This window comes from Stenotrophomonas tumulicola (assembly GCF_014117215.1).
GTDB lineage: Bacteria > Pseudomonadota > Gammaproteobacteria > Xanthomonadales > Xanthomonadaceae > Stenotrophomonas > Stenotrophomonas tumulicola.
This window is the reverse complement of sequence record NZ_JACGXS010000010.1, coordinates 1-56,755: the sequence shown is the minus strand read 5'-3', so window position 1 is coordinate 56,755 and position 56,755 is coordinate 1. Positions and strand designations below refer to the sequence as shown.

The 56,755-nt window shown below is 66.7% G+C and carries 49 protein-coding genes and 1 tRNA gene (1 of these 50 cut by a window edge); 15 read left to right on the top strand and 35 right to left on the bottom strand.

Annotated features, from left to right (window positions below; translation table 11 throughout):
- Nucleotides 1-575, top strand: the 3' portion of a protein-coding gene (locus H4O11_RS15850) for an SDR family NAD(P)-dependent oxidoreductase (protein WP_182340562.1). Its footprint begins 178 nt before the window's first position; 575 of the gene's 753 nt are visible here — the last part of the coding sequence; the start codon falls outside the window, past its left edge; its stop codon occupies nt 573-575.
- A gap of 15 nt (nt 576-590) precedes the next feature.
- On the top strand, nt 591-1,775 hold the full coding sequence (locus H4O11_RS15845; RefSeq protein WP_182340560.1) for a GDSL-type esterase/lipase family protein: 1,185 nt from the start codon (nt 591-593) through the stop codon (nt 1,773-1,775).
- A gap of 93 nt (nt 1,776-1,868) precedes the next feature.
- On the opposite strand, the gene H4O11_RS15840 is transcribed toward H4O11_RS15845, so the two are convergent.
- From H4O11_RS15840 to nudE, 4 genes are read right to left on the bottom strand one after another with little or no spacing between them, the layout of a single operon-like run.
- A complete protein-coding gene (locus tag H4O11_RS15840; RefSeq protein WP_182340558.1) occupies nt 1,869-2,195 on the bottom strand; it encodes a YnfA family protein in 327 nt (108 codons plus the stop codon).
- Nucleotides 2,192-3,013 (bottom strand): nucleoside triphosphate pyrophosphohydrolase, encoded by an 822-nt coding sequence (gene mazG, locus H4O11_RS15835; protein ID WP_182340556.1) that lies wholly within the window; start codon nt 3,011-3,013, stop codon nt 2,192-2,194. The genes H4O11_RS15840 and mazG overlap by 4 nt, the downstream gene beginning before the upstream one ends.
- Entirely contained in the window at nt 3,013-3,837 is an 825-nt protein-coding gene (cysQ, locus tag H4O11_RS15830; RefSeq protein WP_182340554.1) for a 3'(2'),5'-bisphosphate nucleotidase CysQ, read from the bottom strand. The genes mazG and cysQ overlap by 1 nt, the downstream gene beginning before the upstream one ends.
- A gap of 43 nt (nt 3,838-3,880) precedes the next feature.
- Nucleotides 3,881-4,429 carry an ADP compounds hydrolase NudE gene (gene nudE / locus H4O11_RS15825; RefSeq protein WP_182340552.1) on the bottom strand — a complete coding sequence of 183 codons (549 nt, stop codon included), beginning with the start codon at nt 4,427-4,429 and terminating at the stop codon, nt 3,881-3,883.
- Between the two features lie 160 nt (nt 4,430-4,589).
- On the opposite strand from nudE, the gene H4O11_RS15820 reads away from it, so the two are divergent.
- Nucleotides 4,590-5,327, top strand: a complete 738-nt coding sequence (locus tag H4O11_RS15820; RefSeq protein WP_182340550.1) for a 16S rRNA (uracil(1498)-N(3))-methyltransferase — start codon at nt 4,590-4,592, stop codon at nt 5,325-5,327.
- Between the two features lie 41 nt (nt 5,328-5,368).
- Here H4O11_RS15820 and H4O11_RS15815 read toward each other — a convergent pair whose 3' ends face one another.
- The 7 genes from H4O11_RS15815 to pilG all read right to left on the bottom strand — a co-directional run bounded on the left by H4O11_RS15815 (nt 5,369) and on the right by pilG (nt 16,640).
- A complete protein-coding gene (locus tag H4O11_RS15815) occupies nt 5,369-5,827 on the bottom strand; it encodes a chemotaxis protein CheW (RefSeq protein WP_182340548.1) in 459 nt (152 codons plus the stop codon).
- A complete protein-coding gene (locus H4O11_RS15810; RefSeq protein ID WP_182340546.1) occupies nt 5,824-7,059 on the bottom strand; it encodes a chemotaxis protein CheB in 1,236 nt (411 codons plus the stop codon). Before H4O11_RS15810 ends, H4O11_RS15815 begins: the two co-directional genes overlap by 4 nt.
- On the bottom strand, nt 7,046-13,132 hold the full coding sequence (locus H4O11_RS15805) for an Hpt domain-containing protein (RefSeq protein WP_182340544.1): 6,087 nt from the start codon (nt 13,130-13,132) through the stop codon (nt 7,046-7,048). Before H4O11_RS15805 ends, H4O11_RS15810 begins: the two co-directional genes overlap by 14 nt.
- A gap of 111 nt (nt 13,133-13,243) precedes the next feature.
- Entirely contained in the window at nt 13,244-15,280 is a 2,037-nt protein-coding gene (locus H4O11_RS15800; RefSeq protein WP_182340542.1) for a methyl-accepting chemotaxis protein, read from the bottom strand.
- A gap of 47 nt (nt 15,281-15,327) precedes the next feature.
- A complete protein-coding gene (locus H4O11_RS15795; protein WP_182340540.1) occupies nt 15,328-15,858 on the bottom strand; it encodes a chemotaxis protein CheW in 531 nt (176 codons plus the stop codon).
- On the bottom strand, nt 15,858-16,220 hold the full coding sequence (locus tag H4O11_RS15790) for a response regulator (RefSeq protein ID WP_182340538.1): 363 nt from the start codon (nt 16,218-16,220) through the stop codon (nt 15,858-15,860). The genes H4O11_RS15795 and H4O11_RS15790 overlap by 1 nt, the downstream gene beginning before the upstream one ends.
- Before the next feature lie 18 nt (nt 16,221-16,238).
- Nucleotides 16,239-16,640: a twitching motility response regulator PilG gene (gene pilG, locus H4O11_RS15785; RefSeq protein ID WP_182340536.1), complete on the bottom strand. Its 402-nt coding sequence runs from the start codon at nt 16,638-16,640 to the stop codon at nt 16,239-16,241.
- Nucleotides 16,641-16,857: 217 nt separating this feature from the next.
- Here pilG and gshB point away from each other — a divergent pair, with 217 nt between their 5' ends.
- Both gshB and H4O11_RS15775 read left to right on the top strand, forming a co-directional pair.
- Nucleotides 16,858-17,808: a glutathione synthase gene (gene gshB, locus H4O11_RS15780; RefSeq protein WP_182340534.1), complete on the top strand. Its 951-nt coding sequence runs from the start codon at nt 16,858-16,860 to the stop codon at nt 17,806-17,808.
- The gene (locus tag H4O11_RS15775) at nt 17,805-18,683 is read left to right on the top strand and encodes an energy transducer TonB family protein (protein WP_182340532.1); all 879 of its coding nucleotides are present in this window, start codon (nt 17,805-17,807) and stop codon (nt 18,681-18,683) included. Before gshB ends, H4O11_RS15775 begins: the two co-directional genes overlap by 4 nt.
- Nucleotides 18,684-18,836: 153 nt before the next feature.
- Here the strand turns inward: H4O11_RS15775 and tsaB are convergent, their stop codons facing one another.
- The 4 genes from tsaB to mrcB all read right to left on the bottom strand — a co-directional run bounded on the left by tsaB (nt 18,837) and on the right by mrcB (nt 24,693).
- Entirely contained in the window at nt 18,837-19,541 is a 705-nt protein-coding gene (gene tsaB / locus H4O11_RS15770) for a tRNA (adenosine(37)-N6)-threonylcarbamoyltransferase complex dimerization subunit type 1 TsaB (RefSeq protein WP_182340530.1), read from the bottom strand.
- A 9-nt stretch (nt 19,542-19,550) separates the two neighbouring features.
- Nucleotides 19,551-21,572, bottom strand: coding sequence for a DNA repair helicase YoaA (gene yoaA, locus H4O11_RS15765; RefSeq protein WP_182340528.1), 2,022 nt, complete (start codon nt 21,570-21,572; stop codon nt 19,551-19,553).
- Nucleotides 21,573-21,739: 167 nt separating this feature from the next.
- The gene (locus H4O11_RS15760; RefSeq protein WP_182340526.1) at nt 21,740-22,267 is read right to left on the bottom strand and encodes a hypothetical protein; all 528 of its coding nucleotides are present in this window, start codon (nt 22,265-22,267) and stop codon (nt 21,740-21,742) included.
- Nucleotides 22,268-22,272: 5 nt separating this feature from the next.
- On the bottom strand, nt 22,273-24,693 hold the full coding sequence (mrcB, locus tag H4O11_RS15755) for a penicillin-binding protein 1B (RefSeq protein WP_182340524.1): 2,421 nt from the start codon (nt 24,691-24,693) through the stop codon (nt 22,273-22,275).
- A gap of 96 nt (nt 24,694-24,789) precedes the next feature.
- Here mrcB and H4O11_RS15750 point away from each other — a divergent pair, with 96 nt between their 5' ends.
- The gene (locus H4O11_RS15750) at nt 24,790-26,889 is read left to right on the top strand and encodes a glycosyltransferase (RefSeq protein ID WP_182340522.1); all 2,100 of its coding nucleotides are present in this window, start codon (nt 24,790-24,792) and stop codon (nt 26,887-26,889) included.
- A gap of 13 nt (nt 26,890-26,902) precedes the next feature.
- Here the strand turns inward: H4O11_RS15750 and H4O11_RS15745 are convergent, their stop codons facing one another.
- The 3 genes from H4O11_RS15745 to H4O11_RS15735 form a co-directional block, all read right to left on the bottom strand.
- Complete coding sequence (locus tag H4O11_RS15745; RefSeq protein WP_182340520.1) at nt 26,903-28,471, bottom strand: hypothetical protein; 1,569 nt, start codon at nt 28,469-28,471, stop codon at nt 26,903-26,905.
- Nucleotides 28,472-28,501: 30 nt separating this feature from the next.
- Nucleotides 28,502-30,655 (bottom strand): RelA/SpoT family protein, encoded by a 2,154-nt coding sequence (locus tag H4O11_RS15740; RefSeq protein WP_425506075.1) that lies wholly within the window; start codon nt 30,653-30,655, stop codon nt 28,502-28,504.
- 133 nt (nt 30,656-30,788) lie between these two features.
- Nucleotides 30,789-31,781, bottom strand: coding sequence for a trypsin-like serine protease (locus tag H4O11_RS15735; RefSeq protein WP_220466789.1), 993 nt, complete (start codon nt 31,779-31,781; stop codon nt 30,789-30,791).
- A gap of 139 nt (nt 31,782-31,920) precedes the next feature.
- On the opposite strand from H4O11_RS15735, the gene H4O11_RS15730 reads away from it, so the two are divergent.
- Entirely contained in the window at nt 31,921-32,433 is a 513-nt protein-coding gene (locus H4O11_RS15730) for a hypothetical protein (RefSeq protein ID WP_182340516.1), read from the top strand.
- 45 nt (nt 32,434-32,478) lie between these two features.
- On the opposite strand, the gene H4O11_RS15725 is transcribed toward H4O11_RS15730, so the two are convergent.
- Together H4O11_RS15725 and hrpA are read right to left on the bottom strand one after the other, a co-directional pair.
- Nucleotides 32,479-33,486, bottom strand: coding sequence for a S1 family serine peptidase (locus H4O11_RS15725; RefSeq protein WP_182340514.1), 1,008 nt, complete (start codon nt 33,484-33,486; stop codon nt 32,479-32,481).
- 188 nt (nt 33,487-33,674) lie between these two features.
- Complete coding sequence (hrpA, locus tag H4O11_RS15720) at nt 33,675-37,796, bottom strand: ATP-dependent RNA helicase HrpA (protein WP_182340512.1); 4,122 nt, start codon at nt 37,794-37,796, stop codon at nt 33,675-33,677.
- 89 nt (nt 37,797-37,885) lie between these two features.
- Here hrpA and H4O11_RS15715 point away from each other — a divergent pair, with 89 nt between their 5' ends.
- Nucleotides 37,886-38,449, top strand: a complete 564-nt coding sequence (locus tag H4O11_RS15715) for a Dps family protein (protein ID WP_246333546.1) — start codon at nt 37,886-37,888, stop codon at nt 38,447-38,449.
- 65 nt (nt 38,450-38,514) lie between these two features.
- Here the strand turns inward: H4O11_RS15715 and H4O11_RS19605 are convergent, their stop codons facing one another.
- Complete coding sequence (locus tag H4O11_RS19605; RefSeq protein ID WP_425506078.1) at nt 38,515-38,727, bottom strand: trypsin-like serine protease; 213 nt, start codon at nt 38,725-38,727, stop codon at nt 38,515-38,517.
- A 56-nt stretch (nt 38,728-38,783) separates the two neighbouring features.
- Between H4O11_RS19605 and recQ the strand changes: the two genes are divergently transcribed.
- The 4 genes from recQ to H4O11_RS15690 all read left to right on the top strand — a co-directional run bounded on the left by recQ (nt 38,784) and on the right by H4O11_RS15690 (nt 43,932).
- Complete coding sequence (gene recQ, locus H4O11_RS15705) at nt 38,784-40,592, top strand: DNA helicase RecQ (RefSeq protein WP_182340508.1); 1,809 nt, start codon at nt 38,784-38,786, stop codon at nt 40,590-40,592.
- Nucleotides 40,593-40,774: 182 nt separating this feature from the next.
- Nucleotides 40,775-41,131 (top strand): CopL family metal-binding regulatory protein, encoded by a 357-nt coding sequence (locus tag H4O11_RS15700; RefSeq protein WP_182340506.1) that lies wholly within the window; start codon nt 40,775-40,777, stop codon nt 41,129-41,131.
- 78 nt (nt 41,132-41,209) lie between these two features.
- Nucleotides 41,210-43,018: a copper resistance system multicopper oxidase gene (locus H4O11_RS15695; RefSeq protein WP_246333544.1), complete on the top strand. Its 1,809-nt coding sequence runs from the start codon at nt 41,210-41,212 to the stop codon at nt 43,016-43,018.
- Nucleotides 43,015-43,932 carry a copper resistance protein B gene (locus H4O11_RS15690; RefSeq protein ID WP_182340504.1) on the top strand — a complete coding sequence of 306 codons (918 nt, stop codon included), beginning with the start codon at nt 43,015-43,017 and terminating at the stop codon, nt 43,930-43,932. Before H4O11_RS15695 ends, H4O11_RS15690 begins: the two co-directional genes overlap by 4 nt.
- A gap of 141 nt (nt 43,933-44,073) precedes the next feature.
- Here H4O11_RS15690 and H4O11_RS15685 read toward each other — a convergent pair whose 3' ends face one another.
- The gene (locus H4O11_RS15685) at nt 44,074-44,346 is read right to left on the bottom strand and encodes a TFIIB-type zinc ribbon-containing protein (RefSeq protein WP_182340502.1); all 273 of its coding nucleotides are present in this window, start codon (nt 44,344-44,346) and stop codon (nt 44,074-44,076) included.
- A gap of 154 nt (nt 44,347-44,500) precedes the next feature.
- Between H4O11_RS15685 and H4O11_RS15680 the strand changes: the two genes are divergently transcribed.
- The 3 genes from H4O11_RS15680 to yghX all read left to right on the top strand — a co-directional run bounded on the left by H4O11_RS15680 (nt 44,501) and on the right by yghX (nt 46,761).
- On the top strand, nt 44,501-45,274 hold the full coding sequence (locus H4O11_RS15680) for a CPBP family glutamic-type intramembrane protease (protein WP_182340500.1): 774 nt from the start codon (nt 44,501-44,503) through the stop codon (nt 45,272-45,274).
- A gap of 119 nt (nt 45,275-45,393) precedes the next feature.
- Complete coding sequence (locus H4O11_RS15675; protein WP_182340498.1) at nt 45,394-45,813, top strand: response regulator; 420 nt, start codon at nt 45,394-45,396, stop codon at nt 45,811-45,813.
- A gap of 60 nt (nt 45,814-45,873) precedes the next feature.
- The gene (gene yghX / locus H4O11_RS15670) at nt 45,874-46,761 is read left to right on the top strand and encodes a YghX family hydrolase (protein WP_182340496.1); all 888 of its coding nucleotides are present in this window, start codon (nt 45,874-45,876) and stop codon (nt 46,759-46,761) included.
- 40 nt (nt 46,762-46,801) lie between these two features.
- On the opposite strand, the gene H4O11_RS15665 is transcribed toward yghX, so the two are convergent.
- From H4O11_RS15665 to ruvB, 13 genes are all read right to left on the bottom strand, one after another.
- Nucleotides 46,802-47,101 carry a hypothetical protein gene (locus H4O11_RS15665; protein WP_182340738.1) on the bottom strand — a complete coding sequence of 100 codons (300 nt, stop codon included), beginning with the start codon at nt 47,099-47,101 and terminating at the stop codon, nt 46,802-46,804.
- A 152-nt stretch (nt 47,102-47,253) separates the two neighbouring features.
- Complete coding sequence (locus H4O11_RS15660) at nt 47,254-47,643, bottom strand: hypothetical protein (protein ID WP_182340494.1); 390 nt, start codon at nt 47,641-47,643, stop codon at nt 47,254-47,256.
- 363 nt (nt 47,644-48,006) lie between these two features.
- A tRNA-Lys gene (locus H4O11_RS15655) sits at nt 48,007-48,082 on the bottom strand.
- A 120-nt stretch (nt 48,083-48,202) separates the two neighbouring features.
- Entirely contained in the window at nt 48,203-48,868 is a 666-nt protein-coding gene (queC, locus tag H4O11_RS15650; RefSeq protein ID WP_182340492.1) for a 7-cyano-7-deazaguanine synthase QueC, read from the bottom strand.
- 104 nt (nt 48,869-48,972) lie between these two features.
- Nucleotides 48,973-49,671 (bottom strand): 7-carboxy-7-deazaguanine synthase QueE, encoded by a 699-nt coding sequence (gene queE, locus H4O11_RS15645; RefSeq protein WP_182340490.1) that lies wholly within the window; start codon nt 49,669-49,671, stop codon nt 48,973-48,975.
- A gap of 76 nt (nt 49,672-49,747) precedes the next feature.
- On the bottom strand, nt 49,748-50,566 hold the full coding sequence (gene ybgF / locus H4O11_RS15640) for a tol-pal system protein YbgF (protein WP_182340488.1): 819 nt from the start codon (nt 50,564-50,566) through the stop codon (nt 49,748-49,750).
- A 3-nt stretch (nt 50,567-50,569) separates the two neighbouring features.
- Nucleotides 50,570-51,085: a peptidoglycan-associated lipoprotein Pal gene (gene pal / locus H4O11_RS15635; protein ID WP_182340486.1), complete on the bottom strand. Its 516-nt coding sequence runs from the start codon at nt 51,083-51,085 to the stop codon at nt 50,570-50,572.
- Nucleotides 51,086-51,148: 63 nt separating this feature from the next.
- Nucleotides 51,149-52,468, bottom strand: a complete 1,320-nt coding sequence (tolB, locus tag H4O11_RS15630; RefSeq protein ID WP_182340484.1) for a Tol-Pal system beta propeller repeat protein TolB — start codon at nt 52,466-52,468, stop codon at nt 51,149-51,151.
- Nucleotides 52,469-52,617: 149 nt separating this feature from the next.
- A complete protein-coding gene (gene tolA / locus H4O11_RS15625; protein WP_182340482.1) occupies nt 52,618-53,676 on the bottom strand; it encodes a cell envelope integrity protein TolA in 1,059 nt (352 codons plus the stop codon).
- The gene (tolR, locus tag H4O11_RS15620) at nt 53,666-54,091 is read right to left on the bottom strand and encodes a protein TolR (RefSeq protein WP_182340480.1); all 426 of its coding nucleotides are present in this window, start codon (nt 54,089-54,091) and stop codon (nt 53,666-53,668) included. The genes tolA and tolR overlap by 11 nt, the downstream gene beginning before the upstream one ends.
- A 20-nt stretch (nt 54,092-54,111) precedes the next feature.
- On the bottom strand, nt 54,112-54,888 hold the full coding sequence (gene tolQ / locus H4O11_RS15615) for a protein TolQ (protein WP_182340478.1): 777 nt from the start codon (nt 54,886-54,888) through the stop codon (nt 54,112-54,114).
- A 21-nt stretch (nt 54,889-54,909) separates the two neighbouring features.
- Entirely contained in the window at nt 54,910-55,344 is a 435-nt protein-coding gene (ybgC, locus tag H4O11_RS15610) for a tol-pal system-associated acyl-CoA thioesterase (protein WP_182340476.1), read from the bottom strand.
- Nucleotides 55,337-56,377, bottom strand: coding sequence for a Holliday junction branch migration DNA helicase RuvB (gene ruvB / locus H4O11_RS15605; RefSeq protein WP_182340474.1), 1,041 nt, complete (start codon nt 56,375-56,377; stop codon nt 55,337-55,339). The genes ybgC and ruvB overlap by 8 nt, the downstream gene beginning before the upstream one ends.
- Between the last annotated feature and the right edge of the window lie 378 nt (nt 56,378-56,755).

Below are 56,755 nucleotides of genomic sequence, written 5' to 3'. Positions count from 1 at the left end.
ACCGCGCCGATGTCACCGATCCTGCAGCCGTGGCCGGACTGGTGGCCGCCGCGCAGGCCGCGTTCGGACAACGCATCGACCTGCTGGTCAACGTGGCCGGCGGCATGGTCGAACGGCGTCCGCTGGCCGGCATCGATCCGGCATTCTTCCACAAGGTCATCGACCTCAACCTGACCTCCACCTACCTCACCACGCATGCAGTCGTGCCGCACATGGGCGAAGGCAGCGCCATCGTCAACTTCGCCTCGCAGGCCGGACGCGATGGCGGCGGTCCCGGTGCATCGATCTACGCCACCGCCAAGGCTGGCGTGATGACTTTCACCCGCGCCATGGCCAAGGAACTCGGCCCGAAGGGCATCCGCGTCAATGCCTTGTGCTGCGGCATGATCGCCACCCGCTTCCATGATGAGTTCACCAAGCCGGAAGTGCGCACTGCCGTGGCAGCCGGTACACCGCTGCGCCGCCAGGGTCGTCCGGAAGAAGCGGCCGATGTGGCGGTGTACCTGGCCTCGGACGCGGCGGCCTTCGTGACTGGCGCGAACGTAGACGTCAACGGCGGCACTTTCTTCTCCTGACCTGGAGGCTCGGCCATGCTGCGCTGGTTCACTGCCCTACCCTTCGCCATCGGGGCCGCGCTTGCGGCCCCGGCTGCCATCGCCGAACCCATATGGGTCACCGCATGGACAGCCTCTCCCGCCCCGGACCGCCTGGATGGAACACCGCAGGCACCCGTGCAGTTCGCCGCACAGACCGTGCGCCAGGACATGCGGCTGGGCAGCCGAGCCGATGCGGTGCGCCTGCGCATCAGCAACGAACTGGGTGTTGCGACGCTGCGGGTGGAGGACATGACCCTGCGCGTGCAAGGTCGCGGCGGCACCGCCATGCCGGTACTGGTAGGGGGGCGCGCTGTCATCGAGGTCCCGGTCGGCGCTGCGTTGCTGAGCGATCCATTGCCGCTGCAGGCAGCGGCGATGGAGGAAGTGAGCGTCACCGCCTTCTTCCCGCAGCCGACACGGCCGGCAGTGCGGCGCACCACGCTGCGCGTGGTCGATGGTCGCCAACCCGGCGTCGGTGACCAGGTAGCGGTGTCCTATCGGCAGAACGTGATCTCGGCGGTGCTGGTGCAGCGCGAGGATCGCCCTTCGGTGATCGTGGCACTGGGCGATTCGATCACCGAAGGCGCAACCGCCAGCCGCGGCATGCACCAGCAGTGGCCGGAGCGCCTTGGCGTGCGGCTGCAGCAGGCCTGTCCGGATCGCTTCGTGGTACTCAACCAGGGTATCAGCGGCAACAAGCTGCTCGACCACGGCCGCAGCCACAGCGCCTTGGCGCGGCTGGACCGGGATGTCATCGCGGTGGCCGATGCCGACCAGGTGATCCTCTTCGAAGGCATCAACGACATCCGCCACGGCGGCGGGCCAGATCCGCTGCCCGGCCGCAACGCCGATGACATGATCCTTGGCTACCGGCAGCTCGCCACCCGCCTGCATGCGCACGGCGCGCGCGCCTACATCGGCACGCTGACTCCTTTTGGCGGCTCCGAACGCTATGAGCCGGTCTCGGCGCAGGCACGCACCGCCATCAATGCCTGGGCGCGCGGCAAGGACAGCGGATTCGATGCGGTGGTGGATTTCGATGCGACCCTGCGTGATCCGGCGCGGCCCGAGTCATTGCCCGGGGGCATCACCCGTGACCACCTGCATCCCAATGACGAAGGATACGCGCGGATGGCCGATGCGATCGACCTGGAGATGCTGGGATGCAAGGCGCGCTGACGGATGGACCGGGTAGAGCGGGTCCATGACCCGCTGCCATTTGCGCGGTGCCGAGACGAAAGACAGCGGGTCATGGACCCGCCCTACCAGGAATCAGCCTGCGCTGCGCGGACCGAACATGATCACGGCCATGCCGACCAGGCACAGCGTGACACCCAGCAGGTCCCAACGACTGGGCCGGATGCCATCGACCAGCCACAGCCACATCAATGCGGTACCGATGTAGACGCCGCCATAGGCGGCATACACGCGCCCGCTGGCGGTCGGATGCAGGGTCAACAGCCAGGCAAACAGGGCCAGGCTGGCGGCAGCCGGCAGTAGCAGCCACACGCTGCCGCCCTTGCGCAACCACATCCACGGCAGGTAGCAACCAATGATCTCGGCCAATGCCGTGACGATGAACAGCGCGAAGGTCTTCATCCCTTCTTTTCGCTGGCCTTGGCCTGTTGCCACAACGCTTCCTGGGCCTGCAGGTCGAGTGCGGACAATGCCATGCCGGTATCGGCCGCGCGTGCTTCCATCGTGCGGAAACGGCGCTCGAACTTGTGGTTGGCACCGCGCAGTGCAGCGCCCAGGTCGATGCCGCCATGGCGGGCCAGGTTGGCACAGACGAACAGCAGGTCGCCCAGCTCTTCCTGCAGGCGTTCCTGGTTGCCGGCAATGTCGCCGCGCTCGAATTCTTCGCGCAGTTCCTGCAGTTCTTCGGCCGCCTTTTCCAGCACCGGCAACGGACCGGGCCAGTCGAAGCCGACCCTGGCAGCGCGCGACTGCAGTTTCATGGCACGCTGCCATTCGGGCAGCCCCCGTGAGATGCCAGCCAGCGCCGAGGTATCGGCCTCCCCCTTGGCAGCGCGTTCTTCGCGCTTGATCGCCTCCCAGTTGCGCAATACCTCTTCGGCATCGTCCGCGCTCGCGTCGGCGAAGATATGCGGATGCCGACGTACCATCTTGTCGCTGATCGTGCGGGCCACGTCGGCGAAGGCAAAAGCACCCTGCTCTTCGGCCATGCGCGCATGGAACACCACCTGCAGCAGCAGGTCGCCCAGTTCGTCGCAGAGGTCGTCCAGGTCGCCGCGATCGATCGCATCGGCCACCTCGTACGCCTCCTCGATGGTATAGGGGGCGATGGTGGAAAAATCCTGCTCCAGGTCCCACGGGCAACCCGCCTGTGGATCGCGCAGGCGGGCCATGATCGCCAACAGGCGCCCCAACTGGTCAGCGGCCTCGATTTCGATCATCAACGTTCCTCTTCAGCATCGGTCATCCAGGTGCGCCACGGCAGCCGGCCGTCACCAAGCGCGATGAAATCGCCGTTGAGCAGGCTCTCGCGGCGGTTGTAGCGGAAGGGCTTGCCCGTCGCGGCCGAGAGTACCACCCCACCTGCAGCATGCAGCACGCACTGCCCCGCCGCGGTATCCCATTCGCTGGTGGGGCCGAGCCGCGGATAGACATCAAGGCCACCCTCGGCAATGCGGCAGAACTTCAACGACGAGCCCTGCGCCACGGTTTCGATATCGCCCATGCGCTGCAGCAGCGCCTGCGTGCGGGGCGAGCGGTGCGAACGGCTGGCCGCCACCCGCAACGGCGCCTGCGCCGGCACCCGGGTGCGCAGCACCGTGTCGTGCAGGCCCTGGCGGCGATAGGCCTGTTCGCCGCGCATGGCATGCCATGCCAGCCCGGTCACCGGTGCCAGCACCACGCCGAACGTCGGAGCGCCCTGGTAGACCAGTGCGATGTTGACGCTGAACTCGCCATTTCGCTTGATGAACTCACGCGTCCCGTCGAGCGGGTCGACCAGCCAGTAGGCTCCCCAGTGACGACGCGTCTCCCAGTCCACCAGGGGCGATTCTTCCGACAGGATCGGCAGGTCCGGAGTGAGCCGCGACAGACCGTCGACGATGCACTGGTTCGCGGCAAGATCGGCGGCGGTGACGGGGCTGTCGTCGTCCTTCAGGATGACGTCGAAACCGGCAGCGTAGACCTGCATGATCGCCGCAGCTGCATCCTGTGCGATGGCAATGACGGTTTCCCGCAGGTCATTGGTGATGCGCACGTGGGTCATGCCGTCCACGGCCGATGGGCATACGGCCCTGTTGCGTGGCCGCTCATGCGCCCTGTTCCAGCCACTGCCGCGCGATGAACAGGGCCGCCAGCGAGCGGCCTTCGGAAAATTCCTCGCGCAGCATCAACTGGTCCAGCCGCGACAACTTCCACGGCACCACTTCCAGCTCTTCCGGTTCATCACCGGGTAGCCGTTCCGGATACAGGTCACGCGCCACCACCAGCCAGGACTGGTGGCTCATATAGGTAGGGGCGAGGGTCATGGCGCGCAGCACGTCCACGCGGCGCGCGCCGTAGCCAGCCTCTTCCTTCAGTTCCCGGTCGGCGGCCTGTTCAGGCGTCTCGCCCGCATCGATGCGTCCCTTGACCAAGCCCAGTTCGTAACGGTGCATGCCGGCCGCATACTCGCGCACCAGCAACACGGTGTCCTCATCCAGCATCGGCACCACCACCACCGCACCATGGCCACGGCTGACCAGCCGCTCGAAGCGCCGGCGTTCGCCATTGGAGAACTCCAGGTCCAGGTGCTGGCGCTGGAAGGGCCCGTTCTCCTCGTCCGTGATGCGATGGATGATGGGAAGCGGGCGGCTCATGCGGGAATCCCCGTGCGGGCCGATAGAATGGGCGGAGGCAGCAACATGTTCATGAGCCCAAGATGCTAGCAGACCCACCGCCCTCCCCGCTGGACGCCGACGACCAGGACGTTTCCGTGCTGGCCTGCCGGCGCCCGCCCCCCCTCCCGGAGACCACCGCATGCGCGTGACCCGTTGTCCCGTCGACCTGCCGTTGCAGGTGGGGCTGACCTTGTCGTTGCCGGAAGATACCGCCAACCACCTGCTGCGGGTCCTGCGCCTGCGCGAGGGCGATGGCTGCGTCCTGTTCAACGGCGATGGCCATGACTACGCTGCCACCGTGGTCGCGGCCGGCAAGCGCGAGGCCCAGGTCCGCATCGACCAGTCGCTGGCGGTGGACCGCGAATCGTCCCTGCGCATCACCCTGCTGCAGGGCGTGGCGCGCGGCGAGAAGATGGACCTGATCCTGCAGAAGGCCACCGAACTGGGCGTGGCCGCCATCGTGCCGGTCAACGCCGAGCGCACCGAGGTCAGGCTCGACGGCGCCCGGGCGGAGAAGCGCGTGGCGCATTGGAACAGCATCGTGCGTTCCGCCTGCGGACAATCAGGACGTGCTGCCATCCCGTTGGTGGAAGCCCCCACCGCGCTGGCCACGGCCATGTCCATGCTGCCCGGCAACGCATTGCGGCTGACCCTGGACCCGCTCGGCAGCCAGCGCCTGTCCACCCTGGATGCAGCGCCAGCGGACGGTATCGTCATTGCCATCGGTCCGGAAGGGGGCTGGTCGCCGCGTGATCGCGGGCAACTGGAGCAAGCGGGCTTCCAGGGCCTGCAACTGGGTCCGCGCATCCTGCGCACGGAAACCGCAGGGCTGGCCGCGATCGCTGCACTGCAGGCGCGGCTGGGAGACCTGGGCTGAACCCGGCCCGGCAACGCCGGGCCATGCCCGGCGCCTGCGCCCTATAGCGTATCCAGCGCCCGTTCCAGCGCGTCCAGGTTAGGCAACAACGCGCTCTGTTCGCCCAGCAGCACCCGCATGTGCACGCTGTCGGGCAGCGTCTCTTCGGAGGCATCGGCCAGCAGGCCATCGCGCGGCACCGAAATCAGCTGCGGGAAGCTCTGCGTAAGCAAGGCGAAATAGGGGCGCCGTGCATCGCCGGCAAGCGACTTCAGCACCACCACCTTGTTGTTGGCGCCAATGCTCTCCTCGCCCAGCCCGGACAACCGCGCAAAGGACACCAGCGGCACGTTCCAGCCGTGCCAGACGAGTTCGCCGAGCAGCCATCGGGGGCCATCGGCCGTCGGCTCCACCACCGCTTTTGCCATCATTTCGGCCACGGTGGCGCTGGGCAACAGCACGCGCTCGGCGCCGGACTGGATCAGGACGCCACGGATTTCATCATTGCTGGTGTAGCTCACTGCGATTCCCCTTGTTCCGGAAGTGCCCAGCGTGCGCTGATCGCCTGCGCAAGCTCCTGCGGTTCACCTGCGAACATGCCAGCGGCCACCACGGCGGTGGCTGCGGCCGGGTCATAGCAGGCATCGCCTACCTGGCCGCCAACCCAGGCACCGGCTTCGGCCAGGTCCAGCACATGCCCGACACGACCGAGGTCGGCACCACTGAGCACCACCACCGCGCTTTCGGCAGCCGGCAGCGTGGACAGCTCCAGGCCGTGTGCATGCGAATGGAAGTACAGGCCCTCGTCGCGCATGCCGAGCGCGCTGTCGTCGGACAGGATGTAAACCCGCCCTTCCAGCACGTCCGAACCGGGCTCCGCCAGTTCCACCGGCAACGGCGACACACGCGCCATCTGCTTGACCAGGTTGCCGTAGCGCGCGCCGTCAAGTGGAATGCTCACCAGCAGCGGCACGCCAAGGCGTGCAGGCAGCGCGCCAAGCAGACGACGCAGTGCGTCCGGCCCCCCGATGCCGGCCAGCACCACGACGGCACCTCGGGCGCCGCCTCGCGGTCCCGGCGCCGGTTCCATCTCCACCAGCGACAATCCCCCAACATCGAATGCAGGCAGCGGCGACTGCGCTGCAACGGGCGATGCACCTGCATCGGCGCCTGCAACTTCGTCCATCAACGACCAGTTGTTGTGGTCGCCCAACGAAGCCGGCACCGCTGGCGTATCCGGTTCCGGTGGCAGGTACAGGCTGTCGCCGGGCAGCTGCCCGGCCGCATCGGCCGCTTCGTCCAGATGGAACGACAGGGGCGCCTCGGCGTGCAGCTCGGCAGGCGTGGCAGGCAGGCCCGGTTCCGGCAGCACCACTTCTTCAACCTCCGCGCCCGGTGGCAGCACCTGCGCATGGCCATGCAGCTTGGCGGCAAGATGGCGGGCCCAACGTTGGGTTTCCCAGCCTTCGCGGCGCGCGGCCAGCTCAGCTTCGTCGAATACCAACGTGAAGTCAGGCGACGAAAGCACCACATCGAGCCGCTCCAGGGCGTCTTCCACCGCAGGCTCCAGCGCGATCACCACGGCCTGTGGCGCAGCGGCCAGCAAGGTGGCCGGATCCAGCGAAGCCGGGTCTTCTTCCAGCACCAGTGCCACGCCGGCCTGCGCCAGCGCTTCGCGCAACCGTTCACGCGCTGGGCCGCTGCGTGCCAGCAGGGCCACCGCCGGGATGGCGTTTGCATCATTCACGGACACGGGCAATCCCCAGCAGGTCGTACACATTGCGCATCAGGTCCAGCTCCTGGTACGGCTTGCCCAGATACCGCTGCACGCCGATCTCGAAGGCACGCTGGCGATGCTTTTCGCCACTGCGCGAGGTGATCATCACGATCGGGACGTCCCGATAGCGCGGGTCGGCACGCATCGCCGTCGCCAGCTCATAGCCGTCCATGCGCGGCATCTCGATGTCCAGCAGCATCAGGTCCGGGACGCGCTCGTCGAGCCGTTCCAGTGCTTCCACGCCGTCGCGGGCGACGCTGACTTCGAAGTTGTGCCGTTCCAGGATCCGCCCGGTCACCTTGCGCATGGTCAGCGAATCGTCCACCACCATCACCAGCGGAACCTGGCGCTGCTGTTCCTGCGTGGGCGCCGGCAGCGGCCGGTGCGGGTTGGCGACGAACCGGCGCACCAGCGGTGCCACGTCCAGGATCACCACCACGCGCCCATCACCTGTGATGGTGGCGCCGTAGATGCCCGGCACCGAGGCGATCTGCAGGCCGACCGGCTTGACCACCACTTCACGATTGCCCAGCACCTGGTCGATCGCCACGGCAGCACGCAGGTCACCGGCACGTACCAGCAGCAGCGGTACCTGCGCCTGCCCTTCGGCGCGTGCCGGTGCCTGGCCGACCAGGCTGCCCAGGTCATGCAGCGCGAAGTCCTCGCCGCTGTAGCGGTAACTGCTGTCACCGGCCTCGAACCGTTCGCGCGAGATGCGGCCGATGCCGCTGACCGAGGCCACGGGCACCGCGAACGTCGTATCGCCGATCTGCACGAACACTGCCTGGGTGACCGCCAGCGTCTGCGGAAGGCGCAGGGTGAAGCGCGCCCCTTGGCCACGGACCGAGTGGATGTCCACGCTGCCGCCAAGCTGGCGCACTTCATTGCGGACCACGTCCATGCCCACGCCGCGTCCAGCCAACTGGCTGAGCTGGTCGGCCGTGCTGAAGCCTGCAGCAAAGATCAGGTTGTCCAGCTCATCGTCGGCCAGCGTCGCGTCCGCGTGGATCAGGCCGCGCTCCAGTGCGCGGCGGCGGATGGCATCGCGATCGAGGCCAGCGCCATCGTCGGCGACTTCCAGCACGATCTCGGACCCCTCGCGCTGCAGTCGCAGCGAGATTTCACCTTCTTCCGGCTTGCCGGCGGCGCGACGCTGCTCGGCGGATTCCAGCCCGTGCGCCACCGAGTTGCGCAGCATGTGCTCCAGTGGCGCGACCATCCGGTCCAGCACGTTGCGGTCCAGCTCGCCGTGTGTGCCTTCCAGCGTCAGGTGCACCTGCTTTCCGGTGTCCGCGCCGGCCTGGCGCACCACGCGCCGCAGCCGTGGCACCAACCCGTCGAAGGGCACCATGCGCGCGCGCATCAGGCCATCCTGCAGTTCCGAACTTACCCGCGACTGCTGCTGCAGCAGCGAATCGTACTGCCGCGACAGATCGTCCAGCACGCCCTGCAGGCCGCCGAGATCGGCTGCCGATTCGTTCAGTGCACGGCTCAGCTGTTGCAGGGTGGAGAAGCGATCCAGCTCAAGCGGATCGAATGCCTGGTCGGCCTGTTCCTGTTCGCGCTGGTAGCGGGCGACGATCTGCGCTTCGGTTTCCAGGTCCAGCCGTCGCAACTGGTCGCGAAGGCGCGCATTGGTACGTTCCAGTTCGCCCATGGCGCCCCGGAACGCGCCCAGCTGCTGTTCCAGCCGCGAGCGGTAGATCGCCACCTCACCGGCATGGTTCACCAGCCGATCAAGCAGGTCGGCACGCACGCGCACCTGCTCCTGCTGGGGACGCTGCGTGCCTTCCTCGTCAGCGCCGGCGTCCACCGGCAACGGCGCCGACAGGGGCACGCTGGCCATCAGTTCAGCGGTACCTGCCGGCAGGACATCGCCTTCGCCCGCGCTGCTTCCGCCACCGTCATGTCCGTGGGTGCGGGCATCGAATGCAGCTACCAGGTCATCGGCGGGCTGCACCTGGCGGTGTTCGCCGGTCAGGATCAACAGGCGATGCAGCCGGTCGAAGCCGCGCTCCAGCAACTGCACGTCACCGCGCTCAAGACGCGTACGCCCTGCAGCAACCGCTTCCAGCACCGACTCGATGCCATGTCCCAGGTCGCCGATCGCGTTGATGCCCGCCATGCGCGCACCGCCCTTCAGCGTATGCAGATCGCGCTGCAGGCCGGCCAGCACGTCGCGGTCATCCGGCGCGGCACGCAGCTCATGGATCAGGCCATCGCAATGGTCCAGCAGGTCCTTGCCTTCTTCCACGAAGATGTCGACCAGCTCACGGTCGAACACGGTGAAGTCCAGCACATCGGCATCCAACGCAGAAGGCGCTGGCGACTGTCCGATGGCGGCCACGCCGGTATCGACGGCCTCGTGGGCGATCGGCACTTCCATTTCGAAATAGGGCTGGCGGAACGCCTCGCCGGGTGCCTCAACGGCATCGGTCGCATCGTCGGCAGGCTCTTCGGCGAAGGCATCGGCCTCGGCCGGCTGCTGCTGGCCACCTACGCCAATTACATGCACCGCCTCGTCATCTGACGCGCTCTCTTCCACCACATGCAGCCCTTCCTCCAGCGCCTGCTGCAGTGACAATGCGTTCCCGAACGACGGTACGTCCGGGAACGCCTCCTGCGCATCGTCGGCATCGGCGTCGGCCGCATCGGGTCCGGACCACGACTCATCCGCACCGCCCGTCGACGTCGGCCCGGTAGCGACCACGCCCGGTTGGGCCTGCGCATCGTCGCCTGGCAGCGAGGCCTCGATGGCATCGTCCACGTATCGCGACAGGTCATCGGCACCGGTGAGCTGCACATCGAACGACGCAGGCAGCCTGTCGTGGGCCCGTGGCGCGTCCACCGTTTCCTCAACGTCAGCTACGTCCGGCTGCGCGCTGCCAGCCCATGGATTCCCGATGCCCTCCTGCATTGCAGGCACCAGGAACGCGGACAGATCGGTAGCGGCAGTCAACTCGACAGGCGCCGGATCAACCTCCGGGGCGACGGCCTCTTCCAGGACAGTGCCGGTGACCTGCAATTGCAGGTCGTCCGTCGTTTCGACCTGCCCGACCCCTCCAGCCTCTCCAGCGCCTTCGACTGCTTCGACTGCTTCGGCATCCGCAGCCGCGTCGGCGTCTGCGACCTCCTCGACATCTTCGATTTCTTCGATCTCGTCGAACGCAGGCCACTGTGCTTCTGGCAGCGAGGCTGCCAGCGCCTGCAGCCGGTCGGCCAATGCCTGCTGCGATGGCACGCGCGGCTGTTCGGCCTGCAGCGCCAGCATGGTCGCCTCGATGGCCCGGGCAGTGGCGGCCAATGCGTCGACAGCGGGTTGGCCTGGCAACTCGGCGGCAGCCAGCGCGCGCTTGATGTAACTCTCCGCGCTGCCGGTCACCAGGGTGATCTCGGGCACGTCGGTCATCGCGAACGCGCCGTTCATGGTGTGCACGGCACGCAGCAATGGATCGCTTACCGGCTGTGGCCCTGCCTGCGCCTGCCGCAGCCAGGCATTGAGCGTGACCATGTGCGCATCCACCTCGGCTTCGAGGATCTCGCGCAGCACACTGTCGATATCGGCTGGCGTGCCTTCAGCCTCTTCCGTCGCCGCTGCGGCATCCCGCACCGGCGGGTCAGCCGCTTCCTGGCCGGCCCGTGCCTCCACCGGCGTCGTCGGCAGCGGCACATGGAACGTTTCCTCGCCCGCCGCAACGCGGTCGGCAATGGCCTGCAGTGCCTGTAGATCGGTGCTGATCGGCGACCCGCCGCGCAAAGCGGCGTTGAGCTCGGGCAGGGCCTGGTAGGCCTGCTCTACTGCGGCAACCACCGCCGCCGAGGCCGGACGCATGCCCTCCAGCACCCGGTTGAGCATGCCTTCGATCTTCCACGAAAACTCGCCCAGCGTGCGTGCGCCGACCAGGCGGCCACTGCCCTTCAAGGTGTGGAATACGCGGCGGATCGGACGCAGCCGATCCATGTTGTCCGGCTGCATGCGCCATGCAGGCAGCAGGTTGCCCAGGTTCTCCAGCTCTTCGTCGAACTCCTCCAGGAACACGTCCCGGATGTCCTGGTCGATGTTCTCGGCCTGTTCGTCGAAGCCCGCCACCCACGTGGCAGGCGGCACGACGGCCGCCGCTGTCGGCGACGCGGCGGCTTCGTGCACCGCTGTCGCATCGGCCTGTGCGGCATCCGGATCGAACGTCGCCGCCGCCGCCGTCAACTCGGCGAAGAAGTGCGCATCGGCATCGGCATCGTCCTGGCCGGCCTCGCCAGCCACGTCCAGTGCACCGAAGCCTGCGGGAACCTCGACCCCCTCGGCTTCCATCGTGTCCAGCGACAGCACGTCATCGGCGTGGGTGATGCCACTTTCATCAAAATGGAAGCTGATCGCCTCACCGCCATCCAGGGCGACATCGGCTTCGGCCAGGACCGGATCGAACACACCTTCGTCAATGACCAGCAGCCCATCGGTGGCGACATCCGCGCCATCCTGCACGGGCAGCGGCGGCACGTCGGCATCCACCCACTGCATCGGCGCCACCGTCGTGGCGATGGAAGCCTCGACATCCTCGGCCGAAACGGGATCGAAATCGGCGGACATGTCGGCCCGCTCGTCGTCGGCAGGTCCTGCTGGCTCGAACACGACATCTGGCAGCCGTGGCGGAACCTGCGCCGGTGCAGCAGCCAATGGCGTCAGTTCCAACGCGTCCCAGCCAACCGGCGGCAATGGTGGAACCTGCAGCGCTTCGCGCAGTACCGGCGCCTCCACCTCTTCCACCGGAGCCGCTGCGGCGGTCGCCGCAGGCACCGTGGCCTGATGCACGGGAAGCGGCCAGTAATGCAGCGCCTCCAGGCTGCTGCGGGTGATGTCCAGGATGCTTTCGCGCCCGGGGCGGCGGTCGCGCAGTGCTTCCAGGTAATACTCCAGGCTGGCCATGGCATCGGCCAGGGTGTCCAGGTGGCGCCCACTGGGCACGCGCTGGCGGGCAACCAGTTCGGTGTCGATGTAGCGCTGCACGCCCCCCAGGTAGCCAGCCGGCGTGGCAAGGTCGAGCATGCGCAGCGCGCCGCCCACTTCACCCAGCAGCCGCGGCACTTCGCGCAGCTCGTCATGGTTCCAGTTGGTTTCGATGAACGCGACGAAATGCTCGCGCGCCACGGTGAAGTTGGCGATCGCTTCATGCGCCAGGATTTCCAGCGTCCGCCGGGTCTCGGCAGCGGCCGGGTCATCCTCGCCGCTTCCGGCCGCGCCCAGGTGCGCGACCTGGTCGTCCAGCGATGCGTCGACGTAAAGCAGTGCCCCGGCGACGTCCAGCAACATGCCTTCGTCGATCTGTTGCTGGCCTTCGACGACGGCGCGCAGCGCATCGCGCTGCTGCACCACGACGTTGCGGGCCACATCCAGGCCCATCATTGCCAGCGTATCGCCTACCGCGCCCAGCTCATCCACCTGTTGCTGCAGTTGCCGGGGTTGTCCCTCCGTCCGCAGGTGCAGGTCCAGCGCGTCCTTGATCCGCAGCAGCTCTTCCTTCACCGCGCTGCCCACGGTATCCAGCAGCTCGCGGTTGCGCCCACTCAGGCTGCCCCGGGCATGGTCCAGTTCGGCTTCACTGGCTTCCACGCTTTCCGGGGCGAAGGCCAACAGCACGCTTTCATTGATGCCCGGCGCACCACGCGCGGCGCGGATATCGTTGAGCAGCGGCAGCAGCACGATGGGAATGTCGCGATGGCCGTTCTGCAGGCGCTCCAGGTAATCGGGCAGCAGCACGCTGCCGCGCATCAAGGTGGCACAGGCCTCGTCGCGGTCCAGCACCTCGCCGGCGCCCACGGCTTCGGCCAGTTGCTCCAGCTCCTCGGCCACCATCGCCGGGGCATACAGTTCGACCATGCGCAGGGTTCCCTGCACCTGGTGCAGGTAGCCTGCGCAGAAGCGCATGCGGCTGGTATCGGACGGCGCTTCGACGAAATACTCGACCTCGTTGCGCACCTGGCGCAGGGTCTCGTCCAGCTCCGGCTTCACCCAGCCCAGGGCGGCGTGGCTCATTGCGTCGCGCAGGGTACTCATGGCTGGGCTCCGGTCGCCGCCACGGCCTTGCAACGACGTGCACGGGCGGCTTGTTGGCGGGAATAATGACGATGCTTCATCAGGTGATCCTTGCTCCTTCGCGCCGCCTGCTTATGCCGGCAGCTTGAAGTCGGCGACCGAACGACGCAGGTCGGCGGCCAGCTGTGCCAGGTGGCCGATCGACTCGGCGGTCTGGCCCGCGCCCTGCGATGTCTGGCCGGTGATCTGCCGGATCACGCCCATGGTCCGGGTGATGTCCGAGGCGGCGGAAGACTGCTGCTGCGCAGCCACGGAAATGTTCTTGATCAGGGTGTTCAGCGCATTGGACACGCGCTCGATCTCGGTCAGCGCGGTGCCGGCATCTTCGGCCAGGCGCGCACCGGACACCACTTCGGCGGTGGTCTGTTCCATCGAGGTAACCGCCTCGTTGGTGTCGGCCTGGATCGCCTGCACCAGGTTCTCGATGCGCCGGGTAGCACCGGAGGTACGTTCCGCCAGGCGCTGCACTTCGTCGGCCACCACGGCAAAACCGCGGCCGGCCTCACCTGCCGAGGCCGCCTGCACGGCCGCGTTCAATGCCAGGATGTTGGTCTGTTCGGAAATGTCATTGATCAGTTCCACGATCGAACCGATCTCCTGCGAGGATTCACCCAGGCGCTTGATGCGCTTGGACGTCTCCTGGATCTGGTCGCGGATCTGGTCCATGCCCTGGATGGTCTCGCGCACCACGCCGGCGCCTTCGGCGGCGATCACCACCGAGCGCTGCGCCACCTCGGCCGATTCGGAAGAGTTGCGCGATACCTGTTCGATGCTCGACGCGATCTCGCCGATACGGTCCGATGCGGTGGTGATCTGGTTGGCCTGGTGGCCCGCCGCTTCGGCCAGCTGCATCGCGGTGGCCTGGGTTTCCTGGGTCGACAACGCAACCTTGGCCGAGGTGTCGTTGATGGTGGTCACCAGATGACGCAGCTCATCCACGGCGTAGTTGATCGCGTCCGCGATCGCGCCGGTCATGTCTTCGGTCACCGACGCTTTCACGGTGAGGTCGCCTTCGCCGAGCGAACTGATTTCATCCAGCAGGCGCATGATCGCCTGCTGGTTGCGGCTGTTGAACTCCACCTGTGTCTGGTAGCGCAGTTCCTGCTCGCGCGAACGACCGCGTACCGAGGTGCTGACGAAGCCGATGATGGCGATCAGCGACAGCAGGCCGGAGCCCACGCCGATCCAGAAATTCGGGAACAGCCTCGTATCGTTGATCGAACCGAACGAAGAGAACGCGTTGAACAGTCCCTTGCTGTCGGTGAGCATCCCGGTCGAACCGGCGGTCAGGCTGGCAGCGGCAGCCTGCGCGGCGAACAGCTGGCGCGAGCTGGCCAGGATCGCATCGGCATCGGCCTTCATCGCCGTCCACTGCTGCTGCGACTGCTCCAGCGCGGCCAAGGCGGCAGCGCCCTTCACGGCAACCACGCCCAGTTCCTCGTTACCGTTGCCCAGGCCTTCCAGCACCTGGCTGAAGACCGTGATGTCACGCGCCAGCGCATCGCCAGCCGACGAAGCGGCCGAACCGCCTGCACGCATTTCGGTGATGCGGCGCGCCATCGAACCGGCTACCACCACCTGCTGCAGCGCACTGTAGATCTGCGACGCGGGCGCGCCGGAAGCGCTCATCGCCCGCACCACTTCGTTCAACTGCGCCTGCAGGCCGGGGATCGCACCAGAAAACGCATTGGCATGCCCGGCCAAGGTCAGTACCGCCGGTTCACTGGACACCAGCTGTGCCGCGCTCTGGCCCAGCGGTTCCCAGGTGGCCGACAGCTTGGCGATCGGCGCGCTGACGCCGGGCTCCTTGCCGTAGCGCCCCTGCAGGGTGGCCATGTGCGCATCGATCGCGTTCCGCGTGGCCTTGAACGCGGTGAACGCCTGCGCGTTGCCTGCCACCGCCTCACGGCCCTGGTTGGCCAGCTGCTGGGACAGCACCTGCAGGTCGGCGGCCTTGGTGCTGGCGTCTGCCAGCCGGCTGCCCTGCCAGGTGGCCACGCCCGTGTTCAGGCCGAACAGCGCCATCGACAGCAGCAGCAGGATCAACCATGCGTTGGTGCCACCCAGGCGCAGCTTGCTGGCCCTGTTGGAGTCCGAAGCAGTACTCATCGTTCAACCTCGATGTTCAAAGCGAATGCAGGAACGGCGGGCGGCCTTCAGGCCGCGGCCTGCCGGAATTCAGGGGTCCGCGACAACAGCGAAAGCGAGAAAACGCCCCAGTCGTGGCCGTCGGCGTGGAAGGCGCGGTCGACGAAATGGCCATAGCGGCCATCTGCCAGGTCTCCGACCGGGACCTCCTGGTCCAGCTCGAAGCTGCGCTGTCCGAACAGTTCATCGATGGTCAGCGCCACGTCGCCGCCGGCCTGGCGCATCACCAGCACGCGCTGGCCTTCCTGCTGCACGGTGCGGCTGCCTTCCAGGAACAGTTTCATGTCCACCACCGGGAACAGGTTGCCGCGCAGGTTGCCCACGCCCAGCAGCCAAGGTTGCGCACGCGGCACCGGGGTCACCGGCGGCATCGGGACGATTTCCACCACTTCGCGGAAATCGGACACCAGCCGCCGGGCACCGACCCGGTAACCGACGCCACGCCACAGGTCCTGGGCGAACTGCCGTTCGGGCAGTTGTACCGCGTGCGCCAGGCTGCGCCGTTCATAGGCCTCGAGGATGTCGAAAGGAGAGCGCATCAGGACACCAGTTCGTTGATCCGCGCGATGAGGGCTTCCTCGCGCGGCGGCTTGACGATGTAATCGGCCGCGCCCTGGCGCAGCCCCCAGGCCTTGTCGGTTTCCATCGCCTTGGTGCTGACGATGATCACCGGGATGTGCCGGGTGGCCGCGTCCCGCGCCAGCGCGCGGGTGGCCTGGAAACCGCTCATGCCGGGCAACACCACGTCCATCAGCACCAACTGGGGAACGTGGTCGCGCACCAGTTGCAGGCCGTCTTCGGCGTTGTCTGCTTCCAGCACTTCATGGCCGGCCTTGCGCAGCCATTGGCCGAACACCGCACGGTCGGTCGGTGAATCCTCGATCAGGACGATACGAGCCATTTTGCCTTTCCCCCCTGGTCAGGCGTTGACGTACGTGCGGATGGCACCCAGCAGTTCTTCGCGCGTGAATGGCTTGGTCAGGTACTGTTCCGAGCCGACGATGCGTCCACGTGCCTTGTCGAACAGGCCGTCCTTGGACGACAGCATGATCACCGGCGTGGCCTTGAACAGCTGGTTGCCCTTGATCAGCGCACAGGTCTGGTAGCCATCCAGGCGCGGCATCATGATGTCCACGAAGATGATCTGCGGCTGCTGGTCAGCGATTTTCGCCAACGCCTCGAAGCCGTCGGTAGCGGTGACCACCTCGCAGCCTTCGCGTTTCAGCAGCGTTTCCGCCGTCCGGCGGATGGTCTTCGAGTCATCGATGACCATCACCCGGAGTCCTGCGAGCTCCCCGCCCGCAGTCATGTTCTCAGTCATTACCGCTCCCCATGCGCGGCACTTCGGTCGGTGCCGCTGCGAAGGCGTATCTATATCGCACTTGCGCTGCCGCCAGCAAGTTCGGCGATCACTTTCCGCTCTGACCACCCCGTCCGCCCCCCGTCGCGCACCGGTCGCACGCAGCGTTGCGCCAGCGGGGACGGGCACGCCACTGGCAGAGCCGCTACCATCAGCACCTTGCCTGAAAGGTGCCCCCATGCCGCTGAACGTCATCGTGGTGATGGATCCCATCGCCCACATCAAGATCGCCAAGGACACGACCTTCGCCATGCTGCTGGAAGCCCAGCGCCGTGGCCATGCCCTGCATTACGTGAAACCGGGTGGCTTGAGTCTGGACTGCGGCCGTGCGGTGGCCCAGACCGCACCCCTGCAGGTCCGGGACGACCCGGCCGACTGGTACACCCTTGGCAGCTTCAGCCGGACCGATTTCGGCCCCGGCCAGATCGTGCTGATGCGCAAGGACCCACCGGTGGACGCAGAGTTCATCTACGACACCCAGGTGCTGGACGTGGCGGCATCGGCCGGCGCGCTGGTCGTCAACAACCCGCAGGGGCTGCGGGACTTCAACGAGAAGCTCGCCGCGCTGCTGTTCCCGCAATGCTGCCCCCCCACCCTGGTCAGCCGCGATGCGAAAGCCCTCAAGGCCTTCGTGCTGGAACACGGCCAGGCCGTGCTGAAGCCGCTGGACGGCATGGGCGGGCGTTCGATTTTCCGCAGTGGCACCGGTGATCCGAACCTGAATGTGATCCTGGAAACGCTGACCGACGGCGACCGCAAGCTGGCCCTGGCACAGAAGTTCATCCCTGACATCAGCGCAGGCGACAAGCGCATCCTGCTGGTTGACGGCGAGCCGGTGGACTACTGCCTGGCGCGTATTCCGCAGGGCGACGAATTCCGCGGCAACCTCGCCGCCGGTGGCCGCGGCGAAGGCCGCCCGCTGAGCGAGCGCGATCGCTGGATCGCTGCACAGGTGGGACCGGAAATGAAACGGCGCGGCATGCGTTTCGTCGGCCTGGACGTGATCGGCGACTACCTGACCGAAGTCAACGTCACCAGCCCCACCTGCGTGCGTGAGCTGGATGCGCAGTTCGGGCTGAACATCGCCGGCAACCTGTTCGACGCGCTCGAGGCCGGCCTGTCTGCATGAGCACGGTGGCGCCGTTGCCAACCGCGGCCCGCGAGTCGCAGCGCCTTGGGGCCACGCTGGCACTGTCGGTGGCGTTGCACGCGCTGCTGATCCTCGGCGTTGGATTTGCCGTGCGCGGCGACGCACCGCTGGTGCCCACCCTGGATGTGATCTTCAGCCAGACCCGCACCGCACTGACGCCGAAGGAAGCTGACTTCCTGGCTGCCGCCAACCAGATGGGCGGCGGCGAGCATGACAAGGCGATGCGCCCGCGCGACGCCCAGGCCGGCATCGTGCCGCAGGCGCTTCCCGGCAGCAGTCCGGTTCCGCAGCAGCGCCGGGATGCCGCAGCGCCGCCGCCACCGCAGGCCCGTGTAGTCAGCAGCCATAACGGCATCGACCAGGTTGCGCTGGCGCAGAACCGGCCGATACCCGAGCAGCCACGACCGGATGCCGTACCGGACGCACGCGAGCAGCACGACGCCGACATGGCGCGCCTGGCCGCCGAGGTCCATCTGCGTTCCGCGCAATACGCCAAGCGACCCAACCGCAAGTTCGTGTCGGCAAGCACGCATGAATACGCATGGGCCAATTACCTGCGCGCGTGGGTGGACCGCGCCGAACGTGTCGGCAACCTGAACTATCCCGACGAAGCCCGCCAGCGTCGCCTGGGTGGACAGGTGGTGATCACCGTGGGCGTGCGGCGCGATGGCAGCGTGGAAAGCAGCCGCATCCTGCGCTCCAGCGGCACGCCGTTGCTGGACGAAGCTGCGTTGCGCGTGATCAGCCTGGCGCAACCGTTTCCGCCGTTGCCGGAAACCGACGATGCGGTGGACATCCTGCAGGTCACCCGCACCTGGGCGTTCCTGCCCGGCGGCGAACTACGCGACGAGTAAAGGGTTGGCTGGCTGGGCTGCGTCGGCGGGACACGTCGACAGGTCCATGCGGCGGGGTAGCGCCGGGCCATGCCCGGCGGGAATGGGGTAATGAGGTCTGATGTGTTTCCGCCGGGCATGGCCCGGCGCTACCGCTTTTTCTTTTTCGACCGCCTACTTCGCCTTGGACGCCCGTAGTGCCTGCTGCTCCACCAGCGTCAGCGCCACGTTGTCGCGCAGGTAGGCCGGCTCCACGCGCTCGGGCGCAATGCCCTCGCCCCGCGCCAGTCCCGGCAACGCCAGTGCCAGCACGTCCGACGCCCGCGGCAGCGCCGTGGCGTCCACGCCCAGCAGCGCATCGCCCAGCTGCACCACCAGCGCAGCATCGGCCGCGGCAAAGCCGGTGCCCACGCCATGGCAGCGCACGCCGGCAGCCACTTCCATCGCCTGCGGTGGACATACCCGTTCGGCATCCTGCAACCGCGGCACCCCATCCACACGCTGGTAGCGGGCTACGTATACCTCGCCCATGCGTGCATCGATGGCCGCCAGGATCTGCGTTGCATCATCCGGCGCACGCATCGCCAATGCCTGCAGCGTGGATACCGGCAACAGCGGCCGGTCCAATGCCAGCGCGATACCCTGCGCCAGCGCAATGGCCAGCCGGACACCAGTGAATGCCCCCGGCCCGCGTCCCAACGCGATCGCGTCCAGCTGCGAGCGGGCGATACCGGCTTCGGCCATCAACTGCTCCGCCCACGGCAACGCCAGCTCGGCATGGCGGCGTGGCGCGATCTCGAAGCGCTCCAGCACCTGGCCATCGGCATGGAGGGCGACCGAGCAGGCTTCGGTGGACAGTTCAAAGGCGAGCAGTTTCATTGTTTCAATTCAGAACAAGGGAAATGAGGCACCGGGTGGAATCTCCCCGGCAGGGGCCGACAGCGGCCATTGTGGCGCAAAGAAGGCCTGCACATCGGCCAGCTCACGGGTACGCCGGAACGGCGGCAGCGATTCGAGGAATACGCGCCCATAGCCCCGGTTGAGCAGCCGCGGGTCGCACAGCACCAGCACGCCGCGGTCGGTCTCGCTGCGGATCAGCCGACCGACCCCCTGTTTCAGCGCGATCACCGCCTGCGGCAACTGCTCATCGCGGAACGGGTTGCCCCCTTGCTGGCGGATGGCATCCAGCCGCGCTTCGAACACCGGGTCGTCGGGCGCGGCGAACGGCAATTTGTCGATCACCACCACGCTCAGTGCATCGCCCACGACGTCCACGCCCTCGCGGAAACTGGCCGAACCCAGCAGCACGCCGTTGCCGGATTCACGGAAACGCTGCAGCAGCGTCGCGCGAGGCGCCTCGCCCTGCACGAACATCGGCCACGGGGCGCCACGCAGCGCTTCGGCTGCCTCACGCAGCGCGCGATGCGAGGCAAACAGCAGGAAGGCCCGCCCCTGCGAGGCCTCCAGCACGGGCCGCAACGTGGCGATCAGCGCCGTACCGAATCCGCGCGATGCCGGATCCGGCAATCCCGCCGGCAGGTAGCACAGGGCTTGTCGTGGCCAGTCGAAGGGGCTGGGCTGTACCAGCGTACGCGGATCATCCAAGCCCAGGCGCTGTGCAATGTGCTCGAAACCTCCACCTACCGTCAGCGTCGCCGAGGTGAATATCCAGGCAGCCTGGCTGCGCTGGCGATGCTCGCGCAGCGGTGCGGAAACATCCATCGGAGTACGCTGGCAGCGGAAGCCACGCGGCGTGAGTTCGTACCACAGCACGTCGCTGGACGTGGACTGCTGCTCGGGCTCGGCATCGAAATCCGGCACGGGCGCATCATCGCCCAGCCAGCGCGACAGCCGGGAAACAGCTTCGCGCGCGCGCGCATGGCAGGCATCCAGTCCAGCCGCCGCCTCGCGCAGCGTCTCCAGCACCTGCAGCAGGACGTGCAGCGCACTCATCACCGCATCGAATCCATCACGTACCTGAGGCACCGTCAACGCACGCCATTGCGTCCCTCGCTGCGGCAACCCTTCCATCGCCCTGCGCAGCTCGGCCAACGCCTGCTCCAGGCCCGCCACCGGCATCTGCAGCGCGGCCTGTGCACCGGCAACGCTGCGCGCTTCAACAAGGCAATCGCGCGCCAGCTCCTGCCACGGCCGCATGCCAAAGCCCTCGCCGAAGAACTGCGCGGCCAGTTCGGGCAACTGGTGCGCTTCATCGATCACATAAGCCTGTGCACCCGGCAGCAACTCGCCGAAACCATCCTGCTTGAGTGCCAGGTCGGCCAACAGCAGATGATGGTTGACCACCACCACGTCGGCAGCCTGGGCGCGCTGGCGTGCCTGCACGACGAAACAGTCCTCGTAGAAGGGACAGTCCGGCCCCAGGCAGTTGTCCACGGTCGAGGTCACCATCGGCAGCAGGGGCGAATCGTCCGCCAATGCGTCCAGCTCGGCCATGTCGCCGTGCCGGGTGCGCCCGGACCAGGCCAGGATGCGCTGGAACTCGGCAGCCTGCTGCGGGCTGGAAAAACGCGGTTCGCCCCGTGCCTGCTGCAGGCGGTAGCGGCACAGGTAATTGGCGCGACCCTTGAGCAGCGCGCTGCGGTGGCCCGTGCCCAGGGCCTGGCGCACGCGCGGCAGGTCACGGTGGTACAACTGGTCCTGCAGCGCCCGGGTGCCGGTGGAAATGATGGTTTTCAATCCCGACAGCAGCACCGGTACGAGGTAGGCATACGTCTTGCCGGTGCCGGTGCCGGCCTCGGCCAGCAGCAGGTCGCGTTGTTGCAGGGTGTCGGCGATGGCTTCGGTCAGGTACAGCTGCGCCGGGCGCGGCACGAACGCATCCAGGTGGGAAGCGAGTGCCCCGCCTTCGCTCAGCGCCTCGCGGCTGGCATGGACAAGATCGGGCTTCATCGAAGCGTTACAGGATACCGGTTCGGAATGGCGGGAATGGAGGATGGGTAGAGCCGGCCCATGACCCACTGCCCTTGTTTCCGGCATTGCGCCAACGGCAGCGGGTCATGGACCCGCCCTGCCTTTTTCCATGCGCGGCTGGCGGATGGGGCTGCGCCGCTCGACGGTCAGTAGCGCATGATCCCCGGCACCGTGCAGCCTTCGATCTGCGCATGCGCGGACACCGCGTTCTCCTTTTCACCCCGCGCCAACCGGGCCTGCTCGATGGTCGCCCAATGACGGCGGCACAGCGGGCCGGTCTTCGACCCCAGGTCGATCGCCTTGCGCGCGAACTGTTCGGCAATCGCCCACTGTCCCTGCAGCAATGCCACTTCGGCACGCTCCTGCAGCACCGCAGGATCTTCCGCAACGATTTCCAACGCCTGGTCCAGATGAGCGGCTGCGCCCGCAAGGTCACCGGACTGGCGCTGTGCCTGCGCGCCCTGACGCAGGTCATCCACCTGCGGATCGCGCAGCGGCTGTACCGACAACTCCTTGTCGTCCGGACCGGCAGCGGCTTCCACGGCCGCCATGCGTTGCGCGGCGGTCGTTGCATCCACCGGCGTGGCGATCGGCGGTGCACTGCTCACGCAGGCGGCCAGGACGACGCACGCCACGGCCGGAACGAGGAGACGGTGCAGGGAAGCGAATTTCATGGCAATCACCTTGAAGACGTCGATGGCGCGGGTTGGGTCGCAGGTTCCGGGGCCGCCGCCGGCTTGGGCTCCAGCCCGAACCAGCTGCGCCAACCGCCGCCGCCCTGGTCGCCTTCATCCGGCCCTGCCGCAGGCGGCGCGCAGGGCGCATAGGCCGGGGCGTAGCCGACCACGAACGGGAACCGTCGCGCGCCCGGACACCCCTCGTCGGTGGCATTGGTACCGCTGGCCTCCACGTACTGCCAGTCCACGCCCTTGCTGCTTACCCGCAACGGCGCGCTGGGCAGGCGCGAGAAGATCCCCGACCACACCCGCATCGCGCCGGTGGCGCCATACAGGCCGGTCTGCTCGTTCTGGTCATTGCCCATCCATACCACCGCCAGATGATCGCCGGTATAGCCGGCATACCAGCTATCGCGCCCATCGTTGGAGGTGCCGGTCTTGCCAGCCGGCTGCAGCCTGCCCAGGCCATCTGCATTCAGCCGTTGCGCGGTGCCGCTGGAGACGACCTGCTGCAGGCCGATGCTGATCAGGTTGGCGGCGATGGAGTCGCCTTCCTGCGCGGGCGCCGGGGTCTTGTCGTAGCGCGTCAGCAGCTTGCCTTCCGGATCAAGCACCCCACGCACGGCATGCAGCGGCTGGATCTCGCCGCCGGACGCCAGGAACTGGTAAAGCTGCGCCATCGCATAGGGGCTCTGGTCGGTCGATCCCAGGATCACCGACGGATTGGACTCCGCCTTGAGGCCTGCCAGCACATGGATCAGCTGGGTCACCCGTTCCGGCCCCACCTGCATGCCCAGCCGCACGGTGGCCTGGTTGTAGGAATGGGCCAGTGCATCGATCAGCCGTACCGTGCCATGGCTGCGGTTGTCCGCATTGCCCGGCGACCAGTTGCGGTTGCGGCCCAGTTGCACCGTCACCGGGGAATCATCCACCCAACTGGCCAGCGAATACCGATCCGGCTGTGCCAGCGCCAGCAGGTAGACGAATGGCTTCAGCAACGAACCCACCGGGCGCTGCGCCTCGATGGCCCGGTTGAAGCCGGGCGAGGCGACGTCGCGGCTGCCGACCACCGCCAGCACATCACCGTTGTGCACATCGGTCAGCACCAGGCCCGCCTGCAGTTCCGGGCGGCGCTTGCTCTCCAGCGACTTCACCGTCCGGGTCACCGCACCTTCGGCATAGGCCTGCGCGGAGGGCGACATGCCGCTCATCACGCTCATGCCGGCGCCCTGCAGTACCGATTCCGGATAGTCATGGCCGAGCTGGCGCCGCACCAGGTCCACATAGGCAGGGAAACGGTTGGCCGCCACCAGTCCAGGGCTCTCCGGCACCCCCAGCGGGGCCTTCAACGCACGCTGGTATTCGGCGGCGTCGATCAGCTTCGCTTCGTGCAGCTTGCCCAGCACGAAGTTGCGTCGGTCCAGCGCGCGTTCCGGATTACGGCGCGGGTCATAATAGGACGGCCCCTTGACCAGCCCGATCAGCAGGGCGATGTGTTCGCTTTCCAGCGACGACAGATCGCGCCCGAACCAGAACTCGGCGCCCGATGACATGCCATGGATCGCCTGGCTGCCGCGCTGGCCCAGGTAGACCTGGTTGAGGTACGCCTCGAAGATGGTGCGCTTGTCGTAGCGCGCTTCCATGATCAGCGCGAACAGCACTTCGTTGAACTTGCGGGTGAAGGTCTGCTCCTTGCCGATGCCCAGCAGGCCACTGCGGGCCAACTGCTGCGTCAACGTGGAAGCACCCTGCCGCACCTGGCCACCGGACCGCACCGTCACCCAGACCGCGCGGGCGATGCCGGACAGGTCTATGCCATGGTGGCGGTTGAAATCCTTGTCTTCCACCGCCTGCAGGCCGGTGACCAGCAGGTCCGGCGCCTCTTCCATGCGGATCAGGCGGCGCTCTTCCTGCTTCTGGCCATACAGCGTCGCGATGCGCGCCGGGTCCAGCCGGGCGGCTTTCAGCGCCGTGCGCGAATCGGCGTCGCGCAACGAGGTGATGCTGCCGCCGGACAGCACCAGCTCCAGCCGGCGCGGAGCCACCCGGCCATCCACATCGTTGTAGCCACGGCTGGAAATGGTGAAACGGCTGCCCTGCACCGCATAGGTCGAGGCCGACTTTCCGGCCCCGTCGTCGCGGTAGGCCGATGCGGCCAGCTCGGTCTTCAGCGTCGCCGCATCCATCGCCTTGCCCGGCAACAACACCAGCGGACGCGCATAGACCCGGGTCGGGATCTGCCAGCGCAGCTCGCCAAAACGCGCAGTGACCTGATGGTTCAGGTACACGGTATAGGGGATCACGAAACCCAGGCCCAAGGCCACGGCGGCCATGCCCCAGGTGACCAGCCGACGGCGCCAGGGCGCATTGCCGGTGTCGTCGTCGTGATCGTCGATGTCGTCGGAATCGTAGCGTCGGGGCACGGGGATGCGAGAATGTAGAGTCCGGCGAGTCTAACCCAGCCCCGAGGGCTGACGGGTCGCCAGCTGTTTTTCCGCTTAAGCTGGAGTTGCAACGGGATGAGCATGTCCTGGGCCGAGGCCCGTTCGTACCTGAACCGCATGCTGGGGTTGGCCCGCCGCAGCTGGGCCAGCCTGCGCATGCGCGGGTGGCGCGCCACCTGGCAGCGCATCCTGGTGCATTCACGCCCCGCCGCCGCCCCTCCACTGCGCCCACTGCAGCTACCCGAAGCGATGGAATGCGCACCATCTTCGGTGCCAGCCAGCGACGCACCGGTAGTGAGCATCGTCATCCCCGTCTACAACCACGTGGACCACACCGTGGCTTGCCTGCGTGCGCTGGCCGCCTGGCCGCCACAGGTTGCCTGCGAAGTACTGGTCATCGATGACGGCAGCAGCGATGCGACCACGACGTTGCTGCCACAGGTCCAAGGACTGCGCTACGAGGTTCGTGCCACCAACGGCGGATTCATCGATGCCTGCAACGATGGCGTGGCGCGTTCGCGTGGGCGCTACGTGGTACTGCTCAACAACGATACCGTGCCGCAGCCTGGCTGGCTGGATGCCCTGCTGCGCACCTTCACCGACCAGCCGGACGCCGGGCTGGTAGCGGCGCAGCTGCTGTACCCGGATGGGCGCCTGCAGGAGTCGGGCGGGGTGGTGTTCGCCGATGGCAGTTGCTGGAGCTACGGCCGTTTCGAATCCGCCGATGATCCACGCTTTGCCAGCCTGCGCGACATCGACTATGGCTCCGGCGCTGCGATCATGTTGCCGCGCGCACTATGGGACCAGCTCGGCGGCCTGGACACCCGCTACCGTCCGGCATATTACGAAGACACCGACTTGGCCTTCCAGGTGCGCGCGCATGGCCTGCGCACGCTGGTGCAGCCTGCCGCCCGCGTTGTGCACGATGAAGGCACCAGCAACGGCACCGACACCACCAGCGGGGTCAAAGCCTGGCAGGTACGCAACCAACAGGTATTCGCCGCCAGGTGGGCGACCACGCTGGCGCTGCAGCCGGCGGTGGGCAGCGTGCCCTCGCCCGCGCTGCTGCATCGCGGCCAGCGCCAGGTGCTGCTGCTTGATGAAGAAGTGCCGGTGCCGCAGCGCGATTCCGCTTCGCTTCGCCAGTTCAACCTGATCAGGCTGTTGCTGCAGGAAGGCGCGCACGTGGTATTCGTCCCGACCCGCCGCGAACATGGCGGCGCCGCCACCGAAGCCCTGCAACGGCTCGGCGTGGAGGTCTGGTACGCGCCGTTCCTGAACACACTGGGCGGCTGGCTGCGCGAACACGGCCCACGCTTCGACGTGGTGATGATGGTGCGCCACCACCTGGCGCAGGAGTGCCTGCCGCTGCTGAAGCGGTTCGCACCCCGCGCGCGCCGCGTGTTCGATACCGTGGACCTGCATTACCTGCGTGAGCGACGCGGCGCAGACATATCCGGCGACCCGGCCCTGCTGCGCAGTGCCGAACGCACCCGGGCAAGCGAACTGGCGGTGATGCAGCAGTGCGACGTGACCGTACTGGTCAGTGCCGCAGAACGCGAACAACTGCGCCATGACGCACCCGGCGTACGGGTGGAACTGGTGTCCAACCTGCATGAAGTCGCCGGCACCGGTGCGACCTTCGAACAGCGCCGCGACCTGGTATTCGTCGGCGGCTTCCGGCACCCGCCGAACCTGGATGCGATGCAGTGGTTCATCGGCGAAGTGTTCGCACGCATCCGCGCGCGCCTGCCGGACATCGAGCTGCACTGCATCGGTGCCGGTGCGCCGGACAGCCTGCTGGCACTGGCAGCCACCCAGCCTGGCGTGCACATGCTCGGCTTCGTCGAGGACATCGTTCCCCACATGGACGGTGCCCGGATCGCGATCGCCCCGCTGCGCTTCGGGGCTGGCGTCAAAGGCAAGATCAACCTGAGCATGGCCCACGGCCAGCCGGTGGTCGGTACCACCTGTGCAGTGGAAGGCATGCACCTGGTGGACGGCGAGGACGTGGTGGTCGCCGATGGCAGCGAGGCCTTCGCCGACGCGGTGGTGCGCCTGTACCAGGACGCGACGCTGTGGCATCGGCTGGCATCGGCCGGCCTTGCCAACGTTGCCACGCATTTTTCGCTCGATGCCGCGCGCGAAAGCGTACGTCGGGTGTTCTTCGACTGAGCCGGCACGCAGCTCAGCGACGCCCTGGACTGCCGCGTGCCTGGCGCACCCGTTGTTCGAAAGCGGCCAGCTCGGCCAGCCCCGGCTGCCATTGGCGCGCACGCTCCAGGGCAGTCTCGGCATAAGCCATGTCGCCACCACCCAGCCGCTCGCTTCCCACCGCTATCCAGCGCTGCGCCAGCCGGGTTCTTGCCGGTCCGAGGCCGGCAGCCGTCGGTGCCAGCGTCTGCCACGCCTGCAGGCATCCCCCTGCCGCCTCAAGGCGATTCTGTCGCAGCGCGTCCTCGAAACAGCTCCTGCTGGCTGGCAGCAGCCGGGCGGCTGCCTCCACGACGCGGCGATCACGAGGTGCCAACGCCTGTGCCTCCCGCAGCGCGTCATAGGCGCTGTTGCCCGGCGGGGCCAGGAAACGGCCACGCGCCTCGGCTTCGGCGATGCGCTCCAGCAGCCGGACCAGCGCCTCGCGACCGGCCCCAGGCACGGTGCCGGCATCCAGCATGGCTTGCCGGGCCGAGCGCGCCCGCTGGATTTCCTGCCGCGCCAGGGCCAGCTCGCGCGGCGCAGCATGCAGCTGGCCAGCCTCGTCGATACGCTCCAGCGCCGGATCGAAATGGAAACCACGCGCCAGCCGGCGACTGTCCTGCAGCAATGCCGCCACCAGGCGATCACGCTGCGCCACGACGCCAGGTTCGTCCGGCGCAGCCTGCAGCGCGGGGGCCAATGCCTTCAATGCTGCATCCAGCCGCCCGCGGCCGATTGCGCGGGAAACCCGCCGGACCCGCCCATCCAGTGCACGCGACAGTGTCTCCTGGCTGAAGGGCAGGTCCGCATGCCCAGGATCAAAACCCCGTGCCCGGCGCAACAGGTCGGCCGCCAACGCCACGTCGTCGCGCTCGCTTGCCTGGCGCGCACGCAGCAGCAGGTCGCTCAGCGCATCCTCGCGCGTTTCCAGCGCCACCACGTCCTGCGGGCGTAGTTCCAGCACGCGCTGCAGCAGCGGCAAGGCACTTTCAGCATCGTCGTCCAATCGTCCCTCGTCCAAGGCCACGCGTGCCCGCTGCAGCACGACATCCAGCCCGGCGGTAATCACGCGTCGCTGGCGCAGCTGCTCTGCCAATGCATCGCTCTGGGCCTGCGGTACCTGCAGTTCCCGCGCCAGCGCCAAGGCGTCGGACGCAGCCGGCAAGTCCCCTTCGGCAAGGGCGGCATTGCCGGCCTGCAGTGCCGCCATGCCGGTGCGGGCCAGGCCATCGCGTGCCTGGGCACGGTCATTGTCCAGCGCCAGCGCAGCCAGGAAGTACTCCCGCGCGCCCTTTCCATCGTCCGCAGCCAGTCGCCCGGCCACCAGCGCAGCGTTGCCCTGTTCGACCAGCTGGGCAATGCGCGGCTCATCCCAGAACCAGTCCGCCAACGGACGCCGCAGCAGCGCCAGGGCGACGAACAGCACCACCGCCACCAGCAGCGTCCAGCGCCAGATGCGGCGGAAGTGCCGCGCCTGCAGCCACCACCAGCGTCCCTCGCGGCGCACGCGCTGCAGCACCTCGTGCCCCTGCTCGCCACCGGGCCTGTGGGATCTGTCCATGTGCCAAGCCTAGCGCGCGCTGCGTGAAACTCAGCCCAGCCGCCGCGCCTGGCTGACGCCAGGCAGGGCATCGAGTTTCCCCAGCAACGCCGACAGCTGGTCGAAATCGTTGACCTTCAGCCGCAGGCGCAGGTGCGCACGCCCACTGTCGCGCACGTTGTCGCTGTGGATGTCGAGCACATAAGCCTCTTCCTGCGCGATCAGGTTGGTGATGTCCTTCAGCAGCCAGCGCCGGTCAACCGCATCGACCACCACGTCCACCTCGTAGCCACCACCGGCCTGGCCCCATTCCACCGGCAGCACGCGCTGCGGACTGGCGGCCGACAGCCGTGCCAGCGATGCGCAATCGACGCGATGCACGGTCACCCCACGGCTGCGGGTGAGATAGCCGACGATCGGCTCGCCGGCCACGGGCTGGCAACAGCGCGCCAGCTGCACCAGCAGGTTGCCCACGCCCTGGACGGTGAATTTGCTCTTTCCCAGCCCTTCGCGACGCGCCGTGGGCCGCGGCAATGCAGGCGGCGGCGATGGTTGGCTGGCCGCACGCTCGGCTTCCAGGAGCGCGCGGCTGACCTGGTTCGGACCGGTATCGCCCAGTGCGACCTGGATGTACAGGTCATCGGTGCTGTCGACGTGGAATTTCTTCAATACGCTGGAGAGATCGGCCTGGGCCAGTCCCAGGCGCTTGAGTTCGCGCTCCAGCAGCTCACGGCCGGCCTGCACGTTGCGTGCACGGTCCAGCTTGTGGAACCAGGTGCGGACCTTCTCGCGCGAGCGGTTGCTGGCCAGGTAGCCGGCTGCCGGCAACAGCCAGTCGCGGCGCGGCTCAGCCTCCTTGCCGGTCAGTATCTCCACGCGGTCGCCACTGCGCAGGCGGTAGGCCAGCGGAACGATGCGGCCATTGACCTTGGCGCCACGGCAGCGATGCCCGACCATCGTGTGGACGTGATAGGCAAAATCCAGCGGCGTGGCGCCCTGTGGCAGGTCCATCACCTCGCCCTTCGGACTCAACGCATAGACCCGGTCCTCGGTCAGCTCCGCATCCAGCGCACCGGCCAGCTCGCCAGCGTGCCCTTCCTGGGCCTGCTCCAGCAACTGCCGCATCCAGGTGATCTTGCGGTCGAACGCCTTCTCCGCCCCCTTGCCACCTTCCTTGTATTTCCAGTGCGCCGCCACGCCCAGCTCGGCCTGCGCGTGCATCTCATGGGTGCGGATCTGCACCTCGATGGTCCGGCCCTCAGGACCGACCACCGCGGTATGCAGCGAGCGGTAATCATTGGCCTTGGGCCGCGCGATGTAATCATCGAATTCGCTGGGCACCGGCACCCACAGCGCATGTACCACGCCGAGCGCGGCATAGCAGGCCGCCACGTCGTCCACCATCACCCGCACCGCACGGATGTCGTACAGCTGGTCGAAGGACAGCCGCTTCTTCTGCATCTTCCGCCAGATGCTGTAGATGTGCTTGGGCCGCCCGCTGACGTCGGCGCTGATGCCATGCGCGGCGAGATCGCGCGACAGCACCTTCTTGACGTTCTCCACGTAGCGTTCCCGCGCGATACGGGTTTCATCCACTTCCCGGGCTATGCGCCGGTAGGTGTCCGGTTCCAGGTAACGGAAGGCAAGGTCCTCCAGTTCCCATTTCAACTGCCATATGCCCAGCCGGTTGGCCAGCGGCGCATGGATGTCGCGGGTCAGCTGGGCCAGGCCGCGCCGCTGGTCTTCCTGCAGCGCGTCGGCAGCGCGCATGCGTGCCAGTTGCCGCGCCAGCAGCAGCGGCACCACGCGCAGGTCCTGGATGATCGCCAGCAACAACCGCCGCAGTCCCTCGCTGTTGCGGCCGGCCTCGCGTCCGGCATGCAGGGCCCATACCTGATCGGCGGCATCCAGGCCGTCCAGCAGGCCGTTGACGGCGGCGCGGTTGGACAATGGCAGTTCGTCGATGGCCTCGCGCAGGCCCGGCAGATCGAACAGCAGTGCGGCCACCAGGGAACTTTCGTCAGCTGACAACAGCGCCAGCGCATCGACCGTCGCACCCAGCAGCGGCCAGCCGACATCCGCTTCGCGGCTGCAGGCTGCATCCTCCCCGCGTTGCAGGAGCGCTGCACGCAGCAGTTCGGGGACGACCGCCATCGATGGACGGTTCAACAAGGCTTCCAGGCCGGGGACGAAGGCGCGGTTCACTACGATCACGAAGGGGACGGATACGACCTACACTAGCGCCCCACCCGTCCGGTAACAATCACCGCCACGGCACCGCAACGCATCTGCTCATGCGGAGGGGAGCGCATGGCGAGGCGCTGTGCGGGCATCGTGATCAGTAGCGGACGAACCGCGAAAGGAACAGATGCGTCTCCGGGTTGGACAGCCTGGCGTAGACCCCTGGAAAGCCGGTGAGAGCACAACCGAAGCCCCAGCTGACCACGCCGACCTGCACCGCCGGCCCGCCGGAAGGCATGCGCGCGAACAGCGGACCTCCCGAATCGCCCTGGCAGGCATCCCTGCCCGTTACGCCGGCACAGACCTGCTGCCGTGCATTGAAGGTGAAGCGCTCGTCGGGCCCCGGATAGGCAAATGAGCATTCCCACGGCGCGAGCAGTGGAACCTGCACCCATTGCAGTTGCGTGGCAGGCAGGAAATCATCGCCGGACATGTTGCCCCACCCTGCCGTGACCAGCAGCGTGCCCGGCCGCTCCAGCACGTCGCTGCCGGCAGTGGGCAGGCGCATGACGGGCACATCCGCGACCGATGCATCGAGCTGGACCACGGCGACATCGATGCCGGTCCCCTTGCTGGCATCCCAACCAGGATGCACATGGATCTGGTAGGTGCCGTTCCAGCGGGCCACTCCACGGACCTTGCCGGTACGCGCGTCGGAAAGGACGGCCCGATCGACGACCAGCGAAAGGTCCGCAGGGTCACGATCCGGTTCACCCTGCGTGTAACGGACGACGCAATGTGCGGCGGTGAGTACGGCAGCGGGACCGATCAACGTCCCGCCACAGAAATGTTCCATTCCATCCTGTCCGGGGCGCTGGATCGACACGAGATAGGGAAACTGCCCCTGGTAGGCGTCTTCTCCACCGATGACCATGGGCTTTACCGGCGCGGTGCCCGGTGCGGCGATCGCCACGTTGGCGTGGGCGGACCATCCCAGCACTGCGGCCGCCAGCACGGTCCAGGGCAGTGCCATCGAACGGGTTCGCTCGAAGATGTGATCAGATGGATGCTGCATGATGCGACCTCCCTTGCGCGACATCGGCAGGAACGCCGACAGGTCCATCTGAACGAAGTCAGCGGATGCAGGCACCGACCTGATTCACGGAATAGGCAAAAGGGATGCTCATGGGAAGAACGATCAGCTCAGCTTTCGGCCCACCCGGTGTCCGGCTGGCCGCGCGCCAGCATCCACCTGCCCTACAATGCCGGTCATCCATCGGAGAACGCCCATGTCCCTGCCTTCGCCCCGCCTGCTTGCCTGCACCCTGGCCCTCCTTGCCCTGCCGCTGGCCGCTTCGGCGCAACGCGTGGTGGATCGTGATCTGCAGCAGGAGATGAGCCCGTCCGAGTTCAAGGCCGCGGGGTTGGACAAGCTGAGCGCCGACGAACTTTCCCGCCTCAACCATTGGTTGCAGGGCACGGTTGAAGCCGCCACCACCCAAGCGGTGGAAGCCGCGCGCGAGGAAGGGCGGCAGGAAGTCATCGTCAAGAATCGTGGATTCTTTGACTTCGGTAGCCGTGAGCCCATCACCAGCGTGCTGCCGGGCGCGTTCAATGGCTTTGCGAAGGGCCGTATCTACATGTTGGCCAACGGCCAGCATTGGGAGCAGACCGACGCTGCCAGTCTCGGCGGCGTACGTCGCCTGGATCCAGAAGTAAGCATCGCACCTGGCGTCGGCGGCGCCTGGTACCTCCAGATCCCAGGCGTCAACACCCGCGCCAAAGTGAAGCGGGTCAAGTAGCAGGGCGCAGGCTGCCGTGGATCATGGCAGCCTGCGCCCAGTCCGCTATTGGCCGCTGTACGCCGAGATGAACTCGAATATTTCCGGCGCCGACAGCTTTGCATAGACTCCTGGCATACCCGCCTTGCCACAGCCGTTGCCCCAGCTGACCACGCCGACCTGCACAACGGTCGTCGTACCGGGAACTTCAGCGAAGAGCGGCCCACCAGAATCTCCCTGGCATGAATCCTGCCCACGCACACCGGCGCACATCATCGAACCAGGCTGGAAACGCCCGGACGGACGGGGATTATCCATGGGATACGCAAAGCTGCACTCCCACGACGCCACCACCGGCACACGCACCGACCGTAGCCCCTCGGGCTGATCAACCCCCGTATCGCTGAACGTGTTGCCCCAGCCGGCTACGGTCAACAAGGCACCCGGGCGTTCCATCGCATCCGATCCCGGTGACGGCAGCTTCAGCGGTTCCACACCCGTGACCGGTTTGTCGAGCAGGATCACTGCCACATCAAACGCGTGGGTGCCGCCTTCACCATAGCGTGGATGGATGATGATGTCGTACTGACCGTTCCGTGCGTTGTAGCGAACCCGCCGTTCCTGTCCCAGATGTGTCTGGCGCTGGTCAGCACGATTGACCACCACATTCAGATCAGTGGCCAAGGCCGCGCCTCGCCTGCCCACCATGCCCGTTACGCAGTGTGCGGCGGTCAGCACCACCGAGGGGGATATCAAACTGCCACCACAGGCATGATAGGGAACGTCATCGGACCCCTGCCTCTTGAGGGTCAACTCGGCAACATACGGATAGCGCCCCTGTGCAACCTCCGACCCACCGATGATGAAGGGCTTGGTTAGAGACTGTGGCGACGGATTGCCGGCCGGCGAGGCAGCAGATGCTTCGGCTGCGCCGAGGGCGATCACTGACACAGTCAAGGCACCCAGCAGCAGACGGCGCTGCCTGTCGTTGATCACGCGTGGCAGGAAAGGGGATGTTGTCTGGCGGTGCATGAAATTGACCTTGATCTGCGTCGGGAAATCTCCGACATCCAAAGCATCAATTTCTGAGGCACCTGTAGGCCATGCGCCCGCTCACGTTATCTGAATAAGCGATCGATGCCTCAAGAACGATTTCAATCGGCAATATGCGCATTACGCAGCCGCCGCACGCGAACCGCCTTGCCTGCCGCCCAGTCGCGTTGGCACACTTCCATTGTGCACCAACGCTGCCGCGATCCGCCTCAGCGCAGCTTCTGCAGTTCACCCAGCCGCTGTGCGACCTTCTTTGGCGAAATGCCGCCACGGCCGATGAGTTCCTGAGCGAACAGCGACACCCGCAACTCTTCGATGTCCCAGCGCAGCGCCTGCCATTGCGGACGGTCCTCCAGGCCCTGCTCGCGCGCCCTTTCCAACGCGTCCAGGAAGGGATGCAGTTCCAGCATGCGGGCCTGGTCGCGCGGCGGATCGCGCTTGGCGCGCTCGGTCCTCAGGATCATCGCCTTCAGGTAGCGCGGGAACTGTGCCAGTGCATCGGCCGGCGTTTCGCGCAGGAAACCGGCATGCACCAGCGACGCCAGTTGCTGCTCCATGTCATCCAGGTTGCCGCGTGCCCACCCCATCAGCGGCGCCTCCAGCGCTGGTTTCAGTTCGGCCACCAGGGAAAGGATCGCCTCGGCGAGTTTCAGCCGTTCCATCGCTTCACCGAACAGGCCCTTGGCTGCTGCCTCACGCCGTTGCGCGAAGACCTGAGGGTCGCGGATATCGCCCAGCCCCTCGGCCAGGACGGCATTCATTGCCGCATCCACGATGTCGCCGCGCAGGCGTTCCTGCGATTCGATGGCAGCGTAGAGCAGGCCGGTCTTGGGCGACACCGGCAATTGCTTGCGGGCCTGCCTGGCCTTGTCGGCCAGGCCGATCTCCAGCAACCGGCGTACGCCACGCGGATGCGCTTCAGCGGCTTGCTGGCGGTCAGCGAAGATGCGCAGGGCCACGGAGTCCCCCTCGTCCACCAGCGCCGGAAAGGCCGGTACGCCGGCTTCGCCGGGAACCTGCAGCGGGATTGCCGCAGAGGGGAAATCGCGCAGGCCATCGGCCGCCATGTCACGCCCGGCGCGCGCGGCAAAAGCCTGCCCGGCCTTGTCGCCGAACCGCGCACGAAGACCATCGAGATCACGCGAGGTCGCCAGCACCTTGCCGTGCTCGTCGCGCAGGCGCAGGTTCATGTGCAGGTGCGTGTCGATCGAGGACAGGTCGAAGTCGATCGCGGTAACGGTTGCTCCGGTCGCCCGCGACAGGAAGCGAGCGAGCTCACCCCGGATGTCATCAGCACCCGGCAACTGGAACGCTTCGAAGAACGCGCGGGCGAAATCCGGAGCCGGCACGTAGTTGCGACGCATCGCCTTGGGCAGGCTGCGGATCAATGCAGCGGCCTTGTCGGCGACGAAACCCGGCGCCAGCCAACCCAGTTGCACCGGGTCCAGCGCGTTGAGCAGGTGCAGCGGGACATCCAGGGTGACGCCGTCGTCCTCCGCCCCTGGCTCGAAGCGGTAGTGCAGGGGCAGCCGCGCATCGCCCAGCGCCAGGTACTTCGGGAAACGGTCCTGCTCGCTGCCTTCGCCCGGCAGCAGGTCCAGCAGTGACCACGCCAGGCCGTGCCGCTGCGCCTGCGGCAGGGCCTTCCACCACGCATCCAGGCCGGAAACGGAGTGGATCTCCGCCGGCACCCGATCCAGGTACCAGCGTGCCTGCCAGCCTTCATCGGCGACGATGCCGGCGCGACGCAGTTTGGCTTCTTCTTCGCGCGCCTGTTCCAGCACCTTCTGGTTGTCGGCCACGAAACCGGCCCGGGTGTTGATCTCGCCGGTGACCAGTGCCTGGCGCACGAAGATGTCATGCGCTTCAGCCGGCTCGATCCGGCCGTAATGCACCGGCTTCTTCGGCGCCAATACCAACCCGAACAGGCTGATCTGTTCGGAGGCCAGCACCTGCCCCTGCGCCCGCGACCAATGCGGGTCGAAGTGCTTGCGCAGCAGCAGGTGGGGCAGCTCGGCGATCACCCAGTCCGGCTCGATCGCCGCGTTGGTCAGGCCCCATATCTTCTGGGTGTCCAGCAACGTTGCCGCCAGCAGCCACGGCGGCGGCCGCTTGGCCAGCGTCGAGCCTGGGAACGGCAGGAAGCGGCGCTGGCGCGGCGCCTGGAAGTCACCCTTCTCCGTACGATGGCCAAGCTGCGTGGGCAGGCCGCTGATCAACGCGCGGTGCAGGGTCTGGTAAGCGCTGGCACGCACCCGCTCGCTGAAACCGCCGCCTACCGGGGCCTGGTCCGCCTGCGCACGCGCTGCCACGGGTGCAGGACCTTGTTCGGCCGGCTTGCCCTCGCGGGCCAGGCGCGCGGCACGATGCAGTTGTCCGCGCGTGGCCTTGACCGCCGTCGCGTCATCACGCGTGGCCGGTGGCGCGCTGCTGCCGGCCAGCAGGGGTGCCAGCGATGCCTCGGTGGATTCTTCCTGCCAGCCCAGTTCCTCGCACAGCAGGCGAAGCTGCCGATGCAGCTCGCGCCACTCGCGCATGCGCAGGAAACCGAGGAAATTTCGCCCACACCAGTCGCGCAGCCGGGACTGGGTCAGGTCTTCGTGTGCCTGCCGGTACGCGTCCCACAGCCTCAGCACGCCGACGAATTCCGAACGTCCATCGGCGAACTGCGCGTGCGCCGTATCGGCTGCGCCACGCGCTTCGGGCGGGCGTTCGCGGGGATCCTGGATACCGAGGAAGGAGGCGATGACCAGCATCGGCTTCAGGCAACCAGCCGCCTGCGCGGCGACCAGCATCCGCGCCAGCTTCACATCCACCGGCAGCCGTGCCATCTGCTTGCCCACCGGCGTCATCCGGCGTTCGCTGTCGACGGCACCCAACTCAGCCAGTTGCTGCCAGCCATCGGCGACCGCGCGCTCATCGGGTGCCTCCAGGAACGGGAAGTCCTCGATCCTGCCCAGGCCCAGTTGCAGCATGCGCAGGATCACCCCGGACAGGCTGGAGCGGCGGATCTCCGGATCGGTGAACTTCGGCCGCGCCTGGAAATCAGCCTCTGCATACAGCCGGTAGCAGATGCCTTCGGCCACGCGGCCGCAACGGCCCTTGCGCTGGTTGGCGCTGGCCTGGGAGATCGGTTCGATGTGCAGCCGGTCCAGCTTCTGCCGCGGGCTGTAGCGCTTGACCCGTGCAAAACCCGGATCGACCACGTAGCGGATGCGCGGCACCGTCAGCGAGGTCTCGGCCACGTTGGTCGCCAGCACGATGCGACGGCCCGGGCCCGGGTTGAACACCCTGTCCTGGTCCTGGTTCGACAGGCGCGCATACAGCGGCAGCACCTCGGTCTGGCGGTACTTGCGCCGTTCCAGCGACTGGTGCGCATCGCGGATCTCGCGCTCGCCGGGCAGGAACACCAGCACGTCGCCGCGCGCATCCAGCCGGGTGATCTCGTCGATGGCACTGACGATGGCATCGTTTACGGTACGCTCGCCCCCGCCTCGCTGCTCGGAACGGGGCGAATCCGGAGATGTCCCCTCTTCACCTTCCGACGCGCGGTAGCGCACCTCCACCGGGAAGGTGCGGCCCTCCACGCTGATCACCGGCGCGCCGTCGAAATGTTCGGCGAAGCGTCCGGTATCGATGGTCGCCGAGGTGACGATCAACTTCAGGTCCGGGCGCTTCTTCAACAGCTGCTTCAGGTAGCCGAGCAGGAAATCGATGTTCAGGCTGCGCTCGTGCGCTTCGTCGACGATGATCGTGTCGTAGCGCGAAAGCCAACGGTCGCTGGCGATCTCGGCCAGCAGGATACCGTCGGTCATGAACTTGATCCGGCTGTCCTCGCTGACCTTGTCGTTGAAACGGACCTGGTAACCGACCAGTTGTCCCAGCTCGCTCTTCAGTTCCTGCGCGACCCGGCTGGCCACGGCGCGCGCGGCGATCCGCCGTGGCTGCGTGCAGCCGATCATGCCCGCCTGGCCACGGCCCGCGGCCAGGCACAGCTTGGGCAGCTGGGTGGTCTTGCCCGAGCCGGTCTCGCCGGCTATGACGACCACCTGATGTTCACGGATCAGCGCGATGATGGCATCGGCTTCACGTGCGATGGGCAGTTGCGGGTCCAGAGTGATGGCCGGCTTCTGGCGCGCGCGCGCCTGCCGGCGCTGCACCGACGCCTGCAGTGCCTGCTCGAACGCCTGCGCCAGGCCGGCGTCATCGGGCTTGGACTGCCAACGCGACAGCATGCCGAGCAGGCGACCACGGTCGCGGCTCATTGCGTCATCAAGTGCTGCCCGCTGTTGGCGTAGTCTAGACGCCAGCTTTTGTTCAATAGGATTCATCAATCGATTCATTTAAAACTTTGAAAGCGACCAGTCATTAGTTCTGGTCTATCGTGAAGATCATCTCATCCACAAGGAGAAACGTCCCCATGGCAAAGACCAAGAGCGTGGCCAAGGCCCCGGCAGCGAAGCAGAAGACCGCCAGGCAGAAGCTGGCAGCAGCAGCACCGTCGGCACCCGGTATCGATATCGGGATCAAGGTGGGCGAGCGCAAGAAGATCGCCGAGGGCCTCTCGCGCTTCCAGGCTGATGCATTCACTTTGTACCTGAAAACCCACAATTTCCATTGGAATGTCACCGGGTCGATGTTCAACTCGCTGCATACCATGTTCGAAACCCAGTACACCGAACAGTGGGCGGCGCTGGACGACGTCGCTGAACGCATCCGCGCACTGGGCTTCAATGCCCCGGGCTCGTACCGCGAGTTCGCGGCCCTGACCTCGATCCCCGAGGAGGCCGGCCTGACCGACAGCGCGGACTGGCGTGAGATGGTACGCCAGTTGGTGGTGGCCAACGAAGCGGTCTGCCGCACCGCCCGCCAGGTACTGGACGTGGCCGACGATGCGGACGACGCCCCGACCGAAGACCTGATGACCCAGCGCCTGCAGACCCACGAAAAATACGCCTGGATGCTGCGCTCGCTGTTGCAGTAATTCTTTCCGGGCTTCGCCCTGCGGGAAGTCCATGATTCCGTCGTACGGAATCATGGACCCTGCATCTACCCGCCGGAATCACCTTGGCAGGCGTCGCGCCCGCCTGCGCTCGCGCACATCATTGAGCCGTCCCAGTCATCCGGATAGGCGAACTGGCGCTCCCACCGTGATACGACCGGCACTTTGACCGACTGCAGGACGGCAGGAAGGTGAGCTGCAGCGCCGCCCGACGTGTTCCCCCAACCCGCGACCGTCAACAGGCTGCCATGGCGGTCCACCAGTGGATGACGCACAACAAGGCGCCGCAGAGGCCCCGCCGGGGTAAACTAGCCGGATGCCTTCCAGTCCTGCGCACGAGCTGCTCCGCCGCGTCTTTGGTTACGACGATTTCCGCGGCCCGCAGCGGGACATCGTCGAGCATGTCGCCGCTGGCCATGACGCCCTTGTCCTGATGCCCACCGGCGGCGGCAAGTCGCTCTGCTACCAGGTGCCGGCATTGCTGCGCGACGGTTGCGGCATCGTCATCTCCCCACTCATCGCCTTGATGCAGGACCAGGTCGAAGCCCTGCGCCAGCTCGGCGTGCGCGCCGAATACCTCAACTCCACCCTGGATGGGGAGACCGCTGCACGGGTGGAACGCGAACTGCTGGCCGGCGAACTGGACATGCTGTATGTCGCACCCGAGCGACTGTTGACCGGCCGCTTCCTGTCGCTGCTCTCGCGCAGCCGGATCGCCCTGTTCGCCATCGACGAGGCCCATTGCGTGTCGCAGTGGGGCCACGACTTCCGGCCTGAATACCGCCAGCTCACCGTCCTCCACGAGCGCTGGCCGGACATCCCCCGGCTGGCCCTGACCGCCACGGCGGATCCGCCGACCCAGCGCGAGATCGCCGAACGCCTGGACCTGGCCCAGGCACGCCATTTCGTCAGTTCCTTCGACCGCCCCAACATCCGCTACACCGTGGTGCAGAAGGACAACGCGCGCCAGCAGCTGACCAGCTTCCTGCGCAGCCACCGCGACGAAGCCGGCATCGTCTACTGCATGTCGCGGCGCAAGGTCGAGGAGACTGCCGATTTCCTGTGCAGCCAGGGTTTCACCGCACTGCCCTACCATGCCGGCCTGCCATCGGAGGTGCGCGCCAACAACCAGCGCCGCTTCCTGCGCGAAGACGGCATCGTGATGTGCGCGACCATCGCCTTCGGCATGGGCATCGACAAGCCCGACGTGCGCTTCGTCGCCCATACCGACCTGCCCAAGTCGATGGAAGGTTATTACCAGGAAACCGGCCGCGCCGGCCGCGACGGCGAGCCGGCCGAAGCCTGGCTCTGCTACGGGCTGGGCGACGTGGTACTGCTGAAACAGATGATCGAACAGTCCGAGGCTGGCGAGGAACGCAAGCAACTGGAGCGCTCCAAGCTCGACCACCTGTTGGGTTACTGCGAATCCATGCAATGCCGTCGCCAAGTGCTGCTGGCCGGATTCGGCGAAACGTATCCGCAGGCCTGCGGCAACTGCGACAACTGCCTGACCCCGCCGGCGGCCTGGGACGCCACCGTTCCGGCGCAGAAGGCATTGAGCTGCGTATACCGCAGCGGCCAGCGCTATGGCGTCGGCCATCTGATCGATATCCTGCGCGGTAGCGAGAACGAGAAGATCCGCCAGGGCGGGCACGAGAAGCTGAGCACCTACGGCATCGGCCGCGACCTGGACAGCCGCACCTGGCGCAGTGTGTTCCGCCAACTGGTGGCCACCAGCGTGCTGGAAGTGGACACTGCCGGCCATGGCGGCCTGCGCCTGACCGACGCCAGTCGGGATGTACTCAAGGGCCAGCGACAGATCAGCATGCGTCGTGACAGCGCGCCCAGCGGCGGGCGCGAGCGCAGCACGCAGCGCTCCGGCAGCGGCCTTTCGGTGCTGCCGCAGGACCTGGCACTGTTCAACGCGCTGCGTGGCCTGCGTGCCGAACTGGCGCGCGAGCAGAACGTACCGGCCTTCGTGATCTTCCACGACAGCACCCTGCGCAACATCGCCGAACAGCGGCCGACTTCGCTGGATGAGCTGGCGCGGGTGGGCGGCATCGGCGGTACCAAGCTCGCCCGTTACGGTCCAAAGCTGATCGACGTGGTGCGCGAAGAAGGGTAAAGCGCGTCCATGGCCCGCTGCTTCTGCGGCGTCGCGCTTGGCGAATGACGGGCGTGGCCCGTCCCATGCCTCGGTGCCAGGCACAGAACGAGGCCATGCCCCCGCCCCGGGGCTGCCCCAAGCTTGAATCGTCCATTCAGCGGCGGCTGCAAGCGAGGCCCGATCCCGCTAAAGTAATACGCATGTCCGTTGCCTCCACCCTGCTGCGCGTGGTGCTGATGCTCAGCCTGTTGCTCAACGGGCTGAACGCCGCCATGGCGGGCGAGCACCTGCAGCGTGCCGTCGCGGCCGAACCGCCCTGCCACGCGCATGCGGACATGGTCGCCGAGGACAGCGGCCGCCAGGCGCAACCACCTGAAGATGATGGGCACTGCCGGATCAAGGAGTGCGTGCGTTCCTGCGCACAACAGCCGGCGCTGGCCATGGCCGGCCAGTTGACGATGCCTGCGGCCTACGCCGGCCACTTCGTGCCCGCGCCGAACGACCTTGGCCGTCCCACGCCCGCACTGCCACGCATCCAACGCCCTCCCATCGCCTGACTCCACCGCGCGCGCCATCGGCGCGCCTCGACGCCGGCCTGCCCAGGCTGGTGCTTTCCTGCGTCTGGAGTCTCTTCCATGAAAGATCCGTTTTCCCGCGGCACGGGCACGCCTGCCCTGCCCTCCCGCCGCCTGTTCGTCCAAGGCCTGGCCGCAGGCGGTGTCGTCGCCGGGCTGGGTGCTGCCGGCGTCAGCCAACGTGCTTTCGCTGCGGCCGGCAGCGGCCTGGCCACCGCGCCGCAGGTGCTGAGCCAATCGCACCTTGATCTGGCGATCGGCGAATCGGCCGCCAACTTCACTGGCCGCACCCGCCCCGCCATCACCGTCAATGGCAGCCTGCCCGCACCCATCCTGCGCTGGCGCGAAGGCCAGACCGTGGATATCCATGTGCGCAACACGCTGGCCCACCACCCGACTTCCATCCACTGGCACGGCATCCTGCTGCCGGCCAACATGGACGGCGTGCCAGGCCTGAGCTTCAACGGCATCGCCCCGGGGGAGGCCTACCACTACCGTTTCACCCTGAAGCAATCCGGTACCTACTGGTACCACAGCCACTCGATGTTCCAGGAACAGGCAGGGCTGTACGGCGCCCTGATCATCGACCCGGCCGAGCCTTCGCCGTATGCGTTCGACCGCGAACACGTGGTGTTGCTGTCGGACTGGACCGACCTGGATCCGGGCGCGCTGTTCCGGCGCATGAAAAAGCTTGCCGAGCATGACAACTACTACAAGCGCACGCTGCCCGATTTCCTCCGCGACGCACGCCGCGATGGCTGGGCTGCCGCGCTTTCCGACCGCGGCATGTGGGGCCGGATGCGGATGACGCCCACCGACATCTCCGACGTCAACGCCCACACCTACACCTACCTGGTCAACGGCACTGCCCCGGCCGGCAACTGGACCGGGCTGTTCCGCAGCGGTGAAAAGGTGCTGCTGCGCTTCATCAACGGTGCATCGATGACCTACTTCGACGTGCGCATTCCGGGCCTGAAGATGACCGTGGTGGCCGCCGACGGGCAGTACATCCATCCGGTCAGCATCGACGAATTCCGCATCGCCCCGGCCGAAACCTTCGACGTGCTGGTGGAGCCCAGCGGCCAGGATGCCTACACCATCTTCTGCCAGGACATGGGCCGCACCGGCTTCGCCGCCGGCACCCTTGCCGTGCGTCCCGGCCTGCAGGCGCCCATCCCCCTGCGCGACCCACGCCCGCTGCTGACGATGGGCGACATGGGCCATGGCATGGCGCATGGCGCGGGCATGTCCAGCCACGCGATGGAACAGGGTGGTGCTGCGGACGGCCATGCCATGCTGATGGACCACGCTGCCCATGCAGGCCATGGCACCACGACGGCCGTCCCGGTGCGCCACTCCGCCAGCGAGCGCGGCAATCCCCTGGTGGACATGCAGAGCAGCGCCACCGATCCGAAGCTGGACGATCCGGGCGTCGGCCTGCGCGACAACGGCCGCCAGGTGCTGACCTACGCCGCGATGCACAGCCTGTTCGAAGACCCCGATGGCCGCGAACCCGGACGCGATGTCGAACTGCACCTCACCGGCAACATGGAGAAATTCGCCTGGTCGTTCGACGGCATCCCCTTTGCCGGTGCCGAGCCGCTGCGGCTGAACTACGGCGAGCGCATGCGCATCGTGCTGGTCAACGACACCATGATGCAGCACCCGATCCACCTGCATGGCGTATGGAGCGACGTGGAGGACGCGCAGGGCCGTTTCCATCTGCGCAAGCACACCGTGGACATGCCACCAGGTACCCGCCGCAGCTACCGCGTGCGCGCCGATGCACTGGGGCGCTGGGCCTTCCATTGCCACCTGCTGTATCACATGGAAGCGGGAATGATGCGCGAAGTGAGGATCGAAGAATGAGCCCGAAATCCTTCCCGGCACGGACCGTGCTGGCACTTGCCACCCTGTTGGCGTTGCCGGCGATGGCCCAGTCGCATGACGATCATGCCGCGCACCAGGCCGCGCCTGTGGACCACTCGAAGATGGACCATTCCACGATGGAGCATCCGAAGATGGATCATTCCCGCATGGACCCTTCCCTGCACGCCCCGACGCAGTCCCCCCGCGAGCCGATTCCAGCGCTCACCGACGCCGACCGTGCCGCCGCGTTTCCGCCCATCGACCACGGCGCGATGCAGCACGCGCCGGCGATCAACAGCCTGTTGCGGGTGAACCGCCTGGAGCAGTGGGACGGCGGCCATGGCAATGGCCAGGCCTGGGAAGCCAGCGGCTGGATCGGTGGCGACATCAACCGGCTGTGGCTGCGCAGCGAGGGCGAGCGCCGCGATGGCCGCACCGTTTCATCCGACCTGGAGTTGTTCCATGGCCGCAGCATCTCGCCTTGGTGGGACCTGCTGGTCGGCGTGAAGCAGGATTTCCGCCCGGCCGATTCGCGTACCTGGGCCGCACTGGGCATCCAGGGGATGGCGCCCTACAAGTTTGAAACATCCGCCACGCTGTATGCAGGATCCGGTGGCCAACTGATGGCCAAGGCCGAAGTGGAGTACGAGGTGCTGCTGACCAACCGGCTGATCCTGCAGCCGATGCTGGAAGCTACGCTGGCCACTCGCGACGAGCCCGGGCACGGCATCGGCCGCGGCCTCAACAAGGTCGAAACAGGGCTGCGCCTGCGTTATGAGTTCAGCCGCCGCTTTGCACCGTATATCGGCATCGCCCATGAACGCCTGTTCGGCGACACTGCCGATTACAGCCGCCTGGACGGGGACCACGCGCGCGACACGCGCTGGGTCGCCGGCGTCAGGATGTGGTTCTAGGCCTTCCATTACCCCGAAGTCCGCGCGCCTTGGTAGATACCGTCGCGCGCTGACCTGCGCAAGAGCGGTTCGACAGGCGATGCACACCTCGCGTAGCGCCGGGCCATGCCCGGCGAGCATGCCTGCATCCGGACCATCGACTCAGAAGTCGAACAGCTCCGACAGGAAGCTTTCCTTCTTTTTCTTCCTGTAATCCTGGCGCTGGCCCAGGTGGCGCGTATCGCGATGCTGTACCGCGACCGGTGGCGGCACTGCCGGTGGCGGCACGGCGGGCGCGGACGCCGAACGTTCGATGATCTTGTCCAGCTCGCCGCGGTCCAGCCACACGCCGCGGCACTGTGGACAGAAATCGATCTCGATGCCCTGGCGCTCGGACATGCCCAGCGCCTGGGTCTTGCATACGGGACACAGCATCGCTGGCGCTCCTGGACGAAGAAGAACCCACACTGTAACTGCGTGGTAATGACTGACCGGCAACAGGCATGACAATCGGCACAGGGACCTCCGGCGCATGGCGCCAGCTTGCAACGCGGCGATAGTGCGCCATCGCCCCCGCATGGACGCCCCGATGATCCGCCTGTCCCGCCTGCCTGCCATGCCCGCCTCCGTTGTACTGGTGCTGGCCGTGGCACTCGGCCTGTCCGTACGCGATATCGCCCACGACATCGGCATGCCCATCCCGGCCCTGCCGATGCCCTTCGGCGGAAGCCTGCTGGACAACCTTTTTGCCGTGCTGGTGGCATTGCTGGTCGCCCGCCTGCTGCTGGCGCCTGGACACTCGCTGCGGCGAAGCCTCGGCCTGCAGTGCAACGGCGTGCGTGCGCCACTGCTGGTAGTGCTGGCCACCGTGCCCTGTTGGTTGGGACTGTGGTGGCTGGGTGGCATCAACAACGACATCGATGCGCTGTCGCTGCTGATGCTTGCACTGCTGTTTCCGCTGGCAGAGGAGATCCTGTTCCGCGGACTCGGTTTCGTGTTCGCCCATCGCGTGCTGGGCTGGCCGTGGTGGCTCGCCGCCGCGGTGCAGGCCGTATTGTTCGGCGCGGTGCATTGGCTCGGTTCCGGCGGGCTGGAAGGCGGTGTCTTGGCCACGCTGGTGTTTGCGGTCACCGCACTTGGCGGTTTCGTGTTCGCCTGGCTGAACCGCCTGGACGGCTACACGCTGTGGAGCGGACTGGCGCTGCACGTATCGCTGAACCTGGCCTGGAATGTCATCAGCGTGCCCGATGCCATCGCGTTGAACTGGCAGGGGATCGGCCTGCGCCTGGGCGCCGCGGCGCTTGCCCTGGTGCTGGTGTGGCGCGCGGGCAGCTCGCGCCGTCGCCGCCTGGCGCCGGTGTAACGGCAACTTCTCGATTCCTGCACACGGAACTCACCCCGGCACGAAGCATACTTGCGCGCCGCTGGGGCACCCAAAGCGCCAGCGGGTGTCGTTCCATCCGTGTCCGGAGCCATTGCGTCATGTTGTTGTCCAAGCAGAATGTCCAGCCGCGCGTGCTGCTGGTGGAAGATTCCGAAGAAACCCTGGAACTGAGCCGCCTCACCCTGGAAAGCCAGGCCTGCGAGGTGGTCGGCGTGAGCTCCGCAGAGGCTGCACTGGGCCTGCTCAATGCGGGCGAGCGGTTCGACCTGGTGTTCACCGATGTCTGCCTGGGTGGAATCAGCGGCATCGAAATAGCCAACCGCGTGCGTGCGGCCTTTGCACGCCTGCCGATCCTGGTCACCTCCGGCATGAGCCAGCACGACGTGCTGCCGCAGCTGCACCACGGCATCCATTTCCTGCCCAAGCCATACAGCATGAGCGAACTGCTGGATGCCGTCCGGCATTGCTTCGTCCATGCCAGCAGCGACCATCCACAAGGTGCCCCGCAGGCCGCCTGACGCGGCACCTCGGCGCCGGTGGTAGATTCAGCACTCCTTCCGCCACCGGACGCGCAGCACATGAACCGACTGACCGCCAAGGATTTCCATCCCGAGCTGCTGAAGCTTTATGACGGCTACGTGCATGGGCGCCTGAGCCGGCGCGATTTCCTCGACCGCGCCGCCGCCTTTGCAGTGGCAGGCGTGGCCGCCACGACCTTGCTGGCCTCGCTCAGCCCGGACTATGCGCTGGCCCAGCAGGTGCAGTTCACCGATCCGGATATTGTCGCCGAATACATCACCTACCCTTCGCCCAACGGCCATGGCCAGGTGCGTGGCTATCTGGTGAAACCCGCCACGGCCAGCGGCAAGCTGCCGACCATCGTCGTGGTGCACGAAAACCGCGGCCTCAATCCATATATCGAAGATGTCGCGCGACGCGTGGCCAAGGCCGGGTTCATCGCGCTGGCACCGGATGGCCTGAGCTCCGTGGGCGGATATCCAGGCAACGACGTGCGCGGTCGCGAACTGCAGGCACAGGTGGATCCGGAGAAACTGATGAACGACTTCTTCGCCGCCATCGAGTACCTGCGCGCCTCGGACCTGGGCACCGGCAAGGTCGGCATCACCGGTTTCTGCTATGGCGGCGGGGTATCCAACGCCGCGGCGGTGGCCTATCCGGAACTGGACGCTGCGGTGCCGTTCTACGGCCGCCAGGCCAAGCCGGAAGATGTGCCGAAGATCAAGGCACCGCTGCTGCTGCACTTTGCCGAGAAGGACGACAACGTCAACGCTACCTGGCCAGCCTATGAGGCAGCGCTGAAGTCAGCGGGCACCACGTATCAGGCGCACGTCTATCCAGGCACCTTCCACGGATTCCATAACGATTCGACACCCCGTTACGACGAAGCAGCAGCAAAACTGGCGTGGGAGCGGACGCTGGCCTGGTTCACGCGATATCTGGCGTGACCGTGCCAGCCGGGCAAGGCCCGGCCTGCGGCACAGGAAGTCAGAGCCGGATGCTGTGGCGCGCGCCCAGCGTCCCCATGGTGAAGGTATAGCCCTCATCCATCAGGAACTGGCGCATGCGCATTTCAGCGGTCTGTGGCGCGCTGAGGCTGCTGGGGCCGTACAAGGCGTACACGACCGTCCCGCTTTCCACGTCCTCCCGGCGTACCGAGATGCCCGGCACGGCCGCTGCCGCCGCCCAGCCCGCGCGCAGCTTGGACGGTGCGATCGACTGCCCGTTACGCAACCTGAAGCTCAACCATCGGATTTCCGAAGTGTCCTGCCGTTCGTGCTTCGCCATCTGCGTGCTGTCCTCCGTTCGTACCTCGACCATACGCGCCTGCCATGTCAGCTCGTAGTGAGACAGCTCCCACGGAACTGACACGCGCGGCATTCCGATGGGTGGCATCCGCTGCGCGTCGCTTTCCTGTGAGTGACGGCCGCGTCGCAGCATCAATGGGCCCCCGGCAGCGCATCCTGCGCTTCCGCTGCCAGCACCTGGCTGGCCATCAGCAGACCGTCTACCATCTGCTCGGCTACGTCCCACGGCACACCGCCATCGCGCTGTTCCTGGCGCACGTTGCGCATTGCACCCAATACCGCGGCCAGCCAGACCAAGCTGCCGGTGGCATGCGCACCACCGGAGCCGGCGGGGGCTGCCACCTGCTCCGGTTTGCCTTTGCGCGCGGACGACAGGTGCACCACCCGGCTTGTCGCAGGCAGTGGCGTGCCGTTTTCTTCCAGCATGCGCTCCAGCTTTTCGGTGAAGCCGGGCGGAAGGTCGTGCATGGCATCGCCCAGCAGGGCGTGCAGGCGGGGGCCACTCAGGAAATGGTCGGGCATCGTTCATCCTCTCAGGCATGAAGCCACCGGCGGAATGCGAGGTGGCGGGCGATGCGGGTTGGAGTACCGGTCCATTTGCTGGATCTGAATAACCGGCGGATCAGGGAATCCCCACGCATCGCCCGCCGCAGAAGCCGGCAAGACGATGCATTCTCCGCCGGGCCCGGAGCGGGCAACAACAGAGAAATCCAGCAAATGGAATCGGGACTCCAATCCCGGCTGAAAACAGGGTTTCAGCCACTCCATGCTGCGCATTGCGCGCGGTGCCGTACATCAGGAAATGTGTATTCTGCGACGGCGCGGCCAGGCTGCCCTGCAGACAACAAAAAAGCGCCCAAGGGCGCTTGATGGTGTTGCCTGCAATGGTGGGCCGTGATGGATTCGAACCATCGACCAAAAGATTAAAAGTCTTCTGCTCTACCAACTGAGCTAACGGCCCATTGCTGCCCCGGCGCTGCACCGGAGGGCGTGCATTCTACCCTGTTTTGCAGGCGGGGTGAACCGGGTGTGGCGTGTCGGGAAGTGACGGCCGGCGACCATCGCCTCCCCGGGCAAACGGTCAGGCGTAATGCGTCGGGTCGGCCACCCCGGCGTCGGCAAAGCCCTGCGCGCGCAGGCGGCAGGCATCGCAGTGGCCGCATGCAGCGCCTTCGGCATTGGCGTTGTAGCACGACACCGTGAGGCCGAAATCCACCCCCAGGCGCACGCCTTCGCTGACGATCTGTCCCTTGCTGAGGAACTGCAACGGCGCGTGCACGCTGATGCCTGCCCCTTCCACGCCGGCCTTGGTGGCCAAGTTCGCCAGCGCCTGGAACGCGGCGATGAACTCCGGCCGGCAATCCGGATAGCCGGAATAATCCACCGCGTTGACACCGCAGAAGATGTCGTTGGCGCCGATCACTTCGGCCCAGCCCAGCGCAAGCGACAGCATGATGGTGTTGCGCGCCGGCACGTAGGTGACCGGAATGCCCTCGCCGCCCGCATCAGGTACGTCGATGTCATCGGTGAGCGCCGAACCGCCGATGCTGCGCAGGTCCACGTCCACGGTCTTGTGCGCGACCACGCCCTGCGCCCTGGCCACGCGCGCGGCGGCATCCAGTTCCGAGGTGTGTCGCTGGCCATAGCGCACGCTCAAGGCATGCACGGCGAAACCCTGTTCCTGGGCGAGGGCGATGACGGCGGCCGAATCCATGCCGCCGGAGAGAAGCACGACTGCCTTCTTCATGGGTAGAACTTCCGGTTTTGGGGAGAAGAGCCAGCACGCTGTCCCGCGCCGGGATGGAACAATCCAGGGATGGGTTCCCGGACGTAGCGAGCGGTACGTTTGCTTCAGCGGCCCGGTTCGTCGTTCCACAGAAGCTTGTGCAACTGCATCTGGAAGCGCACGGGAAGCCGGTCGGCAACGATCCAGTCCGCCAGCTCACGGGCGGTGATCTCCCCCTTGCTGGGCGAGAACAGCACCATCGTGCGTTCGGCCAGGCCATGCTCGGCCACCATGCCTTTGGCCCAGTCGTAATCTTCGCGGCTGCAGATCACGAACTTGACCTGGTCGCGAGCGGTCAGCAACGGCAGGTTCTCCAGCCGGTTGCGGGCCATCTCGGCGGAGCCGGGTGTCTTCAGGTCGACCACCCGCGATACGCGCTGGTCCACGCCTGAAACGTCGAGTGCACCGGAGGTTTCCAACGAGACGTCCAGGCCCGCGTCGCACAGTTTCTGCAGCAGGATCAGGCAGCGCTTCTGTGCCAACGGCTCGCCACCCGTCACGCAGACATGGCGCACGCCCTGGGCCAGCACCTCGGCGACGATCGCATCGATGTCCCACCAGGTACCGCCATGGAAAGCGTAGGCGGTATCGCAGTACTGGCAGCGCAGCGGGCAACCGGTGAGGCGGACGAACACCGTCGGCCAGCCGGCGGTATCCGCCTCGCCCTGCAGCGAAGTGAATATCTCGGTGATCTTCAGCCGCGGCAGGGCCGACTGGACGATCTCACTGGGAGTGGCGGCGGCGTTGGCGGGGGTAATGGTCATGCGGCATTCTTGGGGGTCTGAAACGAGAGCAGCCGGGCATGGCCCGGCTCTACAGAAAAGCATCCATCGAGAAAGGTCAGCGGATCTGGCGACCCAACTGGATCGACTGCAACCGGTCCTGCGCGGTACGCGCGGCATCCGATCCGGGATACTGCGTCACCACCGACTCCAGGGTCTGCTGGGCCTGGTCCACCTGGCCTTCGCCGAACTGCGACAGGCCAACCTTGAGCAGGCCACCAGCGGCCTTGTCGTGGGTAGGATAGCGGGAGATCAGCTCACGGAACCGGCTCTCGGCCATCGGGAAATTACGCGTGGCATAGTAACTCTCGCCCAGCCAGTACAGCGCATTCGGGGCGTAGACACCATTCGGATACAGTTCCAGGAAGCTCAGGAACAGCTGCGCCGAATCATCGTACTTGCCGGCCTTCAGTGCATCGAACGCAACGTTGTAGGTGGTGCGTTCATCGCCACTGGCGGCCAGGCTGCCTGCATCGCCATGGACCGATGGCGGCCGCTCGGAAGTGGCCGCTGCAGGAGGCTGGACAGCCGGAACCGGAGGCAGCGGCGCATTGCTGCCGGGTGCCGTCGGGATCATCGGTGCCGCACCACCTTCGAGGCGGTTCAGGCGTTCGTCCAGGTCCAGGAATGCGTCCTGGTTGCCCTGTTTGAGCTGGGCGTTGTCATGCTGCAGCTGTTCGATCGTGCCCTGCATCTGCCGGACCTGCTGGCTGAGCTGGTTGATCTGGTTCAACAGGTCCTGGTTGGCACTGTTGTTGTACAGCTGCTGCTCGACTGCGCCGACGCGGTCGGCAAGGCTCTGCCGCTGTGCGTGCGCCGGAGCGGCAGCCACGAGGGCTGCCGCTACGACCAGCATCGCTTTGATGCCAATGCGCATGGATTACTGCGCGGTGTAGACGATTTCGACGCGACGGTTCTGCGACCAGCAGGACTCGGCCGACTCGGTGCACACCGGACGCTCTTCACCGTAGGACACCACGGTCAGCTGCGAAGCCGAACCGCCGTTGGCGGCCAGGGCCGAGTTCACGCCATTGCCACGACGCTCGCCCAGTGCCTGGTTGTACGCACGGCTGCCGCGCTCGTCGGTGTGGCCCTGCAGGGTGATGCGCGAGGACGGACGGTCACGCAGGTACTTGGCATGGCACGCCATGATGGCCTGGAACTCCGGCTTGACCGCATCCTGGTCCAGGTCGAAGTAGACAACGCGCTGGCGCAGGCAAGCGTCGGTGTCCAGGTCACCCGGGCCGTACAGGCCGGAGGTGGTCGGCGGTGCCGGCTGGGTCGTCGAAGGAGTTTCGACCGGCGCTGCCGGCTCTTCCTTCACCTTCTTCGAGCAACCGGCCAGGACGGCCACGGACAACAGGGAAACAAGCAGAACTTGGGTGGTCTTGTTCATGGCGATACCTTTGAGGCTCCTAACCGGTGAGTGGGTGAAAACTATGAAAATATTAACACTCTTTTAGCGCTTGGTACGGTATGGCGACCACGCCGGCTCACGGACATCGCCATCGGCCAACACCAGGCGCTGGCGCACCCGTGCATCGGCCGAAACCGCATACAGCACACCACGTCCACCCTCGCGGGCGGCATACAACACCATGCTGGCATTGGGCGCGAAACTGGGCGACTCGTCCAGCGAGCCGGTGGACAGGGTGCTCCAGCGCGGCGAACCGAGCGAGCTGTCCATCATCGCGACCTTGTAGCTGTTGCCCGAGCCCTGCGCCATCACGATCTTCTTGCCATCGTAGGACACCGACGGCTTTGCATTGTAGTTGCCCTGGAAGGTCACCCGCTCGGCGCTGCCGCCGTTGGCGGAGACCTTGTAGACCTGCGGACGACCACCACGGTCGGAGGTGAAGTACACCGCACTGCCATCCGGCGCCCAGGTCGGCTCGGTATCGATGGCCAGGTGGTTGGTCAGCTGGGTCAGCTGCTTGCTGCCCAGGTCCATTGCATAGACTTCCGGGTTGCCCGAACGCGACAGGCTGAGCGCCAGCTTGCTGCCGTCCGGCGAGAACGATGGCGCGCTGTTGATGCCGCGGAAACTGGTGACCAGCTCACGCGCGCCGGTGGAGATGTTCTGGATGTAGATCGCCGAATTGCCGCGCTCGAAACTCACATAGGCCAGCTTGCCGCCATCCGGGCTCCACGACGGCGACAGCAGCGGTTCGGCCGAACGCACGATGGTCTGCGGGTTGTAGCCATCCGAATCGGCCACCATCAGCGCATAGCGCATCGCATCGCCACGGCCACTGGCCGTGACATAGGCGATGCGGGTCCAGAACGCACCGCGTACGCCGGTGATCTTTTCATAGATGGCATCGGCCATCTGGTGGGCGACATCGCGCATGGCGTTGCCGCGCGCGGTCATCGCCAGCCCGAGCAGGCGCTCGCCCTTGGGCACGTCGAACAGTTCGTACTCCACGCGGTAGGCGCCGGCACCGGCGTCCAGCACGCGACCGATCACGATGTAGTTCTGCTTCAGCGCGCGCCAGGTGGGGAACTGGATGTCGCCGCCGCGGGTCGGCTTCTCGACGATCTGTGCTTCGGGCAGCGTACGGAACTGGCCGGAACGGTCCAGGTCGGCGCGGATGACGGCAGCGACGTCGGTCTGCGGCGCGCCAGCCGACCCCTCGTAAGGCATCGGCACGACGGTGATCGGCGTGGCAGAGGCACTGCCGCCGACAATGTCGATCTCAAGGCCCTTCTGCTGCGCAAGCGCGGCAAAGGGAAGCAACAGGGCCGCGAACGCGACCAGCCAGCGGGGCATCTTTTTCATGGAATGCTCAGTCGAAGAACCATTACGAGGGATAGCAGGACGGGGGTGAATGGTTTCGCAATCATGAACCAAGCCCATGTGAAAGCAAGGTCGGCACGGCCAGTCCAGGCCGTGCCGGCCAGCGACCGGCACCCACCCCGGGGTCCCGGTCAATCCGGGCGGAAGTTGAGGATCAGCTCGCGGTTGAACACCTGCTCGAACCCGGCATACGGCAAGGGCTGGGCATTGAGCACGGCGGCCTCGATCGAACGCTTGCCTGCCTCGTCATAGGGACAGCTGGCACCGACCTTGGCCGACAGCACCCGGCCACCGCGCAGCTGGGTAATGGTGATCTGGCAGCGCTGGCCGGACGGGATGTTCTCCGGCCGGATCCACGCGTCCTGCACCTTGGCCTGGATGGCGGCAGCATACTTGGCCGTCAGGTCGTCGCTGGTTCCGCCCGCACCGCCGGCCGGCTGTGCGGCAGCACTGGCACTGGCCGCCGCATTACGTGCCGCCGCCACCTGGCGCAGGCGCTGCTCGGCCAGCGTCGCCTCCTTCTCGGCCTGTGCGCGGCGTGCACGCAGCTCGGCGATCTTCTTCTGCTTGTCCTGTTCGGCCTTGTCTTCGCTGGCCTTGCGCTCGTCCTCGGCCACCTTCTTCTGGCGGTCGGCTTCCTGCTGCCTGGCCAGGCGTGCCTTCTGCTCGGCTTCTTCCTGGCGTTTGCGTTCGGTGAGGTCGACCTGCTCCTGGCGACGCTTGGCTTCCTGCTCCTGCCTGGCTTTCTCCTGCGAGACGGCCAAGGCGCTGACCGCATCCTGGTCCACCTTGTCCGGCTGGGCGATGCGCTCCTGCGCCTGCGACTGCTGCGGCGTCGGTGCATCCATCGGACGCGGCTCGGGCAACGGCTGCGGTGGCGGCACGGTGTCCTCGGGTTCGGGTTCGGGTTCGGGTTCGGCGATGGGCTCGGGAATCGGTTCGGGCAGCGTTTCCAGCCGTTCGGACTGACGCAGGGCCTGGCGCGCGGCAGAGGCTTCGGCACTGGACAGTGCCATGTCGGCCTGCACCGCAGGATCGCCAGCGGCGGCCTCGGTATTGCGCTGCGGGGACCACAGCCAGGCCACGATGAAGATCAGTGCAACCAGCAGGTGGACCAGCGCCGCCAGGCCAACCGGCCAGCCCCAGCCCTGCTCTTCGTCGCGCGGTGGTGGCAAGGCGTCACTGTGCATCGGTGGCCAGGCCAACCTTTTCCACGTTCGCACGCTTCAGCACGTCCATCGCGGCCACCACCTTCTCGTAGGCGACGGCACGGTCGGCGGCAACGATCACGCGCACCCCCTTGTCCTGGGCGACGATGCCACCCAGGCGGGCCTGCATTTCCTCCGCGCTCATCGCGTTGGGTGTCTTGTCGTCGGGCAGCTTCAGGCTCAGCTGGCCGTCCTGGCGCACCGAGACCACGATCGGGTCCTGCTTGCTTTCCAGCGCCCTGGCGTTGGAACGCGGCAGGTCGACTTCAAAACTCAGCGTGAGCAGCGGCGCGGTGACCATGAAGATGATCAGCAGCACCAGCATGACGTCGATGTACGGCACGACGTTGATTTCTGATTTCAGCTTGCGACGCTTGCGGCGACCGATGGCACTCATGGCGGATTCCTCGCGTGGGCTCAGTCGTCTACGCCGGTCTGGCGCTGCAGGATGGAGCTGAACTCATCGGCGAAGGTTTCAAAACGCACCGCCATGCGCTCCACGCGCGTGGTGAAGCGGTTGTAGGCCCACACCGCCGGGATCGCCACGAACAGGCCGATGGCGGTAGCGAACAGGGCTTCGGAAATACCTGGCGCGACCGAAGCGATACCGGCCTGCTCACCGCTGTTGATCATGTCGTGCATGGTCACCATGATGCCGAACACGGTGCCGACCAGGCCCACGTACGGGGCGGTGGAACCGATGTTGGCCAGCAGTTCCAGGTTGCGCTCCAGGCGGTCCACTTCACGGGTATAGCTGGTGCGCATGGCACGCTGGGCGCCTTCCAGCAACGCACGGCCATCCAGGCCGCGGCGGTCGCGCAGGCGGTTGTACTCGCGGAAGCCGGCTTCGAAGATCGACTCCAGCCCCGCCACGCTGCGGTTGCGGTCGGTGGCTGCGGAATACAGCTTGCCCAGGTCCGCGCCGGACCAGAAGCGGTTCTCGAACTCATCGGCTTCGTGGGTGGCCTGCGAGAACACGCGTGCCTTGCGGAAGATGATGACCCAGCTGATGAACGAGCCGGCCAGCAGCAGCAGCACGATGATGATCACCGGGATGCTGGCCTTGCTCATCAGTTCCCAGTAGTTGATGCCGCTGCGGGTCGCCTGTGCGGCGGTCTCGGTGGCGGCACTGGTCACGTCCTGCGGCAGCGCCTCGACCACCGTGGCCTGCAGGGCCAGAAGCATTGCGATCATCGTTGTTCCTCAGTCTGCCAATCAGTGTTGTTCGGAATGTTCGGGTTGTTCATGGGACTTGAGCACGGACAGCAGGGCATCGTCCATGCCGCGCGGGCGGAAGTTCCCCGCATCCAGCGCGGCGATCCTGACCTGTGCGCCCAACAGCACCTGGCCATCGCGCACCACCTGCTGGGCAAAGACCATGCTGGCGCGCTTGCACTGCACCAGCGTGGCGGTGACCTCCAGCGCATCATCCAGGCGCGCCGGCTTGATGAAGTCCATCTGCATGGCACGGACCGCGAACACCATCCCGTGTTCACTGCGCATGCGCTCCTGGCCGAAGCCCAGCGCGCGCATCCATTCGGTACGGGCCCGCTCCATGAAGGCCACGTAACGGGCGTGGTAGACCACGCCACCTGCGTCGGTATCTTCCCAGTAGATGCGTGTCGGCCAACTGAACCGGGGCTCACTCATTGTCGGATTGCTCGGCAAAAAGGTCTACCGGGGCGGCCTTCGGCTTGAGCCCAAGATGGCGATACGCCCGATGCGTGGCCATCCGGCCACGCGCGGTGCGCACCAGGAAGCCCTGCTGGATCAGGTAGGGCTCGACCACGTCTTCCAGCGTGCCGCGCTCTTCGGACAGCGCTGCGGCCATCGATTCGACGCCGACCGGCCCGCCCTCGAAATAGTCCACCAGCGTGCGCAGGAAGCGCCGGTCGAGCTCGTCGAAGCCTTCCGGATCTACTTTCAGCATCACCATCGCCGCCTGTGCCACCTCCAGGTCGATGTGGCCATTGGCCTTCACCTGGGCGTAATCGCGCACGCGCCGCAGCAGGCGGTTGGCGATACGCGGGGTGCCACGCGAACGACGCGCGATCTCCCCTGCCCCCTCCGCGGTGCAATCGATGCCCAGTATCTTCGCCGAGCGGCGCACGATGCGCGTCAGTTCTTCGACGGTATAGAACTCCAGCCGCTGGACGATGCCAAAGCGGTCGCGCAGCGGCGCGGTGAGCAGGCCGGCGCGGGTGGTCGCGCCGATCAGGGTGAACGGTGGCAGGTCGAGCTTGATCGAACGGGCGGCCGGGCCTTCCCCGATCATGATGTCGATCTGGAAATCTTCCATCGCCGGGTACAGCACTTCCTCGATCACCGGCGACAGACGATGGATCTCATCGATGAACAGCACATCGTGCGGCTGCAGGTTGGTCAGCAGCGCGGCGAGGTCGCCGGCCTTCTCGATCACCGGGCCGGAGGTCACCCGCAGGGCCACGCCCAGTTCATTGGCGATGACGTGGCTCAAGGTGGTCTTGCCCAGCCCGGGAGGGCCGAAGATCAGGACATGGTCCAGCGCGTCGCCGCGGGCCTTGGCGGCCTGGATGTAGATATCCATCTGCTCGCGCACCGGCGCCTGGCCGAGGTAATCGGCCATGCGTCTGGGGCGGATACTGGCGTCGACGGCGTCATCCTCGCGGGTGGCGTCGGCGCCGATGATACGGTCGTCGGTCATGCTGCTGATTATGCGGCAAATCGATCGCATGCCGTGCGATTTGCCGGTGAACGAACGGGTGAGACCCCCTCGCGGCTGGTGGCAAGAGCTGCGTCTGAGAGGTGGCCGGTAGCCGCCAGCCTGGTAGAGCGGGGCCATGCCCCGCTGCCATTCGCGTGATGCCGGAAACAAGAGCAGCGGGGCATGGCCCCGCTCTACCCATCACCCATCACCCCGTTCCGCCGGGCATGGCCCGGCGCTACCCGACGCCGCATGGACCGGTCGAAGGTGGGGCGGGACGGGTTGGCGCGAAACAAAGAAAAATCGGTAGAGCGGGGCCATGCCCCGCTGCCGTTGGCGCGATGCCGGAAACAAGAGCAGCGGGGCATGGCCCCGCGC

What these genes read in the sequence shown, in the direction of transcription:
- H4O11_RS15845 (WP_182340560.1), top strand. Translation starts at nt 591, where the DNA reads ATGCTGCGCTGGTTCACTGCCCTACCCTTCGCCATCGGGGCCGCGCTT.
- H4O11_RS15840 (WP_182340558.1), bottom strand. Translation starts at nt 2,195, where the DNA reads ATGAAGACCTTCGCGCTGTTCATCGTCACGGCATTGGCCGAGATCATT.
- mazG (WP_182340556.1), bottom strand. Translation starts at nt 3,013, where the DNA reads ATGATCGAAATCGAGGCCGCTGACCAGTTGGGGCGCCTGTTGGCGATC.
- cysQ (WP_182340554.1), bottom strand. Translation starts at nt 3,837, where the DNA reads ATGACCCACGTGCGCATCACCAATGACCTGCGGGAAACCGTCATTGCC.
- nudE (WP_182340552.1), bottom strand. Translation starts at nt 4,429, where the DNA reads ATGAGCCGCCCGCTTCCCATCATCCATCGCATCACGGACGAGGAGAAC.
- H4O11_RS15820 (WP_182340550.1), top strand. Translation starts at nt 4,590, where the DNA reads ATGCGCGTGACCCGTTGTCCCGTCGACCTGCCGTTGCAGGTGGGGCTG.
- H4O11_RS15805 (WP_182340544.1), bottom strand. Translation starts at nt 13,132, where the DNA reads ATGAGTACCCTGCGCGACGCAATGAGCCACGCCGCCCTGGGCTGGGTG.
- H4O11_RS15800 (WP_182340542.1), bottom strand. Translation starts at nt 15,280, where the DNA reads ATGAGTACTGCTTCGGACTCCAACAGGGCCAGCAAGCTGCGCCTGGGT.
- H4O11_RS15795 (WP_182340540.1), bottom strand. Translation starts at nt 15,858, where the DNA reads ATGCGCTCTCCTTTCGACATCCTCGAGGCCTATGAACGGCGCAGCCTG.
- H4O11_RS15790 (WP_182340538.1), bottom strand. Translation starts at nt 16,220, where the DNA reads ATGGCTCGTATCGTCCTGATCGAGGATTCACCGACCGACCGTGCGGTG.
- pilG (WP_182340536.1), bottom strand. Translation starts at nt 16,640, where the DNA reads ATGACTGAGAACATGACTGCGGGCGGGGAGCTCGCAGGACTCCGGGTG.
- gshB (WP_182340534.1), top strand. Translation starts at nt 16,858, where the DNA reads ATGCCGCTGAACGTCATCGTGGTGATGGATCCCATCGCCCACATCAAG.
- H4O11_RS15775 (WP_182340532.1), top strand. Translation starts at nt 17,805, where the DNA reads ATGAGCACGGTGGCGCCGTTGCCAACCGCGGCCCGCGAGTCGCAGCGC.
- tsaB (WP_182340530.1), bottom strand. Translation starts at nt 19,541, where the DNA reads ATGAAACTGCTCGCCTTTGAACTGTCCACCGAAGCCTGCTCGGTCGCC.
- yoaA (WP_182340528.1), bottom strand. Translation starts at nt 21,572, where the DNA reads ATGAAGCCCGATCTTGTCCATGCCAGCCGCGAGGCGCTGAGCGAAGGC.
- H4O11_RS15760 (WP_182340526.1), bottom strand. Translation starts at nt 22,267, where the DNA reads ATGAAATTCGCTTCCCTGCACCGTCTCCTCGTTCCGGCCGTGGCGTGC.
- H4O11_RS15750 (WP_182340522.1), top strand. Translation starts at nt 24,790, where the DNA reads ATGAGCATGTCCTGGGCCGAGGCCCGTTCGTACCTGAACCGCATGCTG.
- H4O11_RS15745 (WP_182340520.1), bottom strand. Translation starts at nt 28,471, where the DNA reads ATGGACAGATCCCACAGGCCCGGTGGCGAGCAGGGGCACGAGGTGCTG.
- H4O11_RS15730 (WP_182340516.1), top strand. Translation starts at nt 31,921, where the DNA reads ATGTCCCTGCCTTCGCCCCGCCTGCTTGCCTGCACCCTGGCCCTCCTT.
- hrpA (WP_182340512.1), bottom strand. Translation starts at nt 37,796, where the DNA reads ATGAATCCTATTGAACAAAAGCTGGCGTCTAGACTACGCCAACAGCGG.
- H4O11_RS15715 (WP_246333546.1), top strand. Translation starts at nt 37,886, where the DNA reads ATGGCAAAGACCAAGAGCGTGGCCAAGGCCCCGGCAGCGAAGCAGAAG.
- recQ (WP_182340508.1), top strand. Translation starts at nt 38,784, where the DNA reads ATGCCTTCCAGTCCTGCGCACGAGCTGCTCCGCCGCGTCTTTGGTTAC.
- H4O11_RS15700 (WP_182340506.1), top strand. Translation starts at nt 40,775, where the DNA reads ATGTCCGTTGCCTCCACCCTGCTGCGCGTGGTGCTGATGCTCAGCCTG.
- H4O11_RS15695 (WP_246333544.1), top strand. Translation starts at nt 41,210, where the DNA reads ATGAAAGATCCGTTTTCCCGCGGCACGGGCACGCCTGCCCTGCCCTCC.
- H4O11_RS15690 (WP_182340504.1), top strand. Translation starts at nt 43,015, where the DNA reads ATGAGCCCGAAATCCTTCCCGGCACGGACCGTGCTGGCACTTGCCACC.
- H4O11_RS15685 (WP_182340502.1), bottom strand. Translation starts at nt 44,346, where the DNA reads ATGCTGTGTCCCGTATGCAAGACCCAGGCGCTGGGCATGTCCGAGCGC.
- H4O11_RS15680 (WP_182340500.1), top strand. Translation starts at nt 44,501, where the DNA reads ATGATCCGCCTGTCCCGCCTGCCTGCCATGCCCGCCTCCGTTGTACTG.
- H4O11_RS15675 (WP_182340498.1), top strand. Translation starts at nt 45,394, where the DNA reads ATGTTGTTGTCCAAGCAGAATGTCCAGCCGCGCGTGCTGCTGGTGGAA.
- yghX (WP_182340496.1), top strand. Translation starts at nt 45,874, where the DNA reads ATGAACCGACTGACCGCCAAGGATTTCCATCCCGAGCTGCTGAAGCTT.
- H4O11_RS15665 (WP_182340738.1), bottom strand. Translation starts at nt 47,101, where the DNA reads ATGGCGAAGCACGAACGGCAGGACACTTCGGAAATCCGATGGTTGAGC.
- H4O11_RS15660 (WP_182340494.1), bottom strand. Translation starts at nt 47,643, where the DNA reads ATGCCCGACCATTTCCTGAGTGGCCCCCGCCTGCACGCCCTGCTGGGC.
- queC (WP_182340492.1), bottom strand. Translation starts at nt 48,868, where the DNA reads ATGAAGAAGGCAGTCGTGCTTCTCTCCGGCGGCATGGATTCGGCCGCC.
- queE (WP_182340490.1), bottom strand. Translation starts at nt 49,671, where the DNA reads ATGACCATTACCCCCGCCAACGCCGCCGCCACTCCCAGTGAGATCGTC.
- ybgF (WP_182340488.1), bottom strand. Translation starts at nt 50,566, where the DNA reads ATGCGCATTGGCATCAAAGCGATGCTGGTCGTAGCGGCAGCCCTCGTG.
- pal (WP_182340486.1), bottom strand. Translation starts at nt 51,085, where the DNA reads ATGAACAAGACCACCCAAGTTCTGCTTGTTTCCCTGTTGTCCGTGGCC.
- tolB (WP_182340484.1), bottom strand. Translation starts at nt 52,468, where the DNA reads ATGAAAAAGATGCCCCGCTGGCTGGTCGCGTTCGCGGCCCTGTTGCTT.
- tolA (WP_182340482.1), bottom strand. Translation starts at nt 53,676, where the DNA reads ATGCACAGTGACGCCTTGCCACCACCGCGCGACGAAGAGCAGGGCTGG.
- tolR (WP_182340480.1), bottom strand. Translation starts at nt 54,091, where the DNA reads ATGAGTGCCATCGGTCGCCGCAAGCGTCGCAAGCTGAAATCAGAAATC.
- tolQ (WP_182340478.1), bottom strand. Translation starts at nt 54,888, where the DNA reads ATGATCGCAATGCTTCTGGCCCTGCAGGCCACGGTGGTCGAGGCGCTG.
- ybgC (WP_182340476.1), bottom strand. Translation starts at nt 55,344, where the DNA reads ATGAGTGAGCCCCGGTTCAGTTGGCCGACACGCATCTACTGGGAAGAT.
- ruvB (WP_182340474.1), bottom strand. Translation starts at nt 56,377, where the DNA reads ATGACCGACGACCGTATCATCGGCGCCGACGCCACCCGCGAGGATGAC.